Annotated in this window: 50 protein-coding genes and 1 tRNA gene (2 of these 51 only partly in view); 28 read left to right on the top strand and 23 right to left on the bottom strand. The window is 69.4% G+C overall.

Translation table 11 applies throughout. The features are described from left to right. Positions 1-569: the 5' portion of a hypothetical protein gene (locus VGC13_RS04745; RefSeq protein WP_331124063.1), read on the bottom strand. 742 nt of this gene lie to the left of the window's left edge; 569 of the gene's 1,311 nt are visible here — the first part of the coding sequence; it begins with the start codon at positions 567-569; its stop codon lies beyond the left edge, outside the window. Between the two features lie 454 nt (positions 570-1,023). Further along, positions 1,024-1,848, bottom strand: a complete 825-nt coding sequence (locus tag VGC13_RS04740) for a hypothetical protein (protein WP_331124062.1) — start codon at positions 1,846-1,848, stop codon at positions 1,024-1,026. 276 nt (positions 1,849-2,124) lie between these two features. On the opposite strand from VGC13_RS04740, the gene VGC13_RS04735 reads away from it, so the two are divergent. From VGC13_RS04735 to VGC13_RS04725, 3 genes are all read left to right on the top strand, one after another. Then, positions 2,125-3,465 (top strand): sigma-54 interaction domain-containing protein, encoded by a 1,341-nt coding sequence (locus tag VGC13_RS04735; RefSeq protein ID WP_331124061.1) that lies wholly within the window; start codon positions 2,125-2,127, stop codon positions 3,463-3,465. A 135-nt stretch (positions 3,466-3,600) separates the two neighbouring features. Further along, a complete protein-coding gene (locus tag VGC13_RS04730) occupies positions 3,601-4,194 on the top strand; it encodes a hypothetical protein (RefSeq protein ID WP_331124060.1) in 594 nt (197 codons plus the stop codon). A 10-nt stretch (positions 4,195-4,204) separates the two neighbouring features. After that, entirely contained in the window at positions 4,205-5,200 is a 996-nt protein-coding gene (locus VGC13_RS04725) for a tetratricopeptide repeat protein (protein WP_331124059.1), read from the top strand. Between the two features lie 103 nt (positions 5,201-5,303). Here VGC13_RS04725 and VGC13_RS04720 read toward each other — a convergent pair whose 3' ends face one another. Both VGC13_RS04720 and VGC13_RS04715 read right to left on the bottom strand, forming a co-directional pair. After that, positions 5,304-6,491: a PDDEXK nuclease domain-containing protein gene (locus VGC13_RS04720; RefSeq protein ID WP_331124058.1), complete on the bottom strand. Its 1,188-nt coding sequence runs from the start codon at positions 6,489-6,491 to the stop codon at positions 5,304-5,306. A gap of 266 nt (positions 6,492-6,757) precedes the next feature. Further along, entirely contained in the window at positions 6,758-8,344 is a 1,587-nt protein-coding gene (locus VGC13_RS04715; RefSeq protein ID WP_331124057.1) for a peptide chain release factor 3, read from the bottom strand. A 137-nt stretch (positions 8,345-8,481) separates the two neighbouring features. Here VGC13_RS04715 and VGC13_RS04710 point away from each other — a divergent pair, with 137 nt between their 5' ends. After that, positions 8,482-9,141 (top strand): cupredoxin domain-containing protein, encoded by a 660-nt coding sequence (locus VGC13_RS04710; protein ID WP_331124056.1) that lies wholly within the window; start codon positions 8,482-8,484, stop codon positions 9,139-9,141. 245 nt (positions 9,142-9,386) lie between these two features. Here VGC13_RS04710 and VGC13_RS04705 read toward each other — a convergent pair whose 3' ends face one another. Beyond that, positions 9,387-10,364: a hypothetical protein gene (locus VGC13_RS04705; protein ID WP_331124055.1), complete on the bottom strand. Its 978-nt coding sequence runs from the start codon at positions 10,362-10,364 to the stop codon at positions 9,387-9,389. Between the two features lie 113 nt (positions 10,365-10,477). On the opposite strand from VGC13_RS04705, the gene aspA reads away from it, so the two are divergent. From aspA to VGC13_RS04690, 3 genes are all read left to right on the top strand, one after another. After that, complete coding sequence (aspA, locus tag VGC13_RS04700; protein ID WP_414682980.1) at positions 10,478-12,493, top strand: aspartate ammonia-lyase; 2,016 nt, start codon at positions 10,478-10,480, stop codon at positions 12,491-12,493. Positions 12,494-12,588: 95 nt separating this feature from the next. After that, positions 12,589-12,882: a hypothetical protein gene (locus VGC13_RS04695; protein WP_331124053.1), complete on the top strand. Its 294-nt coding sequence runs from the start codon at positions 12,589-12,591 to the stop codon at positions 12,880-12,882. After that, positions 12,870-13,571, top strand: coding sequence for a nucleotidyl transferase AbiEii/AbiGii toxin family protein (locus VGC13_RS04690; protein ID WP_331124052.1), 702 nt, complete (start codon positions 12,870-12,872; stop codon positions 13,569-13,571). Before VGC13_RS04695 ends, VGC13_RS04690 begins: the two co-directional genes overlap by 13 nt. A gap of 134 nt (positions 13,572-13,705) precedes the next feature. Here VGC13_RS04690 and VGC13_RS04685 read toward each other — a convergent pair whose 3' ends face one another. The 4 genes from VGC13_RS04685 to VGC13_RS04670 all read right to left on the bottom strand — a co-directional run bounded on the left by VGC13_RS04685 (position 13,706) and on the right by VGC13_RS04670 (position 16,061). Beyond that, entirely contained in the window at positions 13,706-13,873 is a 168-nt protein-coding gene (locus VGC13_RS04685) for a hypothetical protein (protein WP_331124051.1), read from the bottom strand. 195 nt (positions 13,874-14,068) lie between these two features. Beyond that, positions 14,069-14,227 carry a hypothetical protein gene (locus VGC13_RS04680; RefSeq protein ID WP_331124050.1) on the bottom strand — a complete coding sequence of 53 codons (159 nt, stop codon included), beginning with the start codon at positions 14,225-14,227 and terminating at the stop codon, positions 14,069-14,071. Positions 14,228-14,502: 275 nt separating this feature from the next. Then, entirely contained in the window at positions 14,503-15,048 is a 546-nt protein-coding gene (locus tag VGC13_RS04675) for a YsnF/AvaK domain-containing protein (protein WP_331124049.1), read from the bottom strand. 179 nt (positions 15,049-15,227) lie between these two features. Further along, positions 15,228-16,061, bottom strand: a complete 834-nt coding sequence (locus VGC13_RS04670) for a DUF2382 domain-containing protein (protein WP_331124048.1) — start codon at positions 16,059-16,061, stop codon at positions 15,228-15,230. 366 nt (positions 16,062-16,427) lie between these two features. On the opposite strand from VGC13_RS04670, the gene VGC13_RS04665 reads away from it, so the two are divergent. Beyond that, complete coding sequence (locus VGC13_RS04665) at positions 16,428-16,670, top strand: hypothetical protein (RefSeq protein ID WP_331124047.1); 243 nt, start codon at positions 16,428-16,430, stop codon at positions 16,668-16,670. Positions 16,671-16,805: 135 nt separating this feature from the next. On the opposite strand, the gene VGC13_RS04660 is transcribed toward VGC13_RS04665, so the two are convergent. Further along, entirely contained in the window at positions 16,806-17,171 is a 366-nt protein-coding gene (locus tag VGC13_RS04660) for a Pepco domain-containing protein (RefSeq protein ID WP_331124046.1), read from the bottom strand. Between the two features lie 203 nt (positions 17,172-17,374). Here VGC13_RS04660 and pabB point away from each other — a divergent pair, with 203 nt between their 5' ends. Together pabB and VGC13_RS04650 are read left to right on the top strand one after the other, a co-directional pair. Next, positions 17,375-19,168, top strand: coding sequence for an aminodeoxychorismate synthase component I (gene pabB, locus VGC13_RS04655; protein ID WP_331124045.1), 1,794 nt, complete (start codon positions 17,375-17,377; stop codon positions 19,166-19,168). A 49-nt stretch (positions 19,169-19,217) separates the two neighbouring features. After that, positions 19,218-21,368 carry a TonB-dependent receptor plug domain-containing protein gene (locus VGC13_RS04650; protein WP_331124044.1) on the top strand — a complete coding sequence of 717 codons (2,151 nt, stop codon included), beginning with the start codon at positions 19,218-19,220 and terminating at the stop codon, positions 21,366-21,368. A 435-nt stretch (positions 21,369-21,803) separates the two neighbouring features. On the opposite strand, the gene VGC13_RS04645 is transcribed toward VGC13_RS04650, so the two are convergent. Together VGC13_RS04645 and VGC13_RS04640 are read right to left on the bottom strand one after the other, a co-directional pair. After that, positions 21,804-22,163, bottom strand: a complete 360-nt coding sequence (locus VGC13_RS04645) for a hypothetical protein (protein WP_331124043.1) — start codon at positions 22,161-22,163, stop codon at positions 21,804-21,806. A gap of 25 nt (positions 22,164-22,188) precedes the next feature. Continuing rightward, entirely contained in the window at positions 22,189-22,515 is a 327-nt protein-coding gene (locus VGC13_RS04640; protein ID WP_331124042.1) for a hypothetical protein, read from the bottom strand. 228 nt (positions 22,516-22,743) lie between these two features. On the opposite strand from VGC13_RS04640, the gene VGC13_RS04635 reads away from it, so the two are divergent. Then, positions 22,744-23,016, top strand: coding sequence for a hypothetical protein (locus VGC13_RS04635; RefSeq protein WP_331124041.1), 273 nt, complete (start codon positions 22,744-22,746; stop codon positions 23,014-23,016). Between the two features lie 388 nt (positions 23,017-23,404). Here the strand turns inward: VGC13_RS04635 and VGC13_RS04630 are convergent, their stop codons facing one another. The 9 genes from VGC13_RS04630 to VGC13_RS04590 form a co-directional block, all read right to left on the bottom strand. Beyond that, positions 23,405-24,460 carry an HD-GYP domain-containing protein gene (locus VGC13_RS04630; RefSeq protein ID WP_331124040.1) on the bottom strand — a complete coding sequence of 352 codons (1,056 nt, stop codon included), beginning with the start codon at positions 24,458-24,460 and terminating at the stop codon, positions 23,405-23,407. Beyond that, positions 24,457-25,134, bottom strand: coding sequence for a hypothetical protein (locus tag VGC13_RS04625; protein ID WP_331124039.1), 678 nt, complete (start codon positions 25,132-25,134; stop codon positions 24,457-24,459). Before VGC13_RS04625 ends, VGC13_RS04630 begins: the two co-directional genes overlap by 4 nt. A 5-nt stretch (positions 25,135-25,139) precedes the next feature. Next, positions 25,140-25,631, bottom strand: a complete 492-nt coding sequence (locus tag VGC13_RS04620; protein ID WP_331124038.1) for a hypothetical protein — start codon at positions 25,629-25,631, stop codon at positions 25,140-25,142. A 185-nt stretch (positions 25,632-25,816) separates the two neighbouring features. After that, positions 25,817-26,119 (bottom strand): hypothetical protein, encoded by a 303-nt coding sequence (locus VGC13_RS04615; protein ID WP_331124037.1) that lies wholly within the window; start codon positions 26,117-26,119, stop codon positions 25,817-25,819. Between the two features lie 3 nt (positions 26,120-26,122). After that, complete coding sequence (locus VGC13_RS04610) at positions 26,123-26,413, bottom strand: AbrB/MazE/SpoVT family DNA-binding domain-containing protein (protein ID WP_331124036.1); 291 nt, start codon at positions 26,411-26,413, stop codon at positions 26,123-26,125. A 129-nt stretch (positions 26,414-26,542) separates the two neighbouring features. Beyond that, positions 26,543-27,526 (bottom strand): electron transfer flavoprotein subunit alpha/FixB family protein, encoded by a 984-nt coding sequence (locus VGC13_RS04605; RefSeq protein ID WP_331124035.1) that lies wholly within the window; start codon positions 27,524-27,526, stop codon positions 26,543-26,545. Positions 27,527-27,665: 139 nt separating this feature from the next. Further along, entirely contained in the window at positions 27,666-28,421 is a 756-nt protein-coding gene (locus tag VGC13_RS04600; RefSeq protein WP_349264180.1) for an electron transfer flavoprotein subunit beta/FixA family protein, read from the bottom strand. Positions 28,422-28,737: 316 nt separating this feature from the next. After that, positions 28,738-29,007, bottom strand: a complete 270-nt coding sequence (locus VGC13_RS04595) for a hypothetical protein (protein ID WP_331124033.1) — start codon at positions 29,005-29,007, stop codon at positions 28,738-28,740. Between the two features lie 172 nt (positions 29,008-29,179). Next, entirely contained in the window at positions 29,180-31,654 is a 2,475-nt protein-coding gene (locus VGC13_RS04590; RefSeq protein ID WP_331124032.1) for a leishmanolysin-related zinc metalloendopeptidase, read from the bottom strand. 1,706 nt (positions 31,655-33,360) lie between these two features. Here VGC13_RS04590 and VGC13_RS04585 point away from each other — a divergent pair. Genes VGC13_RS04585 through VGC13_RS04575 form a run of 3 tightly spaced genes read left to right on the top strand, consistent with a single transcriptional unit; the run spans position 33,361 to position 35,292 of the window. Beyond that, positions 33,361-33,594: a hypothetical protein gene (locus VGC13_RS04585; protein ID WP_331124031.1), complete on the top strand. Its 234-nt coding sequence runs from the start codon at positions 33,361-33,363 to the stop codon at positions 33,592-33,594. A 10-nt stretch (positions 33,595-33,604) separates the two neighbouring features. Continuing rightward, positions 33,605-34,642: a hypothetical protein gene (locus tag VGC13_RS04580; protein ID WP_331124030.1), complete on the top strand. Its 1,038-nt coding sequence runs from the start codon at positions 33,605-33,607 to the stop codon at positions 34,640-34,642. After that, positions 34,639-35,292, top strand: a complete 654-nt coding sequence (locus VGC13_RS04575) for a hypothetical protein (RefSeq protein WP_331124029.1) — start codon at positions 34,639-34,641, stop codon at positions 35,290-35,292. The genes VGC13_RS04580 and VGC13_RS04575 overlap by 4 nt, the downstream gene beginning before the upstream one ends. 168 nt (positions 35,293-35,460) lie before the next feature. On the opposite strand, the gene VGC13_RS04570 is transcribed toward VGC13_RS04575, so the two are convergent. Beyond that, positions 35,461-36,783 carry a hypothetical protein gene (locus VGC13_RS04570; RefSeq protein WP_331124028.1) on the bottom strand — a complete coding sequence of 441 codons (1,323 nt, stop codon included), beginning with the start codon at positions 36,781-36,783 and terminating at the stop codon, positions 35,461-35,463. A 186-nt stretch (positions 36,784-36,969) separates the two neighbouring features. Here VGC13_RS04570 and VGC13_RS04565 point away from each other — a divergent pair, with 186 nt between their 5' ends. The 4 genes from VGC13_RS04565 to VGC13_RS04550 all read left to right on the top strand — a co-directional run bounded on the left by VGC13_RS04565 (position 36,970) and on the right by VGC13_RS04550 (position 40,705). Further along, on the top strand, positions 36,970-37,839 hold the full coding sequence (locus VGC13_RS04565) for a metallophosphoesterase (RefSeq protein ID WP_331124027.1): 870 nt from the start codon (positions 36,970-36,972) through the stop codon (positions 37,837-37,839). Positions 37,840-37,951: 112 nt separating this feature from the next. Continuing rightward, entirely contained in the window at positions 37,952-38,167 is a 216-nt protein-coding gene (locus tag VGC13_RS04560) for a cold shock domain-containing protein (protein ID WP_331124026.1), read from the top strand. A 496-nt stretch (positions 38,168-38,663) separates the two neighbouring features. Further along, positions 38,664-39,911 carry a sensor histidine kinase gene (locus VGC13_RS04555; RefSeq protein WP_331124025.1) on the top strand — a complete coding sequence of 416 codons (1,248 nt, stop codon included), beginning with the start codon at positions 38,664-38,666 and terminating at the stop codon, positions 39,909-39,911. Further along, positions 39,908-40,705: a LytTR family DNA-binding domain-containing protein gene (locus VGC13_RS04550; protein WP_331124024.1), complete on the top strand. Its 798-nt coding sequence runs from the start codon at positions 39,908-39,910 to the stop codon at positions 40,703-40,705. The genes VGC13_RS04555 and VGC13_RS04550 overlap by 4 nt, the downstream gene beginning before the upstream one ends. Before the next feature lie 269 nt (positions 40,706-40,974). Here the strand turns inward: VGC13_RS04550 and VGC13_RS04545 are convergent, their stop codons facing one another. Continuing rightward, positions 40,975-42,006: a zinc-binding dehydrogenase gene (locus VGC13_RS04545; RefSeq protein ID WP_331124023.1), complete on the bottom strand. Its 1,032-nt coding sequence runs from the start codon at positions 42,004-42,006 to the stop codon at positions 40,975-40,977. 763 nt (positions 42,007-42,769) lie between these two features. Between VGC13_RS04545 and VGC13_RS04540 the strand changes: the two genes are divergently transcribed. From VGC13_RS04540 to VGC13_RS04495, 10 genes are all read left to right on the top strand, one after another. Beyond that, positions 42,770-43,144: a hypothetical protein gene (locus VGC13_RS04540; RefSeq protein ID WP_331124022.1), complete on the top strand. Its 375-nt coding sequence runs from the start codon at positions 42,770-42,772 to the stop codon at positions 43,142-43,144. Between the two features lie 46 nt (positions 43,145-43,190). After that, positions 43,191-44,213, top strand: coding sequence for a proline dehydrogenase family protein (locus VGC13_RS04535; RefSeq protein WP_331124021.1), 1,023 nt, complete (start codon positions 43,191-43,193; stop codon positions 44,211-44,213). Between the two features lie 6 nt (positions 44,214-44,219). After that, on the top strand, positions 44,220-46,121 hold the full coding sequence (locus VGC13_RS04530) for a PDZ domain-containing protein (protein ID WP_331124020.1): 1,902 nt from the start codon (positions 44,220-44,222) through the stop codon (positions 46,119-46,121). A gap of 37 nt (positions 46,122-46,158) precedes the next feature. Further along, positions 46,159-46,695, top strand: a complete 537-nt coding sequence (locus tag VGC13_RS04525; protein ID WP_331124019.1) for a DinB family protein — start codon at positions 46,159-46,161, stop codon at positions 46,693-46,695. A gap of 131 nt (positions 46,696-46,826) precedes the next feature. Then, positions 46,827-46,900 (top strand) — tRNA-Pro (locus VGC13_RS04520). 234 nt (positions 46,901-47,134) lie between these two features. Continuing rightward, positions 47,135-49,549 (top strand): class I SAM-dependent DNA methyltransferase, encoded by a 2,415-nt coding sequence (locus tag VGC13_RS04515; protein WP_331124018.1) that lies wholly within the window; start codon positions 47,135-47,137, stop codon positions 49,547-49,549. Next, a complete protein-coding gene (locus VGC13_RS04510; RefSeq protein WP_331124017.1) occupies positions 49,539-50,825 on the top strand; it encodes a restriction endonuclease subunit S in 1,287 nt (428 codons plus the stop codon). Before VGC13_RS04515 ends, VGC13_RS04510 begins: the two co-directional genes overlap by 11 nt. Continuing rightward, positions 50,822-52,783: a GmrSD restriction endonuclease domain-containing protein gene (locus VGC13_RS04505; RefSeq protein ID WP_331124016.1), complete on the top strand. Its 1,962-nt coding sequence runs from the start codon at positions 50,822-50,824 to the stop codon at positions 52,781-52,783. Before VGC13_RS04510 ends, VGC13_RS04505 begins: the two co-directional genes overlap by 4 nt. 73 nt (positions 52,784-52,856) lie before the next feature. Beyond that, entirely contained in the window at positions 52,857-56,168 is a 3,312-nt protein-coding gene (locus VGC13_RS04500; RefSeq protein WP_331124015.1) for a type I restriction endonuclease subunit R, read from the top strand. Continuing rightward, a protein-coding gene (locus VGC13_RS04495; protein ID WP_331124014.1) for a SprT family zinc-dependent metalloprotease crosses the window boundary here: on the top strand, positions 56,165-56,743 show its 5' portion. The gene runs 120 nt beyond the window's last position; the window shows 579 of its 699 coding nt (coding positions 1-579); it begins with the start codon at positions 56,165-56,167; its stop codon lies beyond the right edge, outside the window. Before VGC13_RS04500 ends, VGC13_RS04495 begins: the two co-directional genes overlap by 4 nt.

The following is a 56,743-nucleotide window of genomic DNA, read 5'->3' as shown; positions in this document are numbered from 1 at the left end:
CCGGCCGTGAAGTCCTGCCGGTTCACGGCGATGGCGGCAAAGAAGTAGCCCAGGTAGAACGCCGCGGCCAGCGTTCCCGTAAGCCTGCGGGCGCCCCACTGCCGCCGTGCCCGCCGGGCCAGCAGCGCGACCGGGCCGGCACAGACCAGGAGCGCCGCGATTCCCGGCACGTACGGGCGCTCGGCCACCTGCCCCGGCATCAGCCCGCGCACGAAAAAGGGGATGCAGAACGCGTAGTACAGGGCCAGCAGCACCACGCTCACGCGCAGCAGCGCCGTCATCGCGTCGGCCTTGCGCACCACGATGCCGGCCAGCTGGCACTGCAGGCGCCGCATTCCCACCAGCACCTGCGCGCGGCGGTCGGGCGCCAGCCCCTGCAGCGCCCGCACCCCGCGCAACGCCTTGAGCCGCTGGTCCACGTGCACCGTCACCCTGCGCTGGTAGCCCACCCGGTAGCGCTCCAGCAGCGAGGGCGCGTCGGACTGCGGAGCCGGCGAGACCGGGCCTGACGGGTTCGGCGAAACCGGGTGCGGCGTTCCGGACGTGGCGCGGTTCAGGGCAGTGGCCATGGATAAGCCTCTTGGCATCGAATTAGGCAAGCTGATACAGCACGACGTAACAGCATCGCAAGCCACAAGCCTGAGTCGTGCGTTCCTCCAAGTCGTTCAGCATCAGCTGGTTGGGCGGAATCCGCGGGATTCCGGGTGCGCCGGTGCGGCGTGCCGGTCCCACCGATTGGGACGCGTTTTCCTCCAAAAAGGATTCAAATACGCGGAGGAGGCGGAAGAAAACGGAAGAGGACGCGGATGAAGCCATCCTCCGCGTCCTCTTCTTGCCCTCCGCGTTCTCCCGCCCTGAAATCTGTTCTTCCGCGGGGGGTGGAGACTCATACCGGATCCTGAAAAAGAATGATCGTACAGAGGAACAGAGTCAGACAGAGAAAGCGAGCTGAAATATCAGCCAGGTTCCTCTGTCTGACTCTGTTCCTCTGTACCCAAAGGTGTTGCTTTCCCGGATTCGGTATCAGTCGTCGCCCCTTCCGCCGCCGGAGCCCGAGCTGGAGCCGGAGCCGTGGCCGTGGAAGCCGTTTTCGATGCGGATCTCCAGCTCGCTGCGGCCGGACGACTGCGCCAGGTTCAGCACGTTGCCGCCGCTGCGGAAGATGGAGGCCGGGTCCAGCAGCACGTCGACGGTGCGGCTTTCGCCCTGGCCCACCACCAGGCGCGGGCTCAGCTCCGTCTCGATCTCGATCTCCGCCTCCACGTAGGCGCGGAACGTCTGCGGCTGGCCGCCCGCGGGGGTAAAGGTGCCGGTGACCAGCAGGCTGGCGTCGCGCGGCCAGTCGGGGAACTGCGCGCGGATCTGCTGCCACAGCTGCTCGATGCGGGCGCGCTCGGCCGGGTTTTCCTCGTCGTCGTCCAGGTCCTCCACCTCGAACTCCACCTCGCGGTACGTCCCCGCCGGCACGTCGCCGCTGGCGATGGGAACGGAGCCACCGGCCAGGGGAAGGTCGATGAACATGGGCCCGGCGTTGAAGTCGTCGCAGTCGTCCGCGGCGCCGGCGTCGTCGCCGCAGGTGTTCACGTCGTCGTCGCCCTTGAGCTCGAACCCGGCCACCACCATGCGCAGGTCGTCGATGCGCAGGGTGCCGTTGGCGCCGGTGACGGTGAGCGCGTCCGTGCCGCCGGTCTGCAGGCGGGCGCTGGAGGCGAGCGCGGGGCCGCCCGCCACGCCAAAGCGCAGCTGCACGCGGGCGTCGCCGCCACCGGGGCCGCCGGCGGGGTTCTCGGAGCAGGCGGACAGGGCCAGCAGCGTGGCGGCCGCGGCAAAGGTGCGGTGCATCGACATCAGGACTCCGTGCGTGTCTGGTCGCGGGGCGCCGGAGAAACATCCGGCGCGCTCTCGGCGGGAGGAAAGGCAGGGCCGGTGCCGGGCGCCTCGGCGCCGTCCTCGACGCGGCGATATCCCTTGTCCCGCCTGCGCTTTCGCCGCGCGGGATCCGGGGCTGGCGCTTCGGAAGCGGGAGGTGTATTGTCTCGAATCGCTACAGTCACGCGGTTTTCGTCTGTCGCGCCGGACACCATCCCCCGGCCGTCCGCATTCCCTCCCGCGGCATTCCCGTCGTTGAGCATCCTGGCCGTCGTCGCCCGCAGCGAATCGTTCTCCGCCCTGTGGCCCGAGCTGGCCGCGGCGGTGGGCGCGCAGGCCGTCGTCGCCGAGTCCGCGGGCGAGCTGGGCCCCGCGGGCGACGCGGTGGCGGTGGTGCTCTCCGTCGCCGGGGTGGAGGAAGAAGCGGAGCCGGTGCTGCGCGAATTGGCCGCGGCCGGCGTTCCTGCGCCGCTGGTGGTGGGCGCGCGGGCGGACCACCGGCTGGCGGCGGCGCTCATCCGCGCCGGCGCCGCCGACTACTTCGCCCTTCCCGGCGACGTGCAGGCGTTGCGCGACGAGGTAGGCGAGCGCGCGCGGCGTCGCGAGGCGCAGGCGGCGGGGGGGCGGCTGGCCGCGGCCGAGCGGCAGGCGTTCGACTTTACCCGCATCATCGGCCGCAGCCAGCAGCTGCGCGCGGCGCTGGACCGCGCGGCCCGCATCATCCCCCACGGCAGGGCCACCGTGCTGGTGACGGGCGAGACGGGGACGGGCAAGGAATTGATGGCGCAGGCCATCCACTACAACGGACCGCGCGCCGCCGCCCCGTTCGTGGACCTGAACTGCAACGCCATCCCCGCCAACCTGATCGAGAGCGAGCTGTTCGGCCACGAGAAGGGCGCGTTCACCGACGCGCGCACGGCCAAGCCCGGATTGTTCGAGGCGGCGGACGGGGGCACGCTGTTCCTGGACGAGATCGGCGACCTGCCGTTGACGCTGCAGGGCAAGATCCTCCGCGCGCTCGAGGAAAAGGAGGTGCGGCGGGTGGGCGCGCTGCGCGGGCGCACGGTGGACGTGCGCGTGGTCGCCGCCACGCACGTGGACCTGGCGGCCGCGGTGGCGCGCGGGGAGTTTCGCGAGGACCTGTACTACCGGCTCAGCGTCATCCCCATCCACCTGCCCCCCCTGCGCGCCCGCGGCGACGACGTCATCCTGCTGGCGGAGCACTTTCTCCGCACCCTCTCGTCCCAGTACGGCCTTCCGGTCCCCGCGGTGACGCCGGAGCTGCGGCGGGCGCTGCTCTCGCACCCCTGGCCGGGGAACGTGCGCGAGCTGCGCAACGGGCTCGAGCGCGCCGTGCTGCTGGGGGATGGGCAGATCGACCCGGCGGACCTGTTCCACGGATCCGCCCCCGCCGCGCTGCCGCGGGACACGGAGGGCGCGCTGCCGTTCCCCGCCACGCTGGACGAGATCGAGCGGGCGGCGGCGTTCGCCATGCTGGAGCGGGTGGATGGAAACAAGAGCGCGGCGGCGGACGCGCTGGGGATCAGCCGGTCGCGGCTGTACCGCCTGCTGGAGGGAACAGATGACCCGGAATGAGACACCCGTCCCGGCGGGGGACACCGGCGCATCGGCAGGATCCAGGATCCATGCGGGTTTCCGCCCGGCGCGGGGGTTGCCCCCCCGTGCCGCAGAACGGCGTTCCGCATCCTTTCCGTCGAAGTGAAGATCCCCATGAGCAATCGACTGTTTCGCCGTGCCCTCTGTCTTCTGCTCCCCGCGGCGCTGGCCGCGTGCGAAGATCCCGGCGGCGGCGGCGGCCCGGTGCCGGGCGAGGAGCTGGTGTTCCTGCGGCCGGCGGCCGGCGCGCCGCCGCTGGCGGTGAACGAGATCTCGTTCGTCGCGGTCGCCGGTGAGGACCACGACGTGCGCATCGACTACGCGAACGGCGAGGAGTGCCTGCGCTTTCGCCTGGACGACGACGCGCTCACCCGCCGCCCCAACGGCATGCGGATGAACGAGGGCGACACCATCACCATCCGCATCCGCGTGGCGGACAGCGGCTACTTCAACTTCGAGTTCCAGCCGGCGGGGCTGCGCTTCGCCGAGCCGGCGGAGCTGCGCGTGAACTACCAGTTCGCCCACCCCGACTTCAACGGCGACGGCGAGGTGGACGATGACGACGAGGACTTCGAGTTCGGCTGGTGGCGGCAGGAGATGCCGGGCCAGAGCTGGGAGCGCATCGCCAGCGCGCGCGTGCACGACGTGACCGAGGTGCGCGCGGAGATCGACGGATTTACCCGCTACGCCCTGGCCGGCGGAAACTGAGCGCTCCCGCGTGTCCACTTCTCCCGTCACCCCGCTGGACCGCGACGCCGCCCGCGAGCTGCGCGCGCGGCGCGCGTGGATGCTGCTGGCCAGCTCCGGCGACCAGCTGAGCGAAGAGGCGCTGCTGGCCGAGCCCGAGGTGGGCTACGCCTACGCGGCGGCGTGCCGGCACGTGGGGCGGCCGGAGCGGGCGCTGGAGGTGGCGCTCAAGGTAGAGCCGGAGACGCGCCGCCGCGGCGACTGGCGGCTGGGCGGCGAGACGGTGAACCTGATCGGCAACATTCTCTTCGAGACGGGGCACGCCGACCAGGCGCAGGCGCGCTTCGAGGCGCTGCTGGAGCACGCGTCGCGCTGGAGCGACGAGGAGTTCTCGGCCCGCGCCAGCAACAACCTGGGCGTGGTGAGCAACGTCCGGGGGCAGCGCGACCTGGCGCTCACCTACTACCAGCGCGCGCTGGCGGCGTACCAGCGGCTGGGCAACCGCCTGGGGATCGCCGAGACGCACAACAACCTGGGGATCTCGTACCGCGACCTGGGCTTCGACCGCGAGGCGGACGGGCACTTCCGGCGCTCCATCGAGCTGGCCGAGGCGGAGGGCAGCGACCGCGTGGCCGCCATCGCCGAGACGGAGCGCGCGGTGCTGCGCCTGCGGGCGGGCGACGCGCCGCTGGCGGCCTCGCTGGCGCAACGGGCCCGCGGCCGCGCGCAGGGGATCGGCGACCCGGTGGGCGTGGGCAACGCCATCCGCGTGCTGGCGGGCGCTGCGGTGATGGAAGAGCGGATGGACGAGGCCGCGGCGCACCTGGACGAGGCGCTGCGCGTGGCCCGCGAACACTCCGAGTCGCTGCTGCTGGCGGAGGTGCAGCGCGACCGCGGCCTTCTGTTTCGCGACCGCGGCGACGGGGTGGCTGCCCGCGAGGCGCTGACCGAGTCCGCCGAGCACTTCGCCCGCCTGGGCGCCACCGCCGAGGCCGAGGCCGTCGCCGTGATCGCCCGGGAGCTGTAGGTCCAAGCAGGTCGGGAGGACAACACCTTTTTGCGTACGATTATTCTTTTTCAGGATCTGGTTTGAATTGTCCAGCCAGTGACTGGACAGTTCAGCGGTAGAGCTAAGTCGTTGAGAGTGTAGCGGATACGGGCGCCGGCGGGTCCGGGTCGATGCGCCTGCGCGCGGCCGTGATGGCGGCGTGGAGCTTCTGCTCCAGGATCTCCCGCGGCGGCAACTCGGTAACGTACTCCGCGATCCTGATCCCGCTTTGTTCCAGCTGCAGGAGCTCCACGTGCTCCTGCGACTTGCCGGCGCAGAGGATGAGGCCCAGCGGCGACTCCTCTCCCGGCCGGCATTCGTTCTTCTCCAGCCAGCGCAGGTACAGCTCCATCTGCCCTTTGTCCCCCGCGTGAAAGCGGCCCAGCTTCAGGTCGATGGCGATCAGGCGCCGCAGCCGGCGATGAAAGAAGAGCAGGTCAAGCCGGTAGTCCACCCCGTCGATCGTCATTCGCTTCTGCCGCGCGACGAAGGTGAAGTCCGTCCCCAACTCCGCGATGAACCGTTCCAGCTCCCGCAGGATCGCCTTTTCCAGGTCCCGCTCGTCGTAGGCGTCCTTCAGGCCCAGGAAGTCAAGCACGTAGTGGTCGCGGAACACCAGGTCGGCGCTCATCCGGTCCTGGTCCCGCAGCGCCTCCAACTCCTGCACGGCGACGGCTTCGGGCTTTCGCGAGATCGCCGTCCGCTCGAAGAGCATCCCCTGGATCTTCTGCCGGAGCGTGCGCGCGCTCCACCGCTCGGTAACGCACATCCGTGCGTAGAACTCGCGCGCCAGGGCGTCCGGCACGTAGATCAGGTGCGTGACGTGCGTCCAGCCCAATTGTCCAGCCAGTGACTGGACAATCTGAAAATCGGGAAAAGTCTCGGAGAACCGGAGCATGTTGAAGAGGTTCGAGCGAGAAAATCCGGAGCCGTACGCGATGGTCAGTTCCTCCGCCAGCCGGGAAATCAGCCGTTTTCCGTACTCCGCGCGCTCCTGTCCAACGACCTCGCGTCTGATCCTGTCTCCCACGCTCCAGTACGTCACCAGCATGGCCGCGTTGAAGACGCGCGCGACGTGGTTGCGTGAGTCATCGATCAGCGAACGGATGTCGCCCCAGAGAGCGGGATCGATGGCCAGCGGCGGGTCACCCGCTGGCACGGTACGCTTGGCTCTGGTGAGCGCGGACTTCCTGCTGCCCATCGCCATCCCTCCCTGATGAGGTGAGGATGTGAAATACTCCACGGCAGCAAAGGTGAACAGAGTGGGCATTCCATGCAAGGGTGTTCGCATCCGCGTGCGCGTCCCCGGCGTGCCCCGCAAAACAACAGGGTGTCCCGCGACGGGACACCCTGTTTTCGATGCGCTTACATCTCGAATTCGCGTAAGCTGATGCGGCGCAACGCCTAATCACCGCTTGACGCCGGACGCGGAGGGCGGAGCCGCGTTTGCCCTTCCGGTGAAGCGTGAACACGCGCATCCGCTCCACCCGCCCCGCCCGCCGCCGCGCGGGACCGACCCGCCCCTCCGGGTGCGGATCAGGGCGCCACGTCGTGGAACGCGATCTCCTTTTCGCGGTCGATGGTGGTGCGCATGGTCCATTCGCTGTCGAACAGCACCAGCGGCTTCTGCTTGGCGTCGTACACCAGCATGCGGCCGTGCCCGCCGGCCAGGCGGTCGACCTCGGCCGGGGGCGCCTCTACCCAGCGCGCCGCCACGTACGACATGCGCTCCAGCCGCGCCCGCACGCCGTACTCGTGCTCCAGCCGGTGCAGCAGCACGTCGAACTGCAGCTGGCCCACGGCGCCCACGATGGGGGCCGGGCCGGTGATGGACTCGGCGTAGAACACCTGCGCCGCGCCCTCCTCGGACAGCTGCTGCAGCCCCGTGTCCAGCTGCTTGCGCTTCAGCGGGTCGCTGATGAGGATGCGCGCAAAGTGCTCGGGCGAGAAGCGGGGGATGCCCCCGAACTCCAGGTCGCCGTCCGCGCTCAGCGTGTCGCCGATGCGCAGGTTGCCGCGGTCGTGGATGCCGATCACGTCGCCCGGCCACGCTTCTTCGATGAGCGTGCGCTCGCGCGCCATGAACTGCGTGGGCGACGCCAGGCGCAGGGGCTTGCCGCTGCGCACGTGCTTTACCTGCATCCCCGCCTCGAAGCGCCCCGAGCACACCCGCACGAAGGCGATGCGGTCGCGGTGCTTGGGATCCATGTTCGCCTGGATCTTGAACACGAAGCCGGTGAACTCGGGCTTCAGCGGGTCGATGGTCCCCGTGCTGGACTCGCGCGGCGTGGGCTCCGGCGCCAGGTCGAGGAACCGGCGCAGGAACGGCTCCAGGCCAAAGTTGGTGAGCGCGCTCCCGAAGAACACCGGCGACACCTCGCCGGAGAGAAAGGCCTCGCGGCTGAACTCGGCGCCCGCCATGTCCAGCAGTTCCAGGTCCTCCATCAGCTGGTTCATTGCCCCGTCGGGGATGGCGGCCTGGATGTGGTCGTCGTACAGCGAGCCGGTGTGCGTGCCCACCCGCGACTGGCCGTGGTCCTCGCCGCGCTCGAACAGGTGCACCTGCTCGCTGCCGCGGTCGTACACGCCCACGAAGCGGTCGCCGTCCAGGATGGGCCACATCATGGGATAGCACTTCATCCCCAGCTCCCGCTCCACGTCGTCGATGAGCTTGAGCGGCGACTCGCCCGGCCGGTCGCACTTGTTGACGAAGGTGAACACCGGCGTCTTCCGCAGCCGGCACACCTCGAACAGCTTGCGGGTCTGCTCCTCGACGCCCTTGCGGTTGTCCAGCAGCATGACCGCGCTGTCCGCCGCCATCAGCGTGCGGTAGGTGTCCTCGCTGAAGTCCTGGTGGCCGGGGGTGTCGAGCAGGTTGATGGCGCGGCCCAGGTACTCGAACTGCAGCACGCTGCTGGTGACCGAGATGCCGCGCTCCTGCTCCATCTGCATCCAGTCGCTGGTGGCGTGCCGGGCCGCCCGGCGGGCCTTTACGCTCCCCGCCAGGTGAATGGCCCCGCCGTACAGCAGCAGCTTTTCCGTCAGCGTGGTCTTGCCCGCGTCGGGATGGCTGATAATGGCAAAGGTCCGCCGGCGGCGGACCTCGTCGCTCAACCTGCTCATCGTTCTTCGCTCGTCGGTGTCAGAGATCAACCGAGAAATCTAACACCTCGGGGCGCGTGCTTCAACGCGTCCGGCGGTGTTTTCGCGGGCGGGGGCTACGCGCCCCCGTCTTTTTCCCTTCATGCGGGGGTATGCAGATGAACCGAATCGATCGTGAGCTCCTGCCCTTGGGCGCGCTGCTGGTGGCCGCCACCCTGCTGGTGGCGTGCAGCGGCGGCGGCGGAGGCGGAGGCGGGGGTGGAGGAGGCGGCGGCGGAGGCGGCACCACCCCGCAGTTCGGCACCGTGTCGGGACAGGTGACGGCGGGGGCCGCGGGCGTGCAGGGCGTCATCGTCGCCGTGGGCGGAGGCGGAAGCGCCACGACGGACGCGGGGGGCAGCTTTTCCGTCGCCAACGTTCCCGTGGGCGCGCGCACGGTGACCATCACCGTGCCGGCCGGCTACATCATGGCCGCGGCGGGCGACCCGGTGGCCAGGAGCGTGTCCGTGGGCGCCAACGCCACGGCCACGGCCAGCTTTGCGCTCAGGCGCGGGGTGCAGGTCACGGCCATCGGCACCACCTTTTCGCCCGAGAACGTGACGGTGCCGGCGGGTGGCACGGTGCGCTGGGTGGGCGGAGGCGGCGGGCCGCACACCGTCTCGCAGAGCGCCGGCAACCCCGCGGGCGGCTGGGCCGATGCCGCGCTCCCCGACGGCGCCACCATGGACCACACCTTCAACGCGGCGGGAACCTTCAACTACTTCTGCGCCCCCCACCAGGCGATGGGGATGACGGGGCGGGTGACCGTGGGCAGCTGAGGATCCAGCCGCAAACGCGCCCACAAAAGGCTTTATGCCGAATCGGGGAACAACGCCTTCATGAGTACAGAGGAACAGAGTCAGACAGAGGAGCCAGGATGATCTTTCAGCTCGCGTTCTCTGTCTGACCCTGTTCCCCTGTACGCTCATTCTTTTTCAGGATCTGGTGCTCGGAAACGGATCGGCCCCGCCCCCGAAAGCCGGGGGGCGGGGCCGATTGCGCCGGCGGATCACCGCCGCGCGGGCTACCAGCTGCGGCCGCGGTACTGGTTGTCGTACCGGCCCGTGCCGCCCCGGTTCTGGTTGTTCACCATCCGGATGGGCGTCCGGTTCTGGCGGTCGCCGAACGGGTCGCCGTTGTCGGTCTGCTCGCGGCCCTGGTAGCCGCGGTCGTAGTCCGACCCGTAGCGGTTCATCCCGCCCTGCATTCCACCCGACATTCCACCGCTATAGCCGCCAGTGGCGCCGTAGCCGCGGCCCATGTCGTCGTGGGCGCCGGTGGTGCCGTAGTGGCCCTCGGTGCCGCGGTAGCCGCGCACGCCGGTGTCGCCGCGCATGCCGTACTCGCGGTCGTAGTTGCCGGCCCAGCTGGTGCCGCCGCGCATGGACCCGCCGCCCATGTGCATCGACCGGTCGTTGTCGTCGCGGTCGAAGCGGTCCTCCACCTGGTTCCAGCCGCGCCGGATGGCGTTCTGCGCGCGGTCCAGGAACCCGCCGCCGCGGCTGGTTCCGCCGTACTCGCGGTCGCGGTCCATGCCGCCCGCGCCGTAGCCGCCGCCCGTGTTGCCGGAGCCAAAGTTGCCGGAGCCCCAGTTGTGGCCCCAGTCGCCGCCCTCCAGGTTCCAGCCGTGATCGCGGTTCATCCCGCCGCGGTTCATGCCCATCCCGCCGCCGGACATGCCGCCCTGCATCCCCATCCCGCCCTGCATTCCGCCGCCGCCCCAGCCGGCGGGGCGAATGTCGCGGTCGTAGCCGCCGCGCCCGCCGCCCAGGTGCCAGTCGCGCTCGGTGCGGTCCGCCGCGTCCGCCGTCCATGCGCCGTCGGAGAACGAGTTGGCCCACAGACCCTCGCGCTCGCGGCCGCGGTTGCCCAGGTCGCGGTTCATGCCGCGGTAGTCGGCGCCCGCGTCCATGTTGGACGAGTTCTGATAGTCGCGGCGAAGGTGCTCGTCGCCCATGCCGCCGCGGTAGCCGCGGTCGTTGTTTCGGTCGAACAGCCCCATCGTAGGCCTCCTGAGAGTTCGGGTTGTATCGCCCGCACCGGGTGCGGGAACGTGCCTGAACAGGGGCCCCACGGGGGTGCAATCTCCGTTCCAGCAAAGGGTTGGGCGACGTGATGGCTCTCCCGCGGCTTGATCCGCCCATTCCGCCCCGCTACGTTGCGCCCGTGATCCGGGCGCGGTGGACGGCCTGCCCGATGGATGATCTTTTCTCCGGCATGAGCCACGCGCATTCAGTGGAGTCGGTGATGACGATGGACGGTTCCGTGTTCGACGTGCTGCGCGCCCAGTCCGCCCTGCGCGGGCTGGGTGACGACGAGCTGCGCATCCTGGCCGAGGCGGCGGAGGCGAAGAGCTGCCCCGCGGGAAGCTACCTGTTCCGCGAGAACCAGCCCCGCCGGGCGTTCGGCGTGCTGGTGCGCGGGCGCGTGCAGATCGTAAAGGGGCACCAGGGGCGGCCGCAGGTGCTGCACGTGCTGGGCGCGGGCGAAAGCTACGGAGAGGGGAGCTTTCTGGACGACTACCCGCACTCCACCAGCGGCCTGATCACCGAGGACGCGGAGCTGGTGGAGGTGCCGCGCGAGCGCATCGCGCAGCTGGCGGAGTCGGAGCCGCGGCTGTACGGCAAGCTGGTGATGGCGGCCGCGCAGGTCATCTCGTCGCGCCTGCGCTTCGCCAACGCGCTCCTCTCGGGGCGCGGCAGCGGCTACCTGAGCGGCGAGCTGCGCACCGAGCACGACCTGCTGGGCGAGCGGCAGGTGTCGGTCGACCTGTACTACGGCGTGCAGACGCTGCGGGCCACCGAGAACTTTCCCATCACCGGCATTCCCATCGGCCAGTACCCGTACCTGGTGAACGCGCTGGCCGCCATCAAGCAGGCCGCGGCCCTGGCCAACGCCGAGCTGGGGCTGCTGGCGGAGGATGTGGCCGACGCCATCGTGCGCGCCTGCGGCGAGATCCGCGACGGCAAGCTGCACGAGCAGTTCGTGGTGGACGTGGTGCAGGGCGGGGCGGGAACGTCCACCAACATGAACGCCAACGAGGTGGTCGCCAACCGCGCCCTGGAGCTGCTGGGCCGCCGCAAGGGCGACTACGAGGCGGTGCACCCCAACAACCACGTCAACCTCAGCCAGTCCACCAACGACGTGTATCCCACGGCGCTCAAGATCGCCGCCAACTGGGCCATCGACGACCTGGTGAGCGCGCTGGGCGAGCTGCGGGAGGCCTTTTTCACCAAGGGGCGCGAGTTCGCCCAGGTGCTCAAGATGGGGCGCACGCAGCTGCAGGACGCGGTGCCCATGACGCTGGGGCAGGAGTTCAACGCATTCGCGGTGACGATCGGCGAGGACATGGACCGGCTGCGCGAGGCGGCGGCGCTCATCCGCGAAACCAACATGGGCGCCACGGCCATCGGCACGGGGATCAACACCGACCCGCGCTACGCCGCCCTGGTGTGCGACAAGCTGCGGCAGGTGACGGGGCTGGAGCTGGTGACCGCGCCCGACCTGATCGAGGCCACCGCCGACACGGGCGCCTTCGTGCAGCTGTCCGGCATCCTGAAGCGCGTGGCGGTAAAGCTCAGCAAGATCTGCAACGACCTGCGGCTGCTTTCGTCCGGGCCGCGCGCGGGGCTGGGCGAGATCAACCTGCCGCCCATGCAGCCGGGAAGCAGCATCATGCCGGGGAAGGTGAACCCGGTGATCCCCGAGGTGGTGAACATGGTGTGCTACCAGGTGGTGGGAAACGACCTCACCATCACCATGGCGGCCGAGGCGGGGCAGCTGCAGCTGAACGTCTTCGAACCGGTGATCGGGTTCAACCTGTTCCAGTCGCTGGACATGCTTACCCGCGGCGCGCTGGTGCTGCGCGACCGCTGCGTGCTGGGGATCACCGCCAACGTCGACCGCATGCGGTGGATGGTGGAGAACTCCATCGGCCTGGTGACGGCGCTGGTGCCGTACATCGGCTACGAGCGCTCCACCGAGCTGGCCACCGAGGCGCTGGCCACCGGCCGCGGCGTGTACGAGCTGATCCGCGAAAAGGAATGGCTCTCGCCCGAGGCGCTGGCCGAGATCCTTTCGCCCGAGGGGATGACGCACCCCCGCGCCATGCCCCACCCGGTGGAGGTGTAGGCGCAGGGTTTTGCCGGTGGCGAGTGCGCGGTCCCGGCTTGAACGGGCATGGTCCGCGCGTGTATCACAGGAAGGCGCCGCCACCCAGGAGGAGCATGCATACGAGTGACTTCCGCCAGGCACTGGGCCCGCTGTATCCGGAGCTAGGGCCAGGCGTGCCCGATCCGGATGTGCATGCGGAGTCGGTGATCGTTCGCGTGCTGAACGCGGGCCCGGATTCTCTTCGCGAGCAGATGCTGGCCTACTACGGACCGGAGAAGGTGCGTTCGGTGGCCGGCGCGCGGGTGAACCGGCTGGATGCGCCGGTCTATCGGGACTGGAAGAGCCGGCTGCACCTTCCTGAGCGCGCCGCTGCGGTCGAGAAGATGCACCGGCTGTGGCGGCAGTAGATCCCCCGCTTCCCTCCATCGACCGGCCCGCGGTCAGCCGCGCCGCGGTGATGCTGGCGGGGCCGCTTGGCGGCGCTTGTGACCTGACCGGGTACCGGCTGGCCGGCGGTACCGCGCTGGCGTGGGAGTACGGGCACCGCCGGTCCGACGATCTGGACTTCTTCACGCGGGTCCCGGGGCTGCTGAGCACAACCGAGCAGCAGCGGATCGCGGCCGACCTCCGTGCGCTCGATCCGAACGCGAGCATCGACATCTCCCAGCCCCGGACCATCCACGCGGTCGTCCGGGGATGTCGCGTGTCGGTGTTCGGCCTGGGTGGGCGGTGGCTTTCTCCGGCGGTCCAGGTGGCGGAAGGATTCGGCATCGCGACCGTGGAAGAGATCGCCGCGATGAAGCTGATCGCCGTGTCCACACGCTCGGCGAAGAAGGACTTCTTCGACCTGCACGCGCTGTATTACCGTGGCTTTTCGGGCGACCGGATGTTCGCGGCGCTCGGCGGACTGCATCCGGGCGAGATCGACAGGGAGGTTGGGGAGCACGTCGTGCGCGCGCTCACGGATTTCAGCGACGCGGAGCTCGATCCCGATCCCATCATCCTGGACGGGACGACCTGGGATGATGCAAGGCGTGCCGCCGAATGCCTTGCCGCCGATCTCCACAAGCACCTGCGGACACTGCGGCGCAGGTAGATTTCACGTGGAAACAGAAGCAAGGACGCGAAGGGAGGATCTCCCCTCGCGTCCTGTCTTCTTTTGCGTTCTCCGCGCGACCCTGCCGGCTTGTTTTTACGTCGATGCAGAGGCGAGGAGACCTCAGCCGAGGATCAGCAGGCGCAGGGGGACGAGGCGCAGTAGGTGTTGCGGCCGCACTCGGTGTCCCAGCAGCTCCGCAGGTCCGAGGCGAACAGCTCGTGCTTGCCCTCGGTGCTCAGCCTGGCATCCAGCGCCTCGAACGTTTCCACCGACAGCTCGTCCAGGTTCAGCTTGGTCATGGGATCCTCGCCTGCGGGGGGATGGGGGATGAGAGACGAACGGTGCGCCCCTCGTGTTTTGGTGCGGCAAATATACGATCGTGTTGGGGACAAACAAGCGTGACGTTTTCCCGGCAAAGCGAAACGGGCACCCCGCGGATGGCGGAGTGCCCGGTCTTCATCGGGACGGTGCCTGCCCGGAGCCGGTTCAGGCGCTCACCAGCAAAAGCAGGGTGAGGATACACACTCGGTGTTGCAGTTCGTCCTGCCGGTCGGCACCGCGCGCGCCTCTACCGTGCCGCGCTGCTCGGAAACGGCGAGCGATTCGAACGTCTCCACCGACAGCTCGTCCACGTTCAGCTTGAGCTTGTTCATGCTACCCTCCTGATGAATGATGTGCCGTAAGACGCGCGGCTGGTTTGGCCGCGCTGCCGACGGGTGGGTCTGCATCCAGGACACGGAAAGAAAGCAGACACACGCCATTGTCACTGTAGTACCCCACGCGATGAAAGTAAAGTTTATTTTTCATTAATTGGCGGTAGAGGGGAATGAGCTTGGGAGGATTGGCCTTTGCCAAAACGGGCACCCCGCGGATGGCGGAGTGCCCGTTTCGTCACCTCAGCCCCGGCGGATCACTCCGCCGGAATCCGTCAGACGCGGCCCAGGCGATCGTCGTCCAGGCGGGTGTCGCGCAGGTGCGTGTCGGTGCGGACCTCGCGGTCCACCTCGGCCGTCTCGCGGCGCAGGGTGGTGTCCACGGGCTGGTTCTCCACCACCTCGCGCTTGCGCACCACCAGCTCCTCGGTGGGCACCACGCGCTTCTCCACCACCGCCTCTTCGGCGTGCAGCTGGATGCGGATGTCCTCATCCTGCCCGATGGTGCCGCCGGTCGCGGCGTAGCCGTCGGTGATGGGGCGGCGCTCCACCTCCACCTCCTCGTGGCGCAGCTGCACGTTCTCGTGCACGTGCTGCGTCTCGACGTGCTTGCGCACGCCCACCTCGCCGCCGGAAACCTCGCGCTTGCCGATGGCGAGCTGCTCCTCGTTCAGCACCAGGCGCATGGCCTCTTCCTCGCCCACGCCGTGCGCTTCCATGCGCTCACGGACAAGGCGCTGGCGGTCCGCGTTCATGGTCAGGTCGCGGTCGTCACGCAGGTCGCGATCGTCGCGGTCGTTGCCGCCAAGCTTCTCGAGCATGCTGCCTCCAGTTTTCAGGTTTCCGCACGGTCTTCCCGTTGGCCGTCCCATTCGCAAGTGGTGTACCAACAATCACTTGCAATGTCGTCCCTCCTCTCCGCACCCCGGCCCCTCCCCTCGCGAATTCCGCGAGGGGAGGGGACCGCCGTCCCGTATCTGCCTGTCGGCCGGCTGCCGTGCTAGCGGCGGTCCAGGCGGTCGTTGTCCATCTGGTCGCCGCGCAGGTGCGTGTCGGTGGTGGCCGAACGGTCCACCTCGGCCGTCTCGCGGCGCAGCGTGGTGTCGATGCCCTCCGTCTCCACCACCTCGCGCTTGCGCACCACCAGCTCCTCGGTGGGCACCACGCGCTTCTCGACGATCACCTCTTCCGCGTGCAGCGGAATGCGGATCTCGTCCGCGGTCTCGGTGATCTGCCCGGCGCCGGCGGCCAGCGGATCGGCGATGGGGCGGCGCTCCACCTCGACCTCTTCGTGCCGCACCTGCACGTTCTCGTGCACGTGCTGCGTCTCGACGTGCTTGTGCACGTTCACCTCGCCGCCCGAGACCTCGCGCTTGCCCACCGCGAGCTGCTCCTCGTTCAGCGTCAGGCGCATCTCCTTGTCGTTCCGGAACGCCTGGTTGTCGTAGTAGTCGGGCGTGGCGGCGGCGGAGGTCACGTTGCAGGCGCGGCCCACCTCTTCCTCGTAGTCGCGCGTCATGCCGCCGCGGTTGTACGTGGGCATGGCCCGCAGCTGCTCGGTCCCCAGCCCGTCCACCAGCACCTGGTGCCGGCTCTCCTCCAGCCGCGCGTAGCCGATGGGCACGGTGATGTGGCGGTTGTCGCCGTCCACGTCCACGTCCACGTAGCGCACCTTGTTGGCCTGCGTATCCACCAGCAGCTCCTCCACCTTGCCCAGCCGCTGCCCGTCGCTGGCCACCACGTCCCATCCCCGGATGTCCGGCTCGCCGTCGGCAACCTTGTATCCCGGAAGCTGGTTCAGCGGGACTACGCGATCCATGGGCTCGTTCGCCATCGGTCCACCTCAAGAGGAAGGTTCCTGCATTCCAGCCGCCCCCGCGGCGGATCGGAATCGGGGCGGGGTCCTACGCAAGCGCCGTGCGCGTTTGTACCGTCCACATGATAGGTTCTCCAGAACCGGGCTGCTGCACGGGTTCATGTGTTTTGCGCGGCGGAGCAGTTTGGGCCAAAGCCCCGGCGTCTGATCCGGATGGCCCGCTCCTTGCTTTTCCGCGTGGCGCTAACCCTTTGAAGTGAGTGCGTTTAGATGGCAGTGCGAAGCTTCGGCTCACCGGATGGCACCACCTGGACCGCATGGGAAGTGATCCCGGCCCGGGTTTCTGAATTTCGCTCCACGTTCGGCTCGCACCTTCCGGCGCGGATGGCGGAGGGGTGGCTGTGCTTTGACTGCGGTTCCGAAAAGCGCCGCCTGTATCCGCTGCCGTCCAACTGGGGCGATCGGAGCGAGGCAGAGCTGTGGTTCCTGTGCCGCGCGGCGGAGCCCGTCCGCGCGCGCGTGCCGGGCGGATGCGACGCCCCGCCGCGCGACGGGGAGCCCGCCGTCGGGTTTGACGGGGAGCCCGCCGTCGGGTTGGACGCGGTGGCGGAGGTCGCCGCCGTGTAGCGGGACTGCGGGGGGACGGCGGCGGAACCTGTCGGAGGACACGGAAACACGGTGGGCGACGAGCGCGGTGGCCGGGCGGCAACCGCGCGGATTCGACGCGCCTCGGCGTTTAGAAGGAAAGTCCGCGAGTCCGGTCTACCCGTTGGTGTCGTTGGCCGGGTGGTTGCCGGGTGGATTGATGCGCACCTGGAACGTGAGTCCCACCTGCGTGCCGGCCTTTACCCCGGTGGAGAGCAGCCCCACCTGCCCTTCGCCGCTGATCACCAGGCTGAACGTCACCGTTTCCAGGACGCCGGTGCCGGAGCCGGGCAGGGTTTCGATCATCTCCAGGCAGCCGCGGTACGCCCGGTGCACCGACTGCTTGAGGGCGGCGGTGCTTACTTCCACCGCGCGGTCCGTCGTTCTCCGGGCAAAATCCTCGACCCCGCTCCGGGTCCTGCGCACGTCGACGGGCTCTGCGTCGGTGCTGGTAAAGATCAGAATCGTGGATGAGTCCTGCATCCGAGTCATTCCCCGTGAGGTGTGAGGGCCGGGCCCCGTGTAGCGATCGGGAGCATGCCGGCCGGATCGTGCGGGCGCGGGCGTCTTGATCGCCTGGATGTGCATCATTGGACGGACCCCTGCCGCCGAGTTCTCCTCGTGATTGCGGGAACCCCCGCGCCGGGCCGATCTTGCTGCCGTCTCGCATCAGGCGGAAAGGCGGCATGGCCCAGGCGGCGGAGCAGGTGGAACGGGGGAGGGTGACGGACGCGGCGGCCGGACCGGCCGTGGCGCGCTTCGACGCGCCCGGCGGCGGGCGCTCGTTCCGTTTTCACGGGCCGCGGCGCATCCTGCGCGCGGAGCGGGTGGAGGACGTCGTCCCGGTTCTCGAAGCCGTGCAGCGGTTCGTCGGCGAAGGCCTGCACGCGGCCGGCTTCGTGGCGTACGAGGCCGCATCCGCCTTCGACCCCGCGCTGGTCACGCATCCCCCTGATGCGCGCCTGCCGCTGGCCTGGTTCGCGGTCTACGACCATCGCGAGGACGTCCATCCCACGTACGATCGGGCGGATGCGGACGCCGAGATCGGCGCGTGGAGCACGGACGTCACCGAGGCCGAATATCTCCGTCAGGTGGAGCACGTCCGCGCGCTGATCGCGGCCGGCGACACGTACCAGACCAACTACACCGTCCGCCTGCGCGCCCCCTTTCGCGGCGATCCCGCGGCGCTGTACGAGCGGCTGTGCCTGGCGCAGCGCTCCGGCTTCTGCGCCTTACTGGACCTGGGCGGGGGGCGCACGATCGTCTCCGCATCCCCCGAGCTGTTCTTTCGCGCGGACGGGCGCGAGCTGGAGCTGCGGCCCATGAAGGGAACGCGGCCGCGCGGTCGCTGGGCGCGGGAGGATGTGGCACTGGCGGAGGAGCTGGCCGCATCCCCCAAGGACCGCGCGGAGAACCTGATGATCGTGGACCTGCTGCGGAACGATGCCGGGCGCGTGGCGGAGTTCGGCAGCGTGCGGGTGGAGCGGCTGTACCAGGTGGAGCGGTACGAGACGGTGCACCAGCTCACGTCCACGATCCGCGCGGGGCTGCGGCCCGACGCGGGGCTGGCGGACGTGTTCCGCGCGCTGTTCCCCTGCGGCTCCGTCACCGGCGCGCCCAAGGTGCGGACGATGCAGATCATCCGCGGCCTGGAGCCGTCGCCGCGCGGCGTGTACTGCGGCGCCATCGGCTTCGTGTCGCCGGGGGAGGCGGTGTTCAGCGTGGGCATCCGCACGCTGCTGCTGGATGCCGCCGCGGGGACGGCGGAGCTTGGCGTGGGCAGCGGCATCACCCACGACAGCGACGCCGCGGCCGAGTACGCCGAGTGCTGGTCCAAGGCCGCGTTCGTCCGCCGCGCGCCCGCGGACTTCCGGCTGCTGGAGACGATGCTGTGGGAGCCGGCGGACGGCTGGTTCCTGCTGGACGGCCACCTGGACCGCATGGCCGCCTCCGCCGGCTACTTCGGCTACGCGTTCCATCGGGACGATGCGGTGCGGCGGCTGGACGAGGCGGCGCGCGGCTTTGCCGATCGGCCGCTGCGGGTGCGGCTGAGCCTGGGGCGGGACGGGGCGATGGAGATCGAGGCCGCGCCGCACGTGGATCATCCCGGACCCGCGCGCGTGGGGATTGCGGCGGAGCCGGTGGACAGCCACGATCCCATGCTGTACCACAAGACCACGCGCCGCGCCGGGTACGAGCGCCGCGCCGCCAGCCGCCCCGGCTGCGACGACGTGCTGCTGGTGAACGAGCGTGGCGAGCTGACCGAGTCCACCATCGCCAACCTGGTGGTGCGGCTGGACGGCGCCCTGTGGACGCCCCCGCTGGACTGCGGCCTCCTCCCCGGCGTCCTTCGCGCCGACCTGCTCGCCCGCGGCGAGGTCCGCGAGCGCGTCCTGCGCCCGGACGACCTGGCGCGCGCGGAGGAGGTCTGGCTCATCAACTCCGTCCGCAAATGGCGCCGGGCCAGCGTGGTTCCGTGAACTGCAGGGAACTACCCTGCGCTATTTCTTTTTCTCGATCGATTCTGGAATGATGCACCTGCGGCTGTTCGCCCTGACCATTGCCCTTCTCGCCGGGCTTTCCGCTCCCGCTGCCGCGCAGGCGGTGCGTGTGGATGTCCTCGTGCGGCATGATGACCAGCCGCTCGCGGATGCGCTCGTGCGGCTGGGCTCCGCCGAAACGCGCAGCGACAGCGCGGGGCTCGCATCGATGCACATCGCACCCGGCACGTTCCGGCTGGATGTGACGCGCGCGGGATTTCGACGCGAGATCCGCGAGATCTCAATCCAGCGTGACACCACCATCTCCATCGACATGGAGGCGGCGGAGGAGGAGCACGACGCGGGCGAGCTGGAGACCGTCGTCGTCACCGCCACGCGCAGCGAGCAGCGCATCGAGGATGCCCCCGTGCGGGTGGAGGTGCTGGCGCGCGAGGAGGTGGAGGAAAAGATGATGATGACGCCCGGCGACGTCGCGATGATGCTCAACGAGACCAGCGGCCTGCGCGTGCAGACCACGTCGCCCTCGCTGGGCGGCGCGGCGGTGCGCGTGCAGGGGCTGCGCGGCCGCTACACGCAGTTGCTCTCCGACGGGCTGCCGCTGTACGGCGGCCAGAGCGGCTCGCTGGGCCTGCTGCAGATTCCCCCGATGGACCTGGGGCAGGTGGAGGTGATCAAGGGCGCGGCGTCGGCGCTGTACGGGGCGTCTGCGCTGGGCGGCGTCATCAACCTGGTCTCGCGCCGCCCCGACGGCGGCCGCGAGCTGCTGCTGAACGCCAGTACCCTGGGCGGCGCAGACGCCGTGCTGTTTTCGTCCGGCGCGCTGGGCGGGCGCTGGGGATACACCCTGCTGGCCGGCGCCCACGGGCAGAAGCGCGCCGACATCGACCACGACGAGTGGGCGGACGTGCCGTTCTACCGGCGCGCCGTGGTGCGCCCGCGGCTGTTCTGGGATGACGGCGAGGGCCGCTCGCTCTTCGTCACCGCCGGCGGGACGGTGGAGGACCGCGGCGGCGGCGGGCTGGATCGTCCGGAAGAGCTCGGCACGCGCCGCGGGGACGCGGGGCTGGTGGCGCGGTGGATGACGGAGGGCGGCACGCTCCTCAACCTGCGCGCATCGGGGATGGTGCAGCGGCACGACCACCTCTTCGTGGACGTACGCGAGCGCGACCGCCACGACACCTGGTTTGGCGAGGCGTCCGCGGCGCGCACCATCGGCGCGCACACGCTGGTGCTGGGCGCGGCGCTGCAGCGGGAGACCTATCGCGGCCGGGACGTGCGGGGCTTCGACTACACGTTCACCATCCCGTCCGTCTTTGCGCAGGACGACTGGCGCCTGGCGGAGTGGCTGGCCGTGACCGCCAGCGGCCGCGTGGACGGGCACAGCGAGTACGGTACCTTCTTCAGCCCGCGCGTTTCCGCCCTGCTCCGTCCCGCCGACGGATGGTCGGTGCGCGCCTCCGCCGGCGCCGGCTACTACGCCCCCACGCCGTTCACGGAAGAGACGGAGGCGATCGGCCTGACGGGCCTGCGCCCGCTGGCCGGCCTGGAGGCGGAGCGGGCGCGCGGCGCGTCGCTGGACGTGGGCCGGACCCTTGGCGACGTCGAGCTCAACGCCAGCGTCTTTGGCTCCGTGATCGACGACGCGCTGCAGCTGGTGCCGGTGCAGACGCCACAGTTCGTCGGCGTCGCGCTGGTGAACGTGGCCGGCGAGACGCGCACGTGGGGCACCGAGGCGCTGGTGCGCTACCACGCGGAGCCGTGGCACGTGACCGCCACCCACACGTGGACGCACGCCACGGAGCCGCGGCTGGAGGGCGACATCCTGGTCCGCGCCCCGGTGCCGCTCACCCCGCGGCATCAGGCGGGGATCGTGGGGATGTGGGAGGCCGAGGGGCAGGGGCGCGTGGGCGTGGAGCTGTACTACACCGGCCGGCAGTCGCTGGACGACAACCCGTACCGTACGCGGAGCCGGCCGTACCTGATCTTCGGGATGCTGGCGGAGCGCAGGGTGGGATCCGCGCGCGTGTTCGTGAACGCCGAGAACCTGCTGGACGTGCGGATGACGCGCTGGCACCCGCTGACGCTCCTGGAGCGCTCGCGCGAGCTTCGCTACACGACGGACGCCTGGGCTCCGCTGGAAGGCCGCTCCATCAACGCCGGCGTGCGGCTGGACCTGTGATCGTGATACCGGATCCTGAAAAAGAATGATCGTACAGAGGAACAGAGTCAGACAGAGAAAGCGAGCTGAAATATCAGCCAGGTTCCTCTGTCTGACTCTGTTCCTCTGTACCCCAAAAGGTGTTGTTTTCCCGGAGTCGGTATGATCCGTCCACGCGGGGTATCGCGTCTCCCTACCGTGACTTCCTGAGGGAGCGCACCACGCGTACTCAGAAGCCGCGCCACCGCCTGCGCGCGACCGAAGGACCTGCTCCGCTTTATCGGGGGGCCGGATTCAGGACGTGGAGCCAGCCTCGCGGCTCTGACGGCGAGGTCCTTCGGTGGGCGCCAGGGCCTGGCCGCACGGGCTGAACCCGGTGTGGCGCCTCCTTCAAGAAGTCAGCATGGGGTGGATGGGTGATGTCGATCGGGCGATCCGGCGAGGCGGTCCGGTCCGCTACGGATCGCGCATCGGGATGAAGGGCTGGATCGGCGCGACGGGCAGGGCGGTCGAGCACAGGCGCGCCAGCTCCGCCTCGGAAAACTGCTCCCAGTGCTGCGGGATGGGCGCAAGGCGGCGCTTTTCGGTGGGGCACTCAAAGGTGAGCCACCCCAGCGCCAGGTGCGGGGACAGCAGCGGCGCCGGAGTGCGCCGGTCCGGGTTCACGCGCCGCTCCGGGCCGGTGTAGCGGATCACCGGCTCCGGGTTGCGACGGTCGTAGCCGATCCTGCGCTCCGTATTCTCCCGGTGCCCCGGCATCACGTTCCAGACCTGCCAGGTCACCCCCTCTTCCGTGCAGAACGAACGGATCGGCATGGCGGTCAGCGGCACGGGGTGGGGGTCACGGTGCGCACGGCGGCGGGTTGTGCGCACGCGCGCACAGCGCTTCCAGCTCCGCGTCGGAGCCCGCTTCCCAGCCGGACGGCGGCGGGCACAGGCGCCGCTTTTCGCCACGCGCAGAAAAGCAGACCCAGCCGCCCAGCAGCTCCGGATGCGCAAGGTGCATCCGCCGGTCGCGGCCCGGGCGGCGGCGCTCGGGGGTGAACCCGGGCACCACCCGCGTGCGCCGCTCCACCCCCGCCCGCCGGGCCGTGTAGACGCGGTGCGGCGGTACGTCCCAGGCCGTCCAGGCGGTGCCGCCCGAGTCCGTGAATTCGCGAAGAGCCATCTCTTGTCATCCATGAAGTGCAAGGGCCAATCTGCCCGCATTTGCAAACCGCGTACCTGCAAACACTTAGGGCGTCGAATCAACCGGTGGGGATTCGGCCGCCCGCGGTTCGCACCGGCCTTCGGCGACGAACAGGATCCACAGCGGTATGGAAACGGTTGGCGCGGTGATTGCTGCAACGGCTAAACGTATCAGCCAGGGCTGGAGACGCACTATTGAGAGAGGACGATGGCATTCCGCACGTTCCGCGATCCCGAGGGACGCGAGTGGCAGGTGTGGGACGTGATTCCCAGCCGCGAGGTGGAGGCGGGTTCCCGCCGCAGCAACTACCTGCCGGCAGAGATGGCGGACGGCTGGCTCTGCTTCGAGGCCGCCGACCAGAAGCGGCGGCTTACGCCCTTTCCATCGGATTGGGCGACGCATGACGATGCCGCCATCCACGCCCTGTGCTGCGCGGCCGAGCCGGTAGCCGCCCGCAGGACCGCCTCCATCGGCGAATAGACGGCTGCAACTCGCGGTTGTCCGATGATGAAGCCCCGCGATGCTGGCGGGGCTTTCTGCTGTCCCTGAGAGGGTTTGCTACCCCCCCCAAACTCAAAAAGAAGCGATGAGTCCGGTCCAAGAAGTCGCGTATGCCGCTTGATCCACACAGGTGTGGAGAAGTCGACTTCGGAGGATGCGCTCAGACGCACGATCTCGACGTGGGGATACTGCGGAGGACCCCCAAATCCGCGGCATCCGCCGCCGCTCCGGACTTTTTAGACCGGACTCAGATGTGAGGGGCGCGGGCACTTCCTCTGGCACCCCGCACTCCCGCACTCCCGCACTCCCGCACTCCCGCACTCCCGCACTCCCGCACTCCCGCACTCCCGCACTCCCGTTCACCCGCTCACCCAACCGCCGCCTCCACCTCCGGCAGCCGCGGCGTATCCGGATCATCCGGAAACCCCAGCGCCGAGGCGCGCAGAAACGCCTCCACCACACGGGGATCGAATTGGGTGCCGGAGTTGCGGCGGATCTCCTCCATCGCGTGCTCGCCGCTGCTGCCGTTGCGGTACGGCCGCGAGCTGACGATGGCGTCGAAGGTATCGACGACGGCCACGATGCGCCCCTGCAGGCTGATCGCCTCGCCGCGGAGCCCCGCGGGATAGCCGGAGCCGTCGAAGCGCTCCTGGTGGTGCAGCACCGCGGGGAGGCCGGGGCGCAGGAACGAGCTGCGCTCCATGATGGTGGCGCCGATCTCCGGATGGCGCTTCATCTCATCGTACTCCTCCGCCGTCAGCGCGCCCGGCTTCTTGAGCACGTCGTCGCGCACGCCGATCTTGCCCACGTCGTGCAGCAGCGCGCCCACCCACAGCGCCCGCAGCTCCTCGCCGCGCATCCCCAGCTCGCGCCCCGTGGCCGCCGCGTACCGGGCTACCCGCTCCACGTGCCCGCCGGTGTAGTCGTCGCGGGTCTCGATGGCGGTGGCCAGGGAGCGCAGCGCGTCCATCAGCAGCGCCTCGATCTGCCCCGCCTGCTCGGCCACGCGCTCTTCCAGCTGCGTCTGGTAGCTGCGGTTCTCCCGCAGCAGCCGGCGGTAGCTCACGGCGCGCTCGGCGGCCAGCAGCACCTCGTCCACGTTGAACGGCTTGACCAGGTAGTCGTCCGCCTGCAGCCGCAGCGCCTCGACCGCGTTCTCCACCGTCCCCGCGCCGGTAAGGATGATGAATCCCACCGTGTCGTCCATCGACCGCACGCTGCGCAGCAGCTCCAGGCCGCTCATCCCCGGCATCTGCAGATCGCTCAGGATGAGGTCGGCGCCGTGCGAGCCAAAGCGCCGCAGCGCCTCGTCGCCGGACGCGGCCTCGACCACGTCGTAGCGGGCGGGGGGAAGGATGGCGCGCAGGACGGCGCGGACCGCCGCGTCGTCGTCCGCGACCAGCACGCGCAGGGGAGCCGTCACGGCACCACCGTTCCGGGCCGGGCCGCGAACCCCTGCGCCTCCAGCTGCACGTCGTGGCTCACCCGCAGCCCCGCACGCCCGCGGGTGGACAGCTCCGCCGCCGGCACCGTGGCCACCGTGCCGCCGTTCACCAGGAAGGTCACCGAATCCGCCCCCACCCGCACTTCCAGGTCGTTGGGGCGCCCCTGGCCGCCGGCGTCGCGCGCCACGTCCGGGTGGCGCGTCCAGTCGCGCACCACGGGGAGCTGCGCCCCGTCGCGCCGCTTGATGAGGTAGCTGCCGTCGCCGCGCACCAGGAAGTAGCTGTACCGCTGCTCCGCCTCGGGCCCCTCCAGCCCCGTGCCGCCAAAGATCAGCCCGTACCCCTCGTGCAGCCGCCCCGCGCGCTTGCGCAGGCTGGCGCGCACGGAGTACGGCGGCGCCAGCTCCGCCGCGCCCTCGGGCCACAGGATGGCGTGCGGCCCCGCCTCGATGGTCGTCACCTCGCCCGGGGTGACGGTGATGCCGGACGCCGGATTGGTCCGCCACGCCGGCGCCGCCGCGGCGGGCGTGGACGGCTGCGTGGCAGGGGCCGGCGGGGCGGCGGCCAGCGAGTCGGCCGCATTCCCCGGATCGCCATCGGCGCCGCAGGCGGCGGCCAGCAGCAGCGCCAGCGGAAGCAGGGAGCGCGTCATGGGGCTCATGGCTTCAGCGACGCCCGCAGCGCGTCCAGGGGCAGGTCGCGCAGGGGGATCTCCAGCGGTACCACGATCTCGGCCTCGGTCTGGGTGCGCAGGCGAAAGGTGTCCCGCAGGTGCACCGGCATGTTGGTGCGGATGGGGATGTTGGCCCGTACGGGCACCCGCACGTTGCGGTTTCCGAAGGGCGTGTTGACCGGCAGGTTGAAGTTGGTGTTGATGGGGAGCGTGGTGTTCAGCCGCACCGTGTAGCGCTGGTCGATGGGGATGTCGAAGTGCACCGGCGTCCCCGCGGGAATGCGCACCGTGTACTTGAGCGACGCGTCCTGCTGCGCCAGCCGCTCCACCACGCGCCCCAGCGCGGGCGCCAGCAGCCGCTCGGGGTGCCGCAGCATCCACAGCAGCACGCCGTTGAGCGCCAGCGACAGCAGCGCCACGGCCAGGGCCGTGGGCGCCAGCCAGCGTGCGCGTGGTTTGGACGCGGGTTCGTTCACGTTCGATATTGCCGTACGGGGTCAAAAGATCGCGAAACATACGAGCCGCCGGGCCGGATCGGAAAGATGCATCCAGCAGCGGCTTCGCCCCAATGACACCGACGGCGCCGCCACCGTTGCGGGAGGCACAGACCAATCACGGAACGAACGAGCGGAGGGACGGATCCCGTGATCCGTCCCTCCGTTCAGAACAATCCCGAGACCTTCTTCCCGTACCGGCCGATGTCATCGTGTTCCACGATGTCCACGAACCACACGGTGCCGCCCTCGATGCGGAAGATCAAACGGTCGGCGTCGTTGATCCGGGCTTCGTTGTAGTACTTCTCCGGCTCCACCGGCTTGATCCGCATCCCCGGCGTGATCTCCTGCTTGATGAGCGCGATCGCGACCTTGTCGGCTCCCTTCTGCCGGTCGTGCGAGAGCGACGCATAGCTCTTGTCCCAGCGGCTGGACCATGCCGCCGGGAGAAAGCCCCTGGCCCGCGCCACCGGTCAACCCTTCAGCCGGTCCAGGTGTGCCTGCGCCTCGTCGACGGTTTCCGTGCGCGTAAAGCGGCCCTCACGGAAGTCTGCCTCGGCCTCGGACAGGCGCGCCTGCATCTCGGGATGATGGAACCAGATCTGGTCCTTGGGAATCAGCGTCGCGGGCACGAGCTCGTACGTCCCCCGTTCCGTCTTCTCCAGCAGGACGAGGTTCGCGTCCTCGGTGTGGATGCCGAGGTCCCGGCGCACCTCTTCGGGCAGCGTACCCCGGCCGCGCCGGTCAACGGTCATGAAGATCATCAGGCCTCCCATCGGCGGCATTGGGCAATACCCACTTTGGGAATATAGCCTTGCCACGAGCGATGAAAAAGGGGACGCGAGCCATGCCCGCGTCCCCTTCATCATCCCGCAGGTCCCGCGAAGAAGGCCCTACGCCATCATCTTGCGCACTTCTTCCGTCATGCGCGGCAGGATCTGGTGCAGGTCGCCCACGATGCCGTAGTCGGCCACCTTGAAGATGGGCGCCTCGGGGTCCTTGTTGATGGCGACGATGTAGCGGGCGGTGCGCATGCCGGCCAGGTGCTGCACGGCGCCCGAGATGCCGACCGCGATGTACAGCGTGGGCGAGACCGTCTTGCCCGTCTGCCCCACCTGCTCGGCGTGCGGGCGCCAGCCGGCGTCCACCACCGCGCGCGACGCGCCCACGGCCGCCTTGCCGCCGAACGCCTCGGCCAGGTCCTCGAGCAGCTTGAAGTTCTCGGGCGAGCCCAGCCCGCGGCCGCCGGAGACCACGATGGGCGCCTCGCCCACGTCCATCTTTTCGGCCGCGCCCGCCTTGATCTCGCGGACGATGGCGCCGAAGTCCGCCTGGTTCACCGAGACGTCCAGCGTCTGCACCTCGCCCGCCTTTGCGTTCTCCGTGGCAAGGAAGACGTTGGCGCGCAGCGAGAGCACCGCCGGCTTGCCGGTCGCGGCCACCTGCGTCACCAGCTTGCCCGAGTACTCCGGCCGGGTGGCGACCACCTGGCCGCCCTGCACCTCGACGGCCACGCAGTCGTTGGCGTAGCCCACGCCCAGCCGCGCCGCCACGCGGGGCGCCAGGTCGCGGCCCAGCGAGCTGGCCGGGAACAGCGCCGCGTCGCAGCCGTGCTCCTGGATGAAGCCGGCGATGACCGTGGTGAAGCCCTCGGCCGAGTAGTTGGCGAAGGCGTCGCTCTCGCCCACGAACACCTTGTCGGCACCGTGGCGGCCCAGCTCGGCGGAGGCCGCGGCGGTGCCGGGGCCGCCCAGCAGCACGGCGTGCACCTCGGTGCCCAGCGCGTCGGCCAGGGAGCGGGCGGCGGTCACCACCTCGTGGGCCACCTTGCGGATCTCACCGTCGCGCGTCTCCGCGAACGCGAAAATGCCTGGCATGTTCGGGTCCTCTCAAATGCAGGGGAGAGGGAATAGGGAATAGGGAACAGGGAATAGCAAGACAACTGCAACGGCGCGCCGGGACCGGCGCTTCGCGCGGTTTTCGCAGGCTATTCCCTATTCCCTAATTCCCTATTCCCTAGATCACTTTCGCCTCTTCGCGCAGCAGCCGCAGCAGCACGGGGACCGCGTCGGGGCCCTCGCCCACGATGCGGCCGGCCTGGCGCTCGGCGGGCAGCTTGCGCCCGCGCACCTCGATGCCGGAATCGCCGGCGGTGGCGGCCTTTTCCTCCAGCGGCTTCTTCTTGGCCGCCATGATCCCCTTGAGCGACGCGTAGCGCGGCTCGTAGGCACCCTTGGTCAGCGTCAGCACGCACGGCGTCCGCAGCTCCACCACCTCGTGGCCGCCCTCCACCTCGCGGTGCGCCGTGATCTTTCCGCCCTCCACCGAGAACTCGGTCACCGCGGTGGCGGCGGGAAGGCCCAGCAGCTCGGCGACCATGGGCCCCACGGCCTGCAGGTCGTCGTCGATGGCCTTCATGCCGAACAGCGCCACGTCGTACTCGCGCCCCTTCAGCTCGTCGGCCAGAATGCGGGCCACGGCCAGCCCCTCGGGCTTTCCGTCCGTCTTCAGCAGCACGCCGCTGTCGGCACCCATGGCCAGCGCGGTGCGCAGCGTCTCGGCGCTCGACGAATCGCCCACGCTCACCACCGTCACCTCGCCCGCGCCCGCCGCTTCCTTGTGCTTGAGCGCGGCTTCGACGGCGAACTCGTCGTACGGGTTCAGGACGAACTTGGCCCCGGCCGCGTCCACGGACTTTCCGTCGGCCCCAATGCGCACGCGCGCCTCGGTGTCCGGGACGCGCTTTACGCACACGATGCTCTTCACGCGCATCTCCCTTGGCTCGGTTGGTTCCCGGAGCCCGCCCGGCGGCTCCGAAGCCGGGGAGTATAGCGTGCCCCATCCCCCCGTGGCAAGCCGTTTAGGCGCGGATTTGCAGGGGAATTCCGCGTTCGGATGTTCGTTCGACACTCGCCGTCCCGAATCCGGTTCTGAGCCCAGGAACAACAGCAAGGGGTACAGAGGAGCAGAGAACAGCCAGAGGAACAGAGGACAACCGTGTCTTCCTCTGTTCCTCCGGCTTTTCTCTGTCCCTCTGTACCCCCGCTTTCCCCCGGTAAGACGATACGAGTGTCTCGCGGATCCGGGATCAGGCTCCGCTCCGCCGCCGGGGGCGCGGCTCGCACCCGCGCCCGTCCCGGTCCCGGTCGAACCCGTGCGGGTCGGGGCTCGCCACGTCGTGCCGCACCCGGAACGGCTTGGGGCCGGTGATGTCGGGGCAGTTCAGGTCCGGCGGCGCGGGCGGAATGCAGAAGTCGGGATACGACGCATGGCAGCGCGGCGGCGGGTCCGGCACCACAGCCTCGCCCAGCGTCGCGAAAGCCAGGCTGCCGAGGAGGACGGGGAGAAGGATTCGCATGAGGTTCGACGTGGAGCGGAGAGAGGTCTGCGTGCAACCACGATCGCGCTGTTTGCGCCACTTGCGAAGGATAGTGGTCACCGCGTCGCGCGACAATGGATCGGGCACGGAACGCGGAAAGGCCGCTCCGGAGAGCGGCCTTTCGCGTGCGCGGCAGTGGTGGGGCCGTCGCTCAGCGCATCACCCGGCTGAAGCGCCCCTGCCCGTCGATGGTGTAGCGGGGGCCGTCGTAGATGTCGTCGCCCAGGTCAATCACCTCGCCCGAGCCTTGCGCGCGGAGCGACAGGGTCAGGAAGAACGAGTCCGCCGCCCCCGTGTTCACCGTGTACCCCATGTCCGAGAGCGACCGCACGGTCAGCAGGCTCATCGGGTTGGCCACGCCGCTGTTCAGGTACCCCGTCATCAGCTCGTTGGCCAGCACCGACTCGCGCCAGTGGGCGTTCATCGTCCCGCCGCCGCCGGTGTTCTCCACCGGCACCTTCTGCCCGCCCGTGTAGGTGGACCCGCCGACGCTGTTGAAGCCGGCGATGCCGTTGGCGCCGCTGAAGTACGTGTCCAGGGGGTTCCCCGCCGCGGACGGGCTCTGCAGCAGCCCGAAGGTGTTCCACATCGTTCCGATGCCGATGACGTGGCCCATCTCGTGGAGGATCACGGCGTTGAACTGCCCCGACGCCTCGAGGTTGGCCACGTCGGCGGCATCGAACCGCATGGTGCCCACGACGGGGAGCGACCCGGTGCTGCGGATGAGGCACGGGCCCGCCGACCCCAGCACCCCACTCACCCCGTCGATCGGCTCGACGCGGGCAAAGATCACCAGGTCGTCCATCGTCATGTTCATCGCGGGCGACCCCGCACCGCACGTACCCGCCGGAATGCTACCGGAGGCATTGGGGAGGTCGCCCGTGATGACGGTGGCCCACTTGGCCGCGGCGGTCTGGAAGGTGGCGCGCTGCGAGCCGCTCATGGCGCTGGCGTAGCACAGGGTGATTGCGTACCCCGTTCCTCCGCCGCCCTCGCACCCCGCGGCGGTGAACTGCACCGGGTTGTTGGTCACCCCCGCCCCGGCCACCGTGGCGGTGAGCGTGTTCAGGTCGGCCGTGGCGCCCAGCGTCCAGCTTCCCACCGTGGCCACTCCGGAGGCGTTGGTGACCGCCGTCGCCGAGGTCACCGACCCGCCGCCGCTGGCCACCGAGAACACCACCGAACGGCCCACGACCGGGTTGTTGGACAGGTCCAGCACGCGTACGGACGGCGCGGTGGGCAGCGCCGTCCCCGCCATGGCCGCCTGCACGTTCCCCGCGAACACCGCCACCGTGGCCGCGCCCAGCACGTCCACCGTCTGCCTGCCCCACGTGTTGCGGCCGGTCGCCTCCACCACCGAGGTACCGTTCGCGTCGAAGGTCGCGGCCACGGTCGCCTGGCCGTTCACCAGGGCCGCCGCGGCGCCAAACGTCGCCGCCGGGCCCGAAACCCGCGCCACGCGCACCGTGTCCACCGCCGTCGTCCGCACGTTGCCGTACCGGTCCATGGCCCGCAGCGTCAGGTTGTACGGGGTGCCGGCGGACGCGGCCGTCGCCGTCCCCGCGGCGTAGTTCGCGCCGCAGGCGTCCACGGTCTCGCCCGGCCGGTAGACGACGAGGTCGGTGTAGGGCCCCGCCCGGTTGATGGTGGTGGTGGGCGCGCCCGCGGAGCCGGCCGTGCGCACCGTGCAGACCTGGCGCTGCCCGGGGTAGTCGGCCACCGCCGGACCCGCCGCGGCGCTCCCCGCCAGCACGGTGACCGTGGTGGCGCCCAGGGCGGCGGCCCGCTCACGCAGGCGCCGCACGCCGGCCGTGTCCTGCCGCTCCTCGATGCTCTCCGTCATACGCGTCTCGGTGTCCTCCACCGCCATGAACGCAAAGCTGATGCTGAACGGGTCTCCGCTGGCCGTGGCCTGCAGTGGGTACCGGAACGCGATGGTCACCAGCCCCCAGTCGCTGGAGGTGGTGGCGTTGGGGAGCGTACGGTCGCTGGTGGAGCGCGGGTTGCGCACCACGAAGCCGTACGGAAAGACGCCGGTGATCCCCTCGGGCAGCGTGATCCCCGCCACCTCGGCCTCGGTAAACGCCTGCAGCACGTCGGGATAGCTGCTGCGGATCCGGCCGTCGTCGCCCAGGCCCACCGCGCCCGTGGGAACGATTTGAGAAGCGATGGAGGCAGGCGCCGGCGAGCCGTTGAAGAGCAGCAGCGTGTTGAAGGGCGTTCCCGCGATGGTGGTGGGGTGCGTCACCGGCATCAGCGTGACGTTGCTGAGGGGCGCGCCGCTGGTGTTGCGGACGCGGAGCGTGGTCAGGATGAACCGCTGGCCGCCCGTGGTGCGCGTGCCTTCCAAGTAGGTGGTGGTCGACACCGCCTCCAGCGCCAGCGTCGTGCTCACCGGGTTCAGCGCGTCGCTGGGACCCTGCGGCACCGCGACCGCGCGGCTGAACGCGGCCCCCCCGGCGCCGGAGCCGTCCACTCCGGTGATGGTGACCTCGTACACGCCCAGCGGCAGAAGCGGCGACTCCGGCTTCGGCTCCGTCACGTGCGGCGCCGCGGGGCCGTCGGCGCACGCCGACAGCACGGCCGCGCACGACGCGGCCAGGATGAGAATACGGGAGATCTGCACTGTTGCGACTTCCTGGAGTGGGGATCGAGGGGAAGACCGGTGCTGGGGGAACACCGGGCGTGCCTGCGCGCGCACCAGGACCGGGGCGGGATGGTCCAGTGTGTACGGCGCGGGAAAGCTGCATCCGGAGGATAAAATATAAACCCCGAACCGGACTCCAGGCAATCCGCCGCTGCGCCCGGATCGGGAAGCAGCCCGCGGCCCGCGTAAGAACAAACGTCCCGCGCAGCGTCCCGCATCCTCTACGGTGGAGTGGATGGAGGGTTCACGAGATCGCGCATCAGGGGTGTGCGGACGTCTTTCCTCCGTGCGCCGCGGAGATCATCCACCGATCGGCATCCCTCCCAAAAACGCGGATGGCACCCTGCCGCATTCCATTCCCCCTCCCGTTCCCGACAGCCGCCGCCGGCTCGTGCCTCGCCGACCGGCGCGCCATGCCTCCGCTCACCACGGACCAGGCGCACTGAGAGTGTGTGTTTAAGAATCCCTGCGCTCGCGCCCGTATGTCATTTCGAAGGAGGCGCCACACGCACCATCGGCTCGCACGAAATCCAGCGCGCCGACTGAGAAATCTACTGTCTGCTGCTGGTGCCCCGCCGCACCGCTCCGGCACTGGCCCTGTCCGCCCGTGTCGTAGCCGCGAAGCAGGCACGGCTACCGCGTCTGCCCTCCAGCAATCCGACAGGGGATTCCTCGGCCCTGCAACCTCTGGTGTGAAAGCAGGCTACGGCGTGGCCGGGCCTCGGAATGACAGCGCTGGTAGATCCGCCTGGATACGCAGCATCGGATTCTTGAACACGCTCTGAGACGGCCACGGCTACACGCTCCCATTCGCCCGCACCGGCCGCGCCGGTGCGGGCGTCGTGCGTTCGAACCGGCGAAGTACGCGGAGCGGAGGCTCCTGCCGCCCATCGGCCGCACCTGCGTCAGAGGGTGTTGCTAAACCTCACATCCACAACGAAGCGGTGACTTCCTGAGGGAGCGCATCACGTCCAGCCGAAGCCACACTACGGATTGCGCGCGACCGAAGGACCTCGTCTCGGTGGCGCAGGGCCAGATCAGGGCACGGGACCCGCCCCGTCGTTCTGCCGGCGAGGTCCTTCGGTCGGCGCCAGGGTGCAGTGTACAAGCGAGTTACGGGGCGGCGCCTCCCTCAGGAAGTCAGTCACGCCTGGGAGGTCTGGCAACACCCCCTCAGGCCCAATCCGCGTCGGCGGCAGGGACGACGTGGACGCTGGCGCATGCCGCAATCCCCCGCCGACATCCATCACCGCCGAAGAAGAAGCTTGACGCGGGAGCCGTTTGTGGACAAAGTGGTGGATCGCGCCGTTCCGAATGGGCCCTGGTACTGACCGCGAAGCCGATCCCGCGATCCCCGGGATTCTCACCGGCGGGTGCGTCATGGCATCCGTGTGAATTCCATCAAACTTCTGTTCGGCTTTTGACCGGAACAGAAACGCTCTCGGTGGAGGCGGCAAGGTCCGGCCCGGGCGCGCGGCCGATGCAGGCAACCGCGTGGATGCTGCATCCGTCCGGCCTCGCCGCGCAGCCGATCCACCGTCCGGGTGCGTGCCGACCCCACGTCTGTCAAAGGTGGGCGGGATGATCATTCTTGACTCAAAAGAGCCGGGACGGTTATCGTGGACGAAATGGCGTCGTCTTACTTCATGGTCGCAAAGGAGAGGGACATGGAGACAGGAACGCGGATGCGCAGGTTCGCTTTTCCCGTCGTCCTGACGGCGGCGTGCCTGCTGGGCGCGGCGGACCTGGGGATGCTGGGACTGGGCGTGCGTCCGGCGCAGGCGCAGGGCTGCAGCAACTCGCGGTGCTCCGGCACCAGCTCCTGCATGCGGCAGGTGTCGGAAGCGTGCAGCTTTCCCGATTCGCGTTCGTGCCTGACGACCCGGTGTGCCTTCGTTGGCCCGGGGCCGGCCTCGTGATGGAACTCCGATGATGCCGCTTCCGCGGGGCCTCTGGGCCACGATCCCGCTCGCCCTGCTGCTGGCCGGCGCCGTGATGGCGGGCCGGGCGCCCGCGCATTCCCCCTCCGCGGACGGCGCGGCGCCCGGCGCCGCATGGCCGGAGACGGCGCGGCTGTCGGGTCCGTCGCCCGGGCTGATCGCGGACCTGGCGCTGGGACCGGCGGGCGGGGCGTACGTCCTGGACGCGGGAGACTCCAACGTCCGCGTGTACGGCCCGGACGGCGCGCCGCGCCGGCTGCTGGGCCGCCGCGGACGCGGACCCGGCGAGTTCGCCGGGCCCGTGGCGCTTGCCACGAGCGCGGACGGCCGGATGTACGTGCTCGACGAGATCGAGCAGCGGGTGGAGATCTTCCGGATGCCCGGCGGTGCGCGGGAGGGCGGGCTGCGCCTGCCGTTCACCGGCCGCGACCTGTGCACCCTGGGGCCGCGCCTGTTCGTGCTGGGAGAGATGGACGGACAGCTGATCCACGAGGTCTCGCCCGCGGACGGGCGCGTGCTGCGCTCGTTCGCCCCCGACCCGGCGCGCGACCCCATGCTCAGCCTGGACCGCACGGGCGGGCTGCTGGCGTGCGGGCCGGACGACGTGGTGGCGTACCTGCCGGCGCTGCGCGGCGAAGTCGCGTGGTATTCCGCGTCCACGGGCGCGCGGCTGGGCGGCGCCGCCATCCCCGGCTACGTTCCCGTGGAGGTGCGCCGCCACGGAGACGGCGTGCTGTTCCAGGCGCCCGCGACGGGCCGGCACCACGCCGGCGCCTCCCTCGTTTCGCTGGACGACGGCCGGCAGCTGGTCCAGACCGGGTTCCAGGTCCGGGGCGCGACCCGCTACGAGTTCGACGACCTTCGCTCCTTCGTCGTCTCGCGCCGCGACGGCACGGTGACGGAGCTCGGCGGCGGACTGCCCCGCCTGCTTGCCGTACGCGGCGGCCGGGCGTTCGCCGCGGTGGACGAGCCGGAGCCGCGCGTGGTCGTGCTGCGCCCCACGTCGCTCCCCGCGGAGGCCCCGTGACCTCGCCGCGGCTCCGCCCCTTCCGCGTCACCGCCCTCCGCGTGGGGACGGCGATCTGGCTGGTGGCGGGGCTGCTGCTGCTGGCGAACGCCGCGCGCGGCCTTGCGGGGGGCGCCGCGAGCGGGCCGGCGGTCCGCCCGAGGCCGGCGCCCCCGCCCCCGCCCGCGGCAGGCAGGCAGGCGGCGGCGCAGGCGGCGGCCTACACCCCGTCGTACGATGCGCGCACCGGGCGCGAAGTGGTGATGGTGTTCATCGGCGCCAGCTTTTGCGGCGCGCACCTGCAGCCGGGGTTTCCCGAGGCCATCGAGCAGGCCAAGCTGGGGCTGCGGCGGCAGGCGCAGAGCCGGGGGTCCGGCTTCCGGGCCGTCGGCGTGTCGCTGGACTGGGAGCCGGACAGCGCCCTGGTCTTTCTGCGCCGCTTCGGCCGCTGGGACGAGGTCTCCGTGGGCGGCAACTGGGTGAGCGAGGCCGCGCTCCGCTACATCTGGAGCGACCTGCCGGGCCCGGCCAGCGTCCCGCAGCTGCTGGTGATCGAGCGGCAGCTGGAGAACGGCGAGACGGCGGTGTCGGTGCAGGGAGAGCGGCTGGTGCGCCGCCTGCTGGGCACGGACCAGATCGCGGCGTGGGTAAAGTCCGGCGCACCCACCTGAACGTCCGTCCCCCCGCCCATCCCCGATCCACCAGCAGACCTGAAAAAGAATCATCGTACAGAGGAACAGAGTCAGACAGAGAAGGCGAGCCGAAAGATCATCCTCGCTCCTCTGTCTGACTCTGTTCCTCTGTACCCATGAAGGTGCTGTTCTCCCGGAAGCCGGGGATCAGCCGCCCACCTCCAGGTCGCCCAGCTCGCGCTCCATGCCGCGGACGGAGCTGAACCAGCCCACCTCGGCGGTGCCGCCCCAGAGCAGGCCGGCCAGGTCCACGGCGTCGGCCGTGCGCGGCACGTAGACGGGAGAGCCGCTCTCGCCCGTGCTGGCGGGGTGGTCCATCACGTCCTGGCAAAAGAGGACGATGTCGCTGTCGGCCACGTTCACGTCGGCGCAGGTGGCGTACACGCGGCCAAAGGTGAGCCCGCTGCCGGGCCCCACCTTGTCCACGATCTCGCCGGCCACGGGGAAGGGGCGCTTTCCCTGGATGCGCAGCGGGGACCCCGCGACCTCGCTGCTCCCCACGCCCCCCACCCGCGCCACGAGGCCGATGTCCAGCAGCCGGCCCGGCGAGTGGGTGAACACCGCCGCGTCGCTCCAGCGGCAGCGCCGGCCGGCGGGGCACTCGCCCCCGGTGACGAACGCCGGGTCGCGCACCTCCGAGCCCAGGTGGTGCGGGTTCTCGGGCTGGTAGTGCTGCGCGCGGTCGCGCGTTCCCTGCACGTCGCTGCAGTGCGACGCGGTCACGTACCCGCCGGTGTAGCTCGCGGGGTCGCGGATGGGGAGCAGGTGCACGTTGAAGCCCAGCGCGCAGTAGCCGGTGCGGCCGTCCGCGTTCCAGTGCACCAGGTACCCGCCCGGCACCCCGCCGCCGGGGCCCCGCTCCCAGGCGTTCTCGCGCAGGGTGTGCTGCAGCCGGCGCGGCGCCTCCGCGGCCACGATGGCGAAGGCGCCGCCGGGCACGCCTTCGGCCGCCACGCGGGCCTGCACGCTCGCTTCCGTGTCCGACAGCACGCCGATGCGCAGCGCGTTTCCGTCCTCGGCCACGTCGAGGTACACCACGTCGGCGCGGGCCAGCAGGATGGGCGCCAGCCGCGTGCGCCACGCCTGCAGCTGGCTGAAGGCGTAGGTGCCCCGCTGGACGCGGATCTCCGCCGCGCCCGCGGGCATGCGCGACGAGCGTCCGCGCCCGGCCGTGCGCCGCGCCACCGCGTCCCGCGCCGCGGGGCCCTGCGTGGCGGGGTCCTGCACGTACACCGTCAGGGTGCCGTCGCCGGCGAAGAAGTATCCCCCGAACCCCGGCGCCTCGGCCTCGATCTCGGCGAACTCCCCGTCCAGGCTCCACGGGTCCGTCCCACCCCCTCCGCCGCCCGGGCCGGGGCCGGGGCCGGGACCCGGCCCGCCGCCCCCGCACCCGGGAAGCATGGCGATGCACAGGACGAGGGCGGCGGTCGAGACCAGTGGCGGAACCCGCGGATGAAAACGGATGCGCATGACGTCTCCCTGGGACGGGTGAGGGGTGAGGATACCGCCCGTCGCCGGGCGGCGAAGCACACATAGGCGCGGGGCGGGCCGGGGAGCAAGGATTTCGAAACCACCCCGCCCGGCGCCGGTGGATGCCGGGCGTTCGTGTCCGTGCGCATCTCGCGGCTGGTCTGGCCCTTGCTCCTGCCCTGAGGCATGTCAAAGACGAGCACGGTGGCAAAGGTGGCGGGGGCGGCGGTGGCCGCGGCGGGGGTGGTGGGGGCGTACACGCTGGTGGAGCCGCTGTGGCTGGAGGTCACGCGCACGCGCATCCACGTGCGGGGGCTGCACCCGGACCTGGCCGGCTTTCGCATCGCCCTGCTGACGGACATGCACGCGGGCGAGGGCACGCCGCTCTGGCTCATCCGCCGGGCGGCGAAGCTGGCCATGCGCGAGCGGCCGGACCTGGTGGCGCTCACGGGCGACTTCGCGGCGGACGACGCGGACAGCTTTGCCCCCGTGCTGGACGCGCTCTCGGAGCTGCGCGCGCCGCACGGGGTGTGGGCGGTGCCCGGCAACCACGACTACACGGTGGGAATCGAGCGCTGGCACGCCGAGCTGCGCCGGCGCCCGCACCTGCGCGACCTGACCAACCGCGCGGCGCTGGAGCGCGTGGGCCAGGCGTCGCTGTGCGTGGCCGGCGTGGACGACTACACCCGCGGCCGCCCCACGCTGGACCCGCTGCCGCCGCCGGAGGCGCGCGACTTTACCCTGCTGCTGGCGCACGACCCCGACCAGGCCGAGCGGGCGCGGCGCGCGTACGACGCGGTGGACCTGGTGGTGAGCGGCCACACCCACGGCGGGCAGGTGCGGCTGCCGGGGGTGGGCGCCATCAAGAACCCCGCGAAGCACGACGACCTGTACGAGGAGGGCCTCCGCCGCCGTCCGTGGACGCAGGTGTACACGTCGCGGGGGGTGGGAACGGTGCACCTGCCGGTGCGGCTGCTGTGCCGTCCAGAGGTTGCGGTGCTGGAGCTTACGGGCGATCCGCGGCCCCCGGCGCAGGGCGCGCAGGGGCCGCGGTAGAAACATCTGTGCGGCCCGCCTCTTGCAAATACCGGCCTGAAAACAGACCGGGACGCCGTGCGACGGAGCGACGGCCCGGCGATGGACCGGAATCCGTCGTAGCGGAGGCACCATGGCGCGACAGACTGGGGTGGTGGAGTTCTTCAAGGACGACAAGGGCTTCGGCTTCATTCGTCCTGACGATGGCGGCAAGGACGTGTTCGTGCACCACTCGTCCATCCAGATGGAGGGGTTCAAGTCGCTCAAGCGGGGCGACCGGGTGGAGTACGAGATCCAGGAGGATCCCAAGGGTCCCCGGGCGGCGGACGTGCGGCGGCTGGAAGACTGACCGTCCGCGGGCCAAGACAACTCGGGCTGTAAAAACGCAGACGGCGCCGCTCCCCACCCGGGGACGCGGCGCCGCCCGCGTTCCGGGGCACAAGCGGACAGCGATTCCACGCGGAGATCGTACTCCGAATCCCCAAACGAATGGTCTCATACCGAATCTGGGAAAACAACACCTTTATGGGTACAGAGGAACAGAGCAGACAGAGGAACCAGGATGATAACTCAGCTCGCTTTCTCTGTCTGACTCTGTTCCTCTGTACGATCATTCTTTTTCGGGACCTGGGATCACCCAGAGGCCACAGGGTGAGCCAAATCTTTTGGGGACGAAGCGCGATTCCACGGGGACGAACGGTGCGTCGGCGGGATGAACGGCGGCGCGTCCAGAACCGGGCCCAGGATGGTGTAAACCCCCTCTAGATAAAGCTTTCCCTCCCCTGCGGAGCGGACTATCTTTCCTGCGTCCGTCCTTCCTTCATCCCACCGCCGGCACCGTCGCCGTGAGCACGACCCAGATCCCCTTCCCCACCCCGCCATCGGAGCAGCCGGCGCCGTCCGCGGGCGCCGAGTTCCTGCGCCTGTGCCCGTGGCGCGTGGGGTTCATGCTGTTTGGCGTGGCCACGCTGCTGGGGCTGATCGACACCTGGCTGCTGTACGCGGCGGTGCCCGGCCGGAACCAGCCCGAGCTGGCCTTCGTGATCGCCACCACCTTTCCCAGCTGGTACGTCACGGTGCCGCTGGTGCCCGCGGCGCTCAAGCTGGCGGACCGTTTTCCCCTGGCGCCGGGACGCTGGAAGCGCTCGCTGCTGGTGCACGTTCCCGCCTGCGTGGCCTTCGTCCTCATCCAGCTGGCGCTGTCGAGCTGGCTGTGCGACTTCGTCTTTGCGCCCATGACCATGCCGGCGGACCAGCTTCCCCCGGGCTTTCACGACTACACCGCGAACCTGGGCCGGCTGGTGGGGATGTACTTCACCACCTGGCTGGCGTTCTACTGGCTGATCGTGGGCGGGCACCACACCCTGTTCTACCTGCGCCGCGCCACCGCCCGCGACCGCCAGGCCGCGGAGCTGGCGCTGCGTACGTCGCGCGCCGAGGCGGGGCTGGCGCAGGCCAACCTGCGCGCGCTCAACATGCAGCTGCAGCCCCACTTTCTGTTCAACACGCTCAACGCCGTCTCGGTGCTGGCGGCCAAGGGCGAGCGCGCGCAGACGGTGCGGCTGATCGAGCGGATGAGCGAGCTGCTGCGGATGTCACTGGAGAACACCGAGCAGTCGGTGCCGCTGGTGCGCGAGCTGGAGTTCGCGCAGCGCTACCTGGACATCGAGCAGGTGCGCTTTGCCGACCGCATGACACTGCGCTTCGACGTGGCCCCCGACACGCTGGGCGCGCAGGTGCCCAGCATGGTGCTGCAGCCGCTGGTGGAGAACGCGGTCAAGCACGGCATCGCCAGGCGCCGGGCGTCCGGGCGCATCGAGGTGTGCGCGCGGCGCGACGCCGAGCGGCTGGAGCTTTCGGTCCGCGACGACGGGCCGGGGTTCGCGGCGGAGCCGCCGGGCGGGCGCACGGGCGTGGGCCTCAGCAACACGCGGGCGCGGCTGGAGCAGTTGTACGGCGCCGACGGGTACTCGATGTACCGCGGCGGCGGGCCGGGCGGCGGCGCGCTGGTGCGCATCACCCTTCCCTTCCGCACCCTGGCGCCGGGTGAGGGAGACACGGGGCACGGCGTGATCGCGGCGGAGGCGGTATGACCCTGCGCACGCTGATCGTGGACGACGAGCCGCTGGCGCGCGACGGCGTTCGCATGCACCTGGCGGGCGAGCCGGACGTGGAGGTGGTGGGCGAGGCGGGGGATGGTGCGCGCGCGGTGGAGGCCATCCGCGCGCTGCGGCCGGACCTGGTGTTCCTGGACGTGCAGATGCCCGAGATGGACGGGCTGCAGGTGGTGGAGCAGGTGGGCGCCGCGCGGATGCCGGCCGTCATCTTCGCCACCGCCTACCACCAGCACGCCGTGCGCGCCTTTGAGCTGCACGCGGTGGACTACCTGCTGAAGCCGGTGACGGGGGACCGGCTGCGGGGCGCGCTGGGCCGCGCGCGGCTGCGGCTGGCCTCCCGCGGCGAGGAGGTGCTGGCCGCGCGGCTGCAGGCGCTGCTGGAGGACTTTCGCGCCCTGCGCGAGCGCGCCGCCGGCGTACCCGAGCCGGCGCCGGCGCGCAGGTTCGCCGCGTGGATCAGCGTGGCGGGGCGCACCTCCACCCAGCTGGTGCGGGTGGAGGACGTGGACTGGTTCGAGGCCGAGGGAAACTACGTGCGGCTGCACGTGGGCAAGGGGTCGCACCTCATCCGCTCCACGCTTCGGGCGATGGAGGAGCAGCTGGACCCGGCGGCGTTCATCCGCATCCACCGCTCCACCATCGTCAACGTGAACCGCATCCGCGAGATCCAGCCCTGGTTCGGCGGCGACTACATCGCCATGCTGCACGACGGCCGGCAGCTGCGCGTGTCCCGCAGCCATCGTGAGCAGCTGCTGCGGCCGGTGTTTTGAGGGGACAGGGGACAGGGGACAGGGGACAGGGAATAGGGAATAGGGAATAGGGAATAGCGGGATAAAGGTGCTCGGGGGCGCCCGAACTGTCGTGTTGGGCCGGCTCCGCCCGCCCTCATCCACTCCGGCGGCAACGCGGCAGCCCCGCGCAGTTTGCGGGGCTTCCCGCTGTCGTTGCGGCGAGTTCACTCGCTCCCGTACGAGGCCCTCACCCACTCACCCACTCACCCACTCACCCACTCACCCACTCCCGCACTCCCGCACTCCCCCTACGGCACCAGCACCACCTTCCCCAGCTGTCCCCCGGTCTCCAGCCGCTCGTGGGCGGCGCGGGCGTCGTCCAGGGGCATCACGCTGTCGACCACGGGGCGCAGGCGGCCGGCAAAGATGACGCGCAGCAGGTCCTCGAACTCGCCCCGCGACGCCATCGTCGTCCCGATCACCTGGATCTGCCGCCAGAACACGCCGCGCACGTCCAGCTCCACCTTGGGCCCCGCCGTGCCGCCGTACGTCACCAGCCGCCCGCCGTTGGCCAGGGCCCGCACGCTGCCGGCCCAGGTGGGCGCGCCCACGTTCTCCACCACCACGTCCACGCCGCGCTTCCCCGTGTCCTTGAAGACGGCCTTCGCCCAGTCCGTCTCCGCGCGGTCGTAGACCACGTCCGCGCCCAGCGCGCGAATCGCCTCCACCTTGTCCGCGCCCATGGTCACCGCGAACACGCGCGCGCCCATCAGCCGGGCAATCTGCACCGCGGCCAGCGCCGTGCCGCCCGACGCGCCAATCACCAGCACGTCCTCCCCCGGTTTCAGCGCGGCGCGGGAGACCAGCGCGCGCCACGCCGTCATGTAGCTGATGGGGATGGCCGCCGCGTCCTCGAACGACATCTCGTCGGGAATGCGGTAGACGCGGTCCGCCCGCGCCGCCACGAACTCCGCGAACCCGCCGTCCGTGTGCTCGCCCAGGATGCGGAACTGCACGCACATCGACTCTTCGCCCCGCGCGCACGCCCAGCAGCGCCCGCACCACAGCGAGGGGTTGATGACCACGCGCTCGCCCGCGCGCCCCGCGTCCACCTCGTCCCCCACCTCTGCGATCACGCCGGCGATGTCGGACCCGCCGATGTGCGGCATGGTGGTTTCGATGGGGATGCCGCGGCGCACCCACAGGTCCAGGTGGTTCATGGCCGACGCGCGCACCTGCACCAGCACCTCGCCGCGCCCCGGCCGCGGCCGCTCGACCTGCTCGATGCGGACCACCTCGGGCCCGCCGTGCTCGTGGAAGATGGCCGCGCGCATGGTCATGGGAGGATCGGGATTGCGGGTGCGTGGGATGCTCGGCCACACCCCCTGAATGGGGTTCAGGGGGCCGGCGCCTGGCGAAAGAACGTAGACAGATGCCGGACCGGCGGCAACGGCGGATGCGGCGGGTTTCGGCGCGACCCGCGGCGCCCCCTCCGGGCTCGCATTACTCGCCCACCTCCCCCAAAACTGCTGGGGGAGGTTGGGTGGGGCTGGGATTCGGGCGCTTCGATCGGGTTCGCACTGCGCCAGACGGCACCCCCACCCCGGCAGCGTGATGCAAGTCGTCGAGCCGAGATCCTGGCGGCAACCCCAACCTCCCCCAGCAGTTTTGGGGGAGGTGCGAGCCTAAGCGAGCGGAGGGGGCGCTGGCGGACGCAGCGAGGAACCGTGCGCGACACGATCGAATTCTCCTCTCCCCATGCTGTTTATGGGGGAGAGGCCGGGAGAGGGGGGGTGGCCTCGAGCGCAGTTCAGTTCTCTTCGTCGAGCCACGAACCCGTCCTTACCCAACCTCCTCCAGCAGTTTTGGGGGAGGTGGCGAGCCTAAGCGAGCCGGAGGGGGCGCCGGCGGACGCAGCTCACCCCCTGCCGAGGCGCCATCGAATTCTCCCCTCTCCGCGAGGAACGAGCGGGGAGGGGCCGGGGGAGGGCCCCCCGTCCGGCGCCAGCCCGATCCATGCCGACGATCCGCCATCCCCATCCACCCCGCACCGCCGGGCGCGGCCCTATCGCCCGGAACGGACCATGCGTACTTTGGCCGGCCATGAAGTACGCCAGCGCCGAAGACCGGCTGAACCCCGTCGCCCCGTCCGGCGCGGACGAGACGACGCTGGGCGGATACATGGCCGTCCACGGCCGCGCCGCCGCGTTCGAAGCGGCCGACGGCGAGCCGTACACCGTCGGCATCGAGACCGAGGCCACCGGCGACGACGCGCTGCCGTTCGCCGGCTACCTGGTCTTCATCCGCTGGGCGCAGACCGGCACCGCCATCATGGGCCACATGGAAAGCGGCGACCTGGTCCAGGCCCGCACCGAGCCCGAGGCCCGGGCGCTGCTGGAGGCCCTGCCCCTGGCCCAGGTGCGCGCCCTGCTGGACGACGCCATCGCACGCAGGCACGCCGCGGCGGACGAGGGCTGAACCCCTTCGCCCGTCCACGCCGCCAGAACCCCCGCGACCGCACATCATGCTCAAGACGAGCCTGCTCCGCCTGAGCGAGAGCCCGACCGCCAAGAAGGTCATCACCCGCGCCCCCATCTCGCGCAGCTTCGCCATGCGCTTCGTGGCCGGCGACACGCTGGACGACGCCCTGCGCGCCGCCCGCGCCCTGAACGACGCGGACCTCAGCGTCTCCCTGGACTTCCTGGGCGAGTCGGTCAAGAGCCGCGAGGAAGCCACCGAGGCCGCCGACATGGCGGTGCGGATCATCGAGGCCATCGTCCGCGACGGGCTGAACGCCAACCTGTCCATCAAGCCCACCCAGCTGGGGCTGGACATCGACGAGGCGTTCTGCCGCCAGAACATCGAGCGGGTGCTGGGCCGCGCCCGCGAGCTGGGCGACGGCCAGGGCGAGATCTTCGTGCGCCTGGACATGGAGAGCAGCGCCTACACCGAGCGCACCGTGGCCCTGGTGGAGCAGCTGTGGGCCGACGGCTACCAGAACGTGGGCACCGTGCTGCAGTCCATGCTGCGCCGCACCGGCGACGACCTGGAGCGGATGCTGGCCCTGGGCGCCCGCGTGCGGCTGGTGAAGGGCGCCTACCAGGAGCCGGATTCGGTCGCGTTCCCGGACAAGGCCGACACCGACCGCGCCTACGTGGAGCAGATGAAGCGGCTGCTGGAGAGCGGCACCTACGCCGCCATCGCCACCCACGACGACGCCATCATCGACGCGGCGCGGCGCTTCGTGTGGGAGCGCGGCATCGCCAAGGAGGGCTTCGAGTTCCAGATGCTGTACGGCGTGCGCCGCGACCTGCAGACGCGGCTGCGCGAAGAGGGGTACAACGTCCGCGTCTACGTTCCCTTCGGCGACAGCTGGTACCCGTACCTCATGCGCCGCCTGGCCGAGCGCCCCGCCAACGTCATCTTCATGGCCGGCAGCATCGCCCGCGAGGCAAAGGCCGACGGGATCAAAAAGCCGGCGATGGCCGTGGGCGCGGGGCTGCTGGCGGGGATCGTCGCCACGGTCATGCTCCGCCGCCGCAAGTAGCCGCGCGTGGCCAGCATCGTCTACCGGCTGCACCTGCCGGATCCGAAAACCCACCTGCTCGCGGTGGAGCTGCAGGCGGACGGCGTGCACGCGCCCGCGTCGCTGGTGATGCCGGTGTGGACGCCGGGCTCGTACCTGGTACGCGAGTTCGCGCGCAACGTGGTGCAGTTCGAGGCCATGGACGGCGCCGGAACCCCCCTTCCCTCCCACAAGGCCGACAAGCACACCTGGCGGGTGGATGCGCCCGCGGACGGGGTCCTGCGCGCGCGGTGGGTCATCCACGCCGACGAAATCACCGTGCGCACCTCGCACGTGGACGCCACGCACGCAACCGTGATCGGCGCGGGGGTGTTCATGTACCTGGAGGGGCGCCAGGGCGAGCCCGCCGAGGTCGAGGTGCACGCGCCCGAAGGGTGGCGCGTCACCACGCCCCTGCGGGCGCTGGGGGAGACGCGCTTTCACGCGGCCGACTTCGACGAGCTGGTGGACTCGCCGCTGGAGATCGGCACGCACCCCGTCGTCCGCTGGCTGGTGAACGGGGTGCCGCACGAGTTCGCCATCTGGGGCCGCGGCAACGTGGACCCGCGCCGCCTGGCCGCCGACACCACGCGCATCGTGCTGGCGGAGCGCGAGATCTTCGGCACGCTTCCCTACCCCGCGTACACCTTTTTCCTGCAGCTGACCAACGGCGGCGGGGGCGGGCTGGAGCACCGCAACGCCACCTCGCTGCTGGCGGACCGCTGGACCTTTCGCGGCCCGGCGTACGAGAGCTTCCTGGGGCTGGTGGCGCACGAGCTCTTTCACGCTTGGAACGGCAAGCGCATCCGCCCCGCCGCGCTGGGCCCGTTCGACTACACGCGCGAGAACTACACCCGCGAGCTGTGGGTGGTGGAGGGGATCACCACCTACTACACGGACCTGCTCCTGCGCCGCGCCGGGCTGATCCCCGTGGAGCGGTTCCTGGGCAAGGTCGCCGAGATGATCTCGCGGCTGCAGACGCTTCCCGGCCGCGCCGTGCAGTCGCTGGCCGACGCCTCGTTCGACGCCTGGATCAAGTTCTACCGGCCGGACAGCAACACCCCCAACGCCACCATCTCGTACTACCAGAAGGGCGCGCTGGTGGCCATGCTGCTGGACCTGCGCATTCGCCAGGCGACGGAGAACGCGCGCTCGATGGACGACCTGATGCGCCTGCTGTGGGAGCGCTACGGGTCGGTGGACCAGGGATTCCCCGAGGGCGCGGTGGAGGCGCTGGCGGCGGAGGTGGCGGGGACGGACCTGCGCCCGTTCTTCGACCACGCGCTGCGCTCCACGGGCGAGCTGGACTACGCCGGCCTCCTGGCCTTCGCGGGCGCGGAGCTGGTCCCGCCCCGCCCCCCCGGCGCGCCGATGGCCGGGATGGGGCCCATGGGGCCGGGCCCGGTGCGCTTCGCGGGCCCCGCCGGCGCCACCCTCCCCGTCCCCCCGCCGGGGCCGTGGGAGTCGCACACCGGCCTCACCCTGCGCGGCGGGGCGGGGCGGATCGAGGTGGTGAACGTGCTGACCGGGTCGGCCGCCTGGCAGGCGGGGGTGAACGCGGGCGACGAGCTGGTGGCGCTGGACGGATTCCGCGTCATGGCCCCCGAGTGGCTGAACGCGCGGCTGCTAGAGCGGCAGCAGGGCTCGCTGGCCGCACTCACGGTCTTTCGCCGCGACGAGCTGATCACGCTGCAGCTGCCGGTGGTGCTCGGCCCGCCGCCGCGGTGGTTCCTGCGCCCCGCGCCCAACGCCACGCCACAGCAGCAGGCGGTGCTGCAGCACTGGCTGCGCACCGTGGTTCCCGACGACGCGGTGCAGGACCCCGGCCTGCCCCCGCCGCCCGGCTGGGTGCCTCCCGGCGCCGCGGCGGGCCCGGGCGCCAGGCCGTGACCGGGCTTCCTTTACACTCATTCCCACGAGGGTTGCGATGAAAGCGATCGGTGCGCTGCTGCTGCCCGTGGTGCTCGTCCTGGCGGCCGCCCCCGGGGCACGCGCGCAGGCGGCCCCGGCGGGATTCCGCGAGGAGTTCCTTGGGCAGTTCAACAACTCGATGCAGAAGTTCGTCGAGCTCGCGGAGGCGATGCCGGAGGACCGCTACGGGTGGAGCCCCGCCGAGGGCGTGATGACGGTCGCGCGGGTGTACGCGCACGTGGGCCACTACAACTACTACTATCCCGCGACGGCCATGGGCGTGGCCGCGCCCGGCGGGCTGGACGCCGACAGCGTGGAGCAGCGCGCCGCCAAGGCCGAGGTGGTGGACCTGCTGCGCCGCTCGCGCGAGCACGTGCGCACGGCTGTGGCGGCGATGAGCGACGCGCAGCTCGCCGCGCCCACGCGCCTGTACGGCCGCGACGTGCCGCAGTGGGCGGTGCTGCTTCAGCTGCTCGCGCACATGAACGAGCACCTGGGCCAGTCCATCGCCTACGCGCGAATGAACGGCGTCGTCCCGCCGTGGTCGCAGTGACCGCGGGCGTTCCCGGCCCGCGCCGTCCGCGTACCGAACCGCGGGAGCCGGGCAGGGGTTGACGAGGGAGCCGGAAACGGATAGGTTTGCCATTCTTCGCACGGGCTACGGCGCGGGTGAAGACCGGGGTTCGGGACGTGGCGCAGCCCGGTAGCGCACCTGAATGGGGTTCAGGGGGTCGCCGGTTCAAATCCGGCCGTCCCGACTAGGATAAGCAAAGGCCCTGCATCGACTTGCGATGCAGGGCCTTTGTCGTGCATTATGTCATGCTTGGTGAGCGAGTTGGTGAGATTCGCGTTGCGCAGGAATGCGCATGCGCGGAGTGCCCGCGTTTGGGCGGTCGCCCTCACCTCCTATGGTTTGTCCTCGCGCTTGTACACGCGAGCCCACCACGTCATTCCGCAGACTTGTCGGCTTCGCGCTTCTCCAGTCAAAACTCATGGCCAAGCTCACGCTCCCCCAACTTGAACGGCATCTCTTCGGCGCTGCGGACATTCTGCGCGGGAAGATGGATGCCTCGGAGTTCAAGGACTACATCTTTGGGTTGCTGTTCCTGAAGCGGGCCTCGGATGTCTTTGAGGAGCGCTATGAGCAGATCCTGCAGGAGAACGTCGCCCGCGGCCGCTCGGAGGAGGAGGCGCGCAAGCGGGCCGACGATCCCTCTCGCTACGCCGACACGTTTTACGTTCCCGAACGTGCACGCTGGGCCCACCTGCGCGACGAGGTCCACGAGAACGTCGGGACGGGGCTCAACAAGGCGCTCTCCGCGCTCGAGGAGGAGAACGCCTCGTCGCTGGAAGGGGTGCTCACCTACATCGACTTCAACCGGAAGGTTGGTCAGTCGCGGATTCCGGACACCAGGCTCCGGCAGTTAATTACTCACTTCAGCCGCTACCGCCTGCGCAACGAGGATTTCGAGTTTCCGGACCTGCTTGGAGCGGCCTACGAGTACCTAATCGGTGAATTCGCCGACTCGGCCGGAAAGAAGGGCGGCGAGTTCTACACGCCGCGCGACGTGGTGCGGCTGATGGTGCGCCTCATCGACCCGCAGCAGGGCATGCGCATCTACGATCCCACCGTAGGCTCGGGGGGCATGCTGATCCTGAGCCATCAGCACGTGGAGGAGCATGGCGGCAACCCGCGCGACCTGACGCTGGCCGGCCAAGAGCACAACGGCGCGACATGGGCCATGTGCAAGATGAACATGATCTTGCACGGGATCCGCGGCGCGAAGATCGAGAATGGGGACACGCTCGAGACCCCCATGCACCGTACAGGTGGCGAATTGGACCGCTTCGACCGGGTGATCGCAAATCCGCCATTCAGCCAGAACTACACCCGGGCCAACATCACGTTTCCGGAGCGCTTCCGGTACGGATGGGCGCCGGAGACGGGAAAGAAGGCGGACCTGATGTTCGTACAGCACATGCTGAGCGTGCTGCGGCCTGGCGGGAAGATGGCCACGGTGATCCCGCACGGGGTTCTTTTCCGCGGGGGGGCGGAGAAGGAGATCCGGCGCGGGATGCTCCGGGAGGATGTGGTGGAGGCGGTCATTGGGCTTCCGGCCAACTTGTTCTACGGGACGGGGATCCCCGCGGCGATCATGGTGCTGCGGCCGCGGGATTCCAAGGAGGATGACCGCCGGGGCAAGGTGCTCTTCATCAACGCCGACGCGGAGTTCCACGCAGGCCGCGCGCAGAACTACCTACGGCCGGAGCATGTGGAGAAGATCGTCTCCACCTATCGTGCGTTCCGGGACGTCCCTGGCTACGCGGCGGTGGTACCGATCGCAGAGATAGAAGCACACGATTGGAACCTCAACATTCGCCGCTACGCCGACAACGCGCCCTCGCCGGAGCCGCACGACGTACGCGCGCACCTGGTGGGCGGCGTGCCGCGGGCGGAGGTCGAGGCGAAGAGAGACCTCCTGGACGCGCAGGGCCTCAACCCCGCCGCGCTCTTTGTCGACCGTGATGAACGCTATTTCGACTTCCACCCGGAGCTCACCTCGCGGGAGGAGGTCCGCCGCGCTGCGGAGAATGACGCTGGCGTGCGGGCTCAGGAAGCCCGGCTACGGGCGGCATTCGACGGGTGGTGGGAGGCGCACGCGCCGCGCATCGCCGCGCTGCCTCAAGAGCGCGCGGTAATGGCGTTGCGGCAGGAGCTGCTCGGCTCGTTCGGCGGGGCGCTCGCGCCCGTGGGGCTGCTGGGACGATTCGAGATCGACGGAGTGATCGCGTCCTGGTGGTTCGCCGCTCAGTACGACCTGAAGACGTTGGCGGCGCGCGGCTTTGACGAGTTGCTCGACGGCTGGGCGGAGACGGTGCGCACCGCGCTTGAGGAGGACATGGTAAAGGGCTTCGATCCGCTGGAGCACCCCTTCGTGCGGCGCGTGCTGCCCAACTTCCTCGCTGAGATCGTGGAGGCGGAGGCACGCGTCGGGGATCTCGAAGGCCAGCTCGCGGCCGCCACCGCGAGCCCCGGCGACGAGGAGGACGAAGCCGGCGACACGGAGGACCGGTTGAGCGAGGACGAGGTTCGGGCGCTCAGGCGAAGTCTTTCGGCTGCGAAGAGGCAGCTCAAGTTGCTCCGAGGGCAGCTAGTTAAGCAACTGGTCGCGGCGCGGCAGAAGCTCGATGCCGAGGCAGCGCAGACGCTGGCGCTAGCCGTCCTACGTGGCGCTCTGATGGGGGAGTTGGACCGGTATGTAGCCGTGCAGCGGGTGCGGGTGGCGGAAGCGGTTCGTGGGTGGTGGGAGAAGTACAGGGTGCCGCTCGCGGTGATCTCTGCGGATCGGGACGAGGCAGCGAGGCGGCTGGAGCAGATGATTGGAGAACTGGCCTATGTCGGTTGAGCTAGGTGTGCTGCCACTCGAACGCGTTGCCGTTATAACGATGGGCCAGTCGCCACCTTCCTCTGTTGTGAACGAGTCGGGGAACGGGGTTCCGTTTCTTCAGGGCAATGCGGAGTTTGGCTCTCAATATCCACAGGCGCGGCTGTACTGCACGCGGCCGGGCAAGCTCGCGCAACGGGACGATACCCTGATCAGTGTCCGGGCGCCTGTCGGTGCTATTAACCGTGCGGACAAAGAGTATTGCATCGGGCGAGGCTTGGCAGCAGTGCGTTTCACCGCTGCCGATCCGCAATACGGGTTCCATGTTCTTGGGTTGGCCCCAAGGCAATTACGGCGTGTGTCCCAAGGAACCACGTTTGAGGCGGTCGGGAAGAAAGAGTTAAGTCAGGTACGCCTATTCATCCCGACGCGCTCTGAGCAATGCCGCATTGCTGAGGTGTTGGATACGGCTGACGAGGCGATGCGAGATGCCGAGGCACTGATCGCGAAGCTGAAGCGTCTAAAGCACGGGCTGCTTCACGACCTTCTCACCCGCGGGTTGGATGAGAACGGTGAGTTGCGCGACCCGATCGAGCAACCGGAGCAGTTTAAGGAGTCACCGCTGGGACGGCTCCCGCAGGACTGGCAGGTACAGCCTGTAATAGCACTACTTGCCGAGGTGAACCCTGCGATGCGCAGTGGTCCTTTCGGGAGTGAGCTACTGGCTTCGGAACTGAGAGGTCATGGGATCCCGTTGCTCGGTATCGACAACGTCTACCCGGAGAAGTTTGTTCCGAAGTTCACACGTTTCGTAGGCGAGTCAAAGTACCTGACGCTCAGTCGCTACGCCGTACGACCTAACGACGTTATGATCACCATCATGGGAACAGTGGGTCGTAGCTGCCTAGTTCCTGGAACGATTGGTACTGCTCTTTCTTCAAAGCATGTATGGACCCTTACCTTCGATGAGGCCCGCTACTCACCTATGCTGGCTTCGCTCCAGATCAACTATGCGCCGTGGGTTGTCCGCCAGTTCCGGCGAGATGAGCAAGGAGGGATCATGTCGGCGATTCGTGCTGACACCCTACGCACCTTGCTCCTGCCTGTTCCGCCAAGAATGGAGCAACAGCGGATCGAGACCGTGCTCTCGGAAGTCAATGCCCGTATCCGCGCCGAGGAAGCCTACCGCAACAAGCTCCAACTCCTGAAGAGTGGCCTGATGCAGGACCTCCTCACCGGATATGTGCGCGTGCCGGCGACCGAGCGCGAACCCGAACTCATTGAAGCCGGCGCATGAAGATCTCCACCATTCTGGACCAGATCGATGACGGCGGCGTCGCACTCCCCGAGTTCCAGCGCGGTTACGTCTGGAACAGGGAACAGGTGCGCGGCCTGATAGACTCACTGTACAAGAAGCACCCGGTCGGAAGCCTGCTGGTGTGGACCACAAAGACGGAGAACGCGGACGCTCGCGGCGACGGCAAGCTCCAGGCTGGGACTGTCAAGCTCCTCCTGGATGGCCAGCAGCGGATTACCACGCTGTACGGCATGATCCGGGGTCGGCCGCCGCGCTTCTTTGATGGGAACGCGGACGCCTTTACCGGGCTTTACTTCCATCTGGACGACCAGCTTTTCCAGTTCTATGCGCCGCTGAAAATGGGTGGCGACCCGCGCTGGATCAGCATCACGGAGTTGATGCAGAAGGGGCTCGGCGAGTTCCTCCAGCGCATTGCGCAGGTGCCGGAGTTGGCGCCGAACCTCACGACGTACATCAACCGGCTCAACGCCATCAGCAGCATCCAGGAGATCGATCTCCACATCGAGGAGGTGACCGGGGAGGACAAGACCGTCGACGTGGTGGTGGAGATCTTTAACAAGGTCAACAGCGGTGGTACCAAGCTCTCCAAGGGCGATCTGGCGCTCGCTAAGATCTGCGCCGAGTGGCCGCAGGCGCGGGAGGAGATGCAGGCCCGGCTGCGCAAGTATGAACGCGCAGGCTTCCACTTCGAGCTCGACTGGCTCCTCCGCAATATCAACACGATCCTGACCGGCGAAGCCTTCTTCTCCTTCCTCAAGGACGTGGAGCCGGCGCAGTTCCGCCAAGGGCTTCTCGACGCGGAGAAGCACATCGACCGGCTCCTCAACCTCGTCGCCTCGCGGCTCGGCCTGGATCACGACCGGGTGCTCGGGAGCCGGTACTCCTTTCCCTTGCTCACGCGCTACCTGGTGCAGCGGGGCGGCCGCTTCGACGACCATCGGGAACGGGACCGGCTCCTGTACTGGTACGTCAACACGATGCTTTGGGGACGCTACGCCGGGTCCACAGAGACGGTCCTCAACCAGGACCTCCGCCTGATCGAGGAGAAGGACGGCGCGCTCGACCGCCTAATCCAGCAGCTCCGGCGCGACCGCGGCGACCTGCGCATCCAGTCGCAGGACTTCACCGGGTGGAGCCGCGGGGCACGCTTCTACCCGCTGCTCTACATGCTAACCCGTGTTTGGCAGGCGCAGGACTGGGAAACCGGGGTGGAGTTGTCGAGCCACCTGCTCGGAAAGACGTCAAGCCTGCAGGTGCACCACATCTTTCCCAAGGCACTCCTGTACAAGCATGGCTATGACCGATCGATGGTCAACGCGCTCGCCAACTTCACCTTCCTGACGCAGGAGACCAACCTCCGCGTCTCGGACCGGAACCCGGCCGAGTACTTGGAGGAGTTCGCCGCCCGCAACCCGAGCGTCATCGAGTCGCACTGGATTCCGATGGACCGGGAACTGTGGCGGATCGAGAACTACCCGGCTTTCCTCGAGGCCCGGCGCGAGCGGCTGGCACGGGCCGCCAACGAGTTCTTGGACAGCCTGCTCGGCGGGACCGTAGCCGCGCCCGAATCGGCCGACGTCCCGTCCATCGTGGACCGCGAGGTGGTGGTGGTCCCGGGCGGAGTGGACAGCGACGACGAGATGCAACTCCTGATGGAAGTCAATGACTGGGTCGTCGCGCAGGGCCTCCCCACCGGCGTGATCGAGCACGAGATCGTGGACGCCACGACCGGACAGCCGCTCGCGGTGTTCGACCTCGCGTGGCCGAACGGACTGCAGGAGGGACTCAGCCAGCCCACCGTCCTCTTGGTCGGCGAGACTCTGGCGGCGGAAGAGGCGGCGAATGCGGCAGGGTATCGCTTCTTCACCGATGTCGAGGCTTTCAAGCAGCACGTGCGGCACGAGGTGCTCGCGCTGGAAGAGCCGGTGCCGGCGTAGGGGCACCCCGACGGCACCCAGCGAGTTGGTGCCCGGCTTCATACATCTCCTTCATTGTCACCCGAGGCGCCGGATGCCCCTGCCCAGCGAGTACACCGAAGTCGAGCTTCCCCTTATCGAGCAGCTCCAAGGGATGGGGTGGGCCTTTCTGCCCGGGAACACCGTGGATCCGGCGGCTACGGGGCGCACCTCCTTCCGCGAGGTCCTGTTGCAGGGTCGCCTCCGCGAGGCGTTGCGGCGGATCAACCCGGATCCGGAGGGTGGGGTGTGGCTGGACGACGGCCGGTGCAGCCAAGCGATTGGTGTGCTGGAGCGGATTCCGCCGACGCGGCTGATGGAGGCGAATGAGACGGCCACCACTCTGCTCCGGACCGGCACCCAGGTCGAGGGACTCCCCGGGTGGGACGACGGCCGTGAGCAGACCATCCGGTATATCGACTGGGGCGATTGGCGCAACAACGACTTCCTCGTCGTCAACCAGTTCCGCGTGGACCCGCTCGGCGACCGCAAGCACAGCATCCCCGACCTGGTGCTCTTCGTCAACGGGATCCCGCTCGTAGTCATCGAATGCAAGAGCCCGGGTGCCACCGATCCCATGGAGCAGGGCATCACCCAGCTCCTGCGCTACTCCAATGGACGCGATTGGGTCGACGAGGACGAGGGCGTGGAGCGCCTCTTCCACTACAACCAGCTGATGGTCTCCACCTTCGGGCTGCAGGCCCGGGTCGGGAGCGTTGGAGCGGGATACGACCACTACCTGGAGTGGAAGGACACCAGCCCCGTCCCGCTCGCCGAAGTCGCCGAGGCGCTGGGGAAGCCGGCGCTCACCAGCCAGGAAACCCTGGTGGCGGGGATGCTGCGGCCGGAGCACCTGCTCGACATCGTCCGCAACTTTGTCATCTTCATGCAAGCCGGTCCGCGCCGGATCAAGCTGGTGTCGCGGTACCAGCAGTTCCGCGCGGTCCATCAAGCCCTCCAGCGCCTGCGGCGAGAGCCTGGCGAGGAGCGCGGCGGGATCGTCTGGCACACGCAGGGCTCGGGCAAGAGTCTGACGATGGTGTTCCTCGTCCGGAAGATGCGCACGCTGCCGGGGCTACGCCGTTACAAGGTAGTCGTGGTCACCGACCGCACGGACCTCGAGAAGCAGCTTCACGAGACGGCGCAACTCACCGGAGACGTGGTGCAAAAGGCCACGGATGGAGAAAAGCTCAAAAAGCTCCTCCGTCAGCCTGGAGCTGCCTTGGTGTTTGCGATGATTCAGAAGTATCGGGAGACCGACACCGACGCGGAGCGGCTGGAGGTGGACGTGGTGCGGCTCGCAGCCACTGCGAAAGGCCCCTCCCCGTCGCCCGATGCGGAGGCGGTCCCCGCCGGCGCAGCAACGGCCTCAGCCCCCAGCGTTAGCGCCGGCGGCGAGGAGCTGTTTCCCGTGCTGAACACCTCACACGAGATCCTGGTGCTGGTCGACGAAGCGCATCGCTCTCAGTCGAGCGACCTGCACGCCAACCTGCGCAGGGCGCTGCCGAATGCAGCCCTGATCGGCTTCAGCGGTACACCGATCCTCATCGGCGACAGCAAGCGTACGCATGAGATCTTTGGCTCCTTCATCGACCGCTACACGATCCGCCAGTCCGAGGCCGATGGGACCACAGTCCCGATCCTTTATGAAGGCCGGACCGCCAACGCCGCCGTCGCGGACGGGCGCTCCATGGATGAGCTTTTCGAGGATCTCTTCCGGGAGCGCACTCCGCTGGAGTTGGAGGCCATCAAGATCAAGTATGCCACGCGCGGCCATGTGCTCGAGGCTCCGAAGCTGATACAGGCGAAGGCCGACGACGTCTTGCGGCACTATGTCGACGCGGTGTTGCCGAATGGCTTCAAGGCGCAGGTGGTGGGCGCCACGCGTCGTGCCGCGGTGCTCTACCAGGAGTCGCTGGAGCGGGCGCATCGCGCGCTCCTCGAAGAGCTGGAGAGGCTCGATCCCGCCGTCCTTGCTCTGTCTGCGCAGGAGCGGGAACGGCTGGACCCCGAGACGCAGTTCCTGGCCCGAGCGCACGTCCACCTCGAAACCATCCGCCGGCTGGAGTTCGCCGCAGTGATCTCCGGGGGCAACAACGATGACCCCGCATGGGCCCGCTGGAGTGAGGGCGCGCAGCAAGAGCAGCACATCGCACGTTTCAAGCGGCCGCTCACGCACCCGGACGCGGCGAAACAGGACGGGCTCGCCTTCCTCTGTGTGCGGACCATGCTGTTGACCGGCTTCGACGCGCCCGTCGCGCAGGGCCTCTATCTCGATCGCGTGATGCGGGGCCACGAACTGCTCCAGGCAATTGCCCGCGTCAATCGCACGCACGAGGGGAAGCGTTGCGGTCTGGTCGTCGATTACGTGGGGGTTGGCGCTCACCTCAAGGAGGCGCTCTCCGTGTATGCTGACGCCGACGTCGAGGGTGCTCTGGTCGACTTGCGCGACGAGTTCCCGAAGCTGGCGGACCGGCACCAGAGGGTGCTCGCCGTCTTCACTCAGCGCGGAATCGAGCAGATCGAGGACGTCACTGCCTGTGTCGATCTGCTGCGGGACGTCCGGCTCCGTGCCGAGTTCGTCGTGCGGCTACGGTTCTTTCTGGAGAGCCTAGACATCGTGCTGCCGCGCCCGGCGGCGCTGCCGTATGTGCGGGATGCCCGGATCCTGGGCTTTATCCATAGGGCCGCGGCCAACCTGTACCGCGACGAGCAGCTCAACCTTTTCGGAGCCGGGCGCAAGGTGCGGGATCTGATCGACGAGTACGTGGTGACCCAGGGAGTGAATCCCCGGGTAGCGCCGATCTCGATCCTCGACGCCGACTTCGAGCGTGCGGTCGATGCGCACGTCTCCAATCGTGCAAAGGCGTCGGAGATGGAGCATGCCGCACGCTACCACATCAGCAAGCATGCGCACGAGGACCCCGCCCACTACAAGCGGCTCTCCGAGCGGCTGGAAGAGATCCTCCGGTCGTTCGAAGATAATTGGGAGCGACTTGTTGAAGCGTTGCGTGCTTTCACCCAGGAGGTGCGGGAGGGGCGGCCATCAGACGATACCGGGCTCGACCCGAAAACCCAGGCGCCGTTCCTCGGCATCCTGATGGAGGAGGCGGGTGGAGGCAAAGAGGAGCTTTCGTCGGAGCAGATGGCGAGACTCGTCTCGCTGACGGTCGCGATCGTCGCGCACATCAGCCAGGAGATCCGCATCGTCGATTTCTGGAGAAGTCAGAACGCGCAGGAGGTGCTCCGCATGTCAATCGTGCGGATGCTCGACGATCACGACGCTGTGCCATTCGAGAGGCAGCGCCCAGCGGCAGACCGGATCATGGAACTCGCCCGCGCGCGCCATGCCTATCTGGTTCGATGAGCGAAACGCTTAAGATCGATGATCTTCGGTTCACGCTGCTGCGCAGCAGCCGGCGGCGGACAGTAGGGATCACCGTCGAGCGGGACGGCTCCCTGGTGCTCACGGCTCCCCACGACTGCTCCGTAGAGCGCGTGGAGCAGATCGCGCGGGAGAAGCAGTTCTGGGTCTACAGCAAACTCGCCGAGAAGGATTTGCTCTTCCGTGCACCTCCGCCCAAGGAGTACGTCAGCGGGGAGAGCTTATTCTACCTGGGCCGGAGCTATCGTTTGAAACTGGTCGCGGCGGCAGCGCAGGCGGTACCGCTACGCCTGCTTCACGGGCAGTTCCTCCTGCGCCGCGACGACGTCGGACGTGCGGACCAGCATTTCGTGCGCTGGTACACCGAGCACGGCCGGCCTTGGCTCATGCGTAGAGTCGAGACGCTGGCGCCGCGGATTGGCGTTTCGCCGGCGGGGCTGGAAGTGCGCAGCCTCGGCTACAGGTGGGGCTCCTGCACTGCGGTGGGCGGGCTCAACTTCCACTGGCGGAGCGTGCTCCTGCCTCCGCGCATCATCGAGTACATCATCGCCCACGAA

Origin of the sequence: Longimicrobium sp., from assembly GCF_036399255.1 — a bacterium.
Classification (GTDB): domain Bacteria; phylum Gemmatimonadota; class Gemmatimonadetes; order Longimicrobiales; family Longimicrobiaceae; genus Longimicrobium.
Note: the sequence above shows the minus strand (reverse complement) of the source record. Positions and strands in the feature narration are given on the sequence as shown.

Excerpts from the sequence above, each read along its gene's own strand:
- VGC13_RS04740 (WP_331124062.1), bottom strand. The coding sequence starts at position 1,848 with ATGTCGATGCACCGCACCTTTGCCGCGGCCGCCACGCTGCTGGCCCTG.
- VGC13_RS04730 (WP_331124060.1), top strand. The coding sequence starts at position 3,601 with ATGAGCAATCGACTGTTTCGCCGTGCCCTCTGTCTTCTGCTCCCCGCG.
- VGC13_RS04720 (WP_331124058.1), bottom strand. The coding sequence starts at position 6,491 with ATGCCCACTCTGTTCACCTTTGCTGCCGTGGAGTATTTCACATCCTCA.
- VGC13_RS04715 (WP_331124057.1), bottom strand. The coding sequence starts at position 8,344 with ATGAGCAGGTTGAGCGACGAGGTCCGCCGCCGGCGGACCTTTGCCATT.
- VGC13_RS04710 (WP_331124056.1), top strand. The coding sequence starts at position 8,482 with ATGAACCGAATCGATCGTGAGCTCCTGCCCTTGGGCGCGCTGCTGGTG.
- VGC13_RS04705 (WP_331124055.1), bottom strand. The coding sequence starts at position 10,364 with ATGGGGCTGTTCGACCGAAACAACGACCGCGGCTACCGCGGCGGCATG.
- aspA (WP_414682980.1), top strand. The coding sequence starts at position 10,478 with ATGGCTCTCCCGCGGCTTGATCCGCCCATTCCGCCCCGCTACGTTGCG.
- VGC13_RS04695 (WP_331124053.1), top strand. The coding sequence starts at position 12,589 with ATGCATACGAGTGACTTCCGCCAGGCACTGGGCCCGCTGTATCCGGAG.
- VGC13_RS04685 (WP_331124051.1), bottom strand. The coding sequence starts at position 13,873 with ATGACCAAGCTGAACCTGGACGAGCTGTCGGTGGAAACGTTCGAGGCG.
- VGC13_RS04680 (WP_331124050.1), bottom strand. The coding sequence starts at position 14,227 with ATGAACAAGCTCAAGCTGAACGTGGACGAGCTGTCGGTGGAGACGTTC.
- VGC13_RS04675 (WP_331124049.1), bottom strand. The coding sequence starts at position 15,048 with ATGCTCGAGAAGCTTGGCGGCAACGACCGCGACGATCGCGACCTGCGT.
- VGC13_RS04670 (WP_331124048.1), bottom strand. The coding sequence starts at position 16,061 with ATGGCGAACGAGCCCATGGATCGCGTAGTCCCGCTGAACCAGCTTCCG.
- VGC13_RS04665 (WP_331124047.1), top strand. The coding sequence starts at position 16,428 with ATGGCGGAGGGGTGGCTGTGCTTTGACTGCGGTTCCGAAAAGCGCCGC.
- VGC13_RS04660 (WP_331124046.1), bottom strand. The coding sequence starts at position 17,171 with ATGCAGGACTCATCCACGATTCTGATCTTTACCAGCACCGACGCAGAG.
- pabB (WP_331124045.1), top strand. The coding sequence starts at position 17,375 with ATGGCCCAGGCGGCGGAGCAGGTGGAACGGGGGAGGGTGACGGACGCG.
- VGC13_RS04650 (WP_331124044.1), top strand. The coding sequence starts at position 19,218 with ATGATGCACCTGCGGCTGTTCGCCCTGACCATTGCCCTTCTCGCCGGG.
- VGC13_RS04645 (WP_331124043.1), bottom strand. The coding sequence starts at position 22,163 with ATGCCGATCCGTTCGTTCTGCACGGAAGAGGGGGTGACCTGGCAGGTC.
- VGC13_RS04640 (WP_331124042.1), bottom strand. The coding sequence starts at position 22,515 with ATGGCTCTTCGCGAATTCACGGACTCGGGCGGCACCGCCTGGACGGCC.
- VGC13_RS04635 (WP_331124041.1), top strand. The coding sequence starts at position 22,744 with ATGGCATTCCGCACGTTCCGCGATCCCGAGGGACGCGAGTGGCAGGTG.
- VGC13_RS04625 (WP_331124039.1), bottom strand. The coding sequence starts at position 25,134 with ATGACGCGCTCCCTGCTTCCGCTGGCGCTGCTGCTGGCCGCCGCCTGC.
- VGC13_RS04610 (WP_331124036.1), bottom strand. The coding sequence starts at position 26,413 with ATGATCTTCATGACCGTTGACCGGCGCGGCCGGGGTACGCTGCCCGAA.
- VGC13_RS04605 (WP_331124035.1), bottom strand. The coding sequence starts at position 27,526 with ATGCCAGGCATTTTCGCGTTCGCGGAGACGCGCGACGGTGAGATCCGC.
- VGC13_RS04600 (WP_349264180.1), bottom strand. The coding sequence starts at position 28,421 with ATGCGCGTGAAGAGCATCGTGTGCGTAAAGCGCGTCCCGGACACCGAG.
- VGC13_RS04595 (WP_331124033.1), bottom strand. The coding sequence starts at position 29,007 with ATGCGAATCCTTCTCCCCGTCCTCCTCGGCAGCCTGGCTTTCGCGACG.
- VGC13_RS04585 (WP_331124031.1), top strand. The coding sequence starts at position 33,361 with ATGCGCAGGTTCGCTTTTCCCGTCGTCCTGACGGCGGCGTGCCTGCTG.
- VGC13_RS04580 (WP_331124030.1), top strand. The coding sequence starts at position 33,605 with ATGATGCCGCTTCCGCGGGGCCTCTGGGCCACGATCCCGCTCGCCCTG.
- VGC13_RS04570 (WP_331124028.1), bottom strand. The coding sequence starts at position 36,783 with ATGCGCATCCGTTTTCATCCGCGGGTTCCGCCACTGGTCTCGACCGCC.
- VGC13_RS04565 (WP_331124027.1), top strand. The coding sequence starts at position 36,970 with ATGTCAAAGACGAGCACGGTGGCAAAGGTGGCGGGGGCGGCGGTGGCC.
- VGC13_RS04560 (WP_331124026.1), top strand. The coding sequence starts at position 37,952 with ATGGCGCGACAGACTGGGGTGGTGGAGTTCTTCAAGGACGACAAGGGC.
- VGC13_RS04550 (WP_331124024.1), top strand. The coding sequence starts at position 39,908 with ATGACCCTGCGCACGCTGATCGTGGACGACGAGCCGCTGGCGCGCGAC.
- VGC13_RS04545 (WP_331124023.1), bottom strand. The coding sequence starts at position 42,006 with ATGACCATGCGCGCGGCCATCTTCCACGAGCACGGCGGGCCCGAGGTG.
- VGC13_RS04540 (WP_331124022.1), top strand. The coding sequence starts at position 42,770 with ATGAAGTACGCCAGCGCCGAAGACCGGCTGAACCCCGTCGCCCCGTCC.
- VGC13_RS04535 (WP_331124021.1), top strand. The coding sequence starts at position 43,191 with ATGCTCAAGACGAGCCTGCTCCGCCTGAGCGAGAGCCCGACCGCCAAG.
- VGC13_RS04525 (WP_331124019.1), top strand. The coding sequence starts at position 46,159 with ATGAAAGCGATCGGTGCGCTGCTGCTGCCCGTGGTGCTCGTCCTGGCG.
- VGC13_RS04515 (WP_331124018.1), top strand. The coding sequence starts at position 47,135 with ATGGCCAAGCTCACGCTCCCCCAACTTGAACGGCATCTCTTCGGCGCT.
- VGC13_RS04510 (WP_331124017.1), top strand. The coding sequence starts at position 49,539 with ATGTCGGTTGAGCTAGGTGTGCTGCCACTCGAACGCGTTGCCGTTATA.
- VGC13_RS04505 (WP_331124016.1), top strand. The coding sequence starts at position 50,822 with ATGAAGATCTCCACCATTCTGGACCAGATCGATGACGGCGGCGTCGCA.
- VGC13_RS04500 (WP_331124015.1), top strand. The coding sequence starts at position 52,857 with ATGCCCCTGCCCAGCGAGTACACCGAAGTCGAGCTTCCCCTTATCGAG.